At 49.2% G+C, this 57,671-nt stretch carries 51 protein-coding genes and 1 pseudogene (1 of these 52 cut by a window edge); 45 read left to right on the forward strand and 7 right to left on the reverse strand.

Going from position 1 to position 57,671, the window contains the following annotated elements:
- The 23 genes from BM200_RS08220 to BM200_RS08335 form a co-directional block, all read left to right on the forward strand.
- Window positions 1-1,001, forward strand: the 3' portion of a protein-coding gene (locus tag BM200_RS08220; protein ID WP_091183810.1) for a vWA domain-containing protein. 688 nt of this gene lie to the left of the window's left edge; 1,001 of the gene's 1,689 nt are visible here — the last part of the coding sequence; its start codon lies beyond the left edge, outside the window; it ends in the stop codon at window positions 999-1,001.
- Window positions 1,002-1,022: 21 nt separating this feature from the next.
- Complete coding sequence (locus tag BM200_RS08225; protein WP_091183811.1) at window positions 1,023-2,162, forward strand: toxic anion resistance protein; 1,140 nt, start codon at window positions 1,023-1,025, stop codon at window positions 2,160-2,162.
- A 632-nt stretch (window positions 2,163-2,794) separates the two neighbouring features.
- Window positions 2,795-3,268, forward strand: coding sequence for a Cys-tRNA(Pro) deacylase (gene ybaK, locus BM200_RS08230; protein WP_091183814.1), 474 nt, complete (start codon window positions 2,795-2,797; stop codon window positions 3,266-3,268).
- A gap of 107 nt (window positions 3,269-3,375) precedes the next feature.
- Window positions 3,376-3,804, forward strand: a complete 429-nt coding sequence (locus tag BM200_RS08235) for a hypothetical protein (RefSeq protein ID WP_091183816.1) — start codon at window positions 3,376-3,378, stop codon at window positions 3,802-3,804.
- A gap of 256 nt (window positions 3,805-4,060) precedes the next feature.
- Entirely contained in the window at window positions 4,061-4,867 is an 807-nt protein-coding gene (locus BM200_RS08240) for an alpha/beta fold hydrolase (protein WP_091183819.1), read from the forward strand.
- A gap of 132 nt (window positions 4,868-4,999) precedes the next feature.
- A complete protein-coding gene (locus tag BM200_RS08245) occupies window positions 5,000-5,434 on the forward strand; it encodes a YciI family protein (RefSeq protein ID WP_091183821.1) in 435 nt (144 codons plus the stop codon).
- A complete protein-coding gene (locus BM200_RS08250) occupies window positions 5,431-6,699 on the forward strand; it encodes an RNA polymerase sigma factor (RefSeq protein WP_091183823.1) in 1,269 nt (422 codons plus the stop codon). Before BM200_RS08245 ends, BM200_RS08250 begins: the two co-directional genes overlap by 4 nt.
- Window positions 6,699-7,121, forward strand: coding sequence for a YciI family protein (locus tag BM200_RS08255; RefSeq protein WP_091183825.1), 423 nt, complete (start codon window positions 6,699-6,701; stop codon window positions 7,119-7,121). Before BM200_RS08250 ends, BM200_RS08255 begins: the two co-directional genes overlap by 1 nt.
- 81 nt (window positions 7,122-7,202) lie before the next feature.
- The gene (locus BM200_RS08260) at window positions 7,203-7,577 is read left to right on the forward strand and encodes a VOC family protein (RefSeq protein ID WP_091183828.1); all 375 of its coding nucleotides are present in this window, start codon (window positions 7,203-7,205) and stop codon (window positions 7,575-7,577) included.
- Between the two features lie 685 nt (window positions 7,578-8,262).
- Complete coding sequence (locus tag BM200_RS08270; RefSeq protein WP_091183831.1) at window positions 8,263-9,810, forward strand: spore germination protein; 1,548 nt, start codon at window positions 8,263-8,265, stop codon at window positions 9,808-9,810.
- A gap of 12 nt (window positions 9,811-9,822) precedes the next feature.
- Entirely contained in the window at window positions 9,823-11,004 is a 1,182-nt protein-coding gene (locus tag BM200_RS08275) for a Ger(x)C family spore germination protein (RefSeq protein ID WP_091183834.1), read from the forward strand.
- A gap of 20 nt (window positions 11,005-11,024) precedes the next feature.
- Window positions 11,025-11,249, forward strand: coding sequence for a hypothetical protein (locus BM200_RS08280; RefSeq protein WP_091183836.1), 225 nt, complete (start codon window positions 11,025-11,027; stop codon window positions 11,247-11,249).
- Between the two features lie 21 nt (window positions 11,250-11,270).
- Window positions 11,271-12,443, forward strand: coding sequence for a GerAB/ArcD/ProY family transporter (locus BM200_RS08285; RefSeq protein ID WP_091183838.1), 1,173 nt, complete (start codon window positions 11,271-11,273; stop codon window positions 12,441-12,443).
- A 110-nt stretch (window positions 12,444-12,553) separates the two neighbouring features.
- Window positions 12,554-13,345 carry an NUDIX hydrolase gene (locus BM200_RS08290; RefSeq protein WP_091183840.1) on the forward strand — a complete coding sequence of 264 codons (792 nt, stop codon included), beginning with the start codon at window positions 12,554-12,556 and terminating at the stop codon, window positions 13,343-13,345.
- A gap of 80 nt (window positions 13,346-13,425) precedes the next feature.
- Entirely contained in the window at window positions 13,426-14,355 is a 930-nt protein-coding gene (locus BM200_RS08295; protein ID WP_091183843.1) for a cysteine hydrolase family protein, read from the forward strand.
- Between the two features lie 40 nt (window positions 14,356-14,395).
- Window positions 14,396-15,883: a nicotinate phosphoribosyltransferase gene (locus BM200_RS08300; RefSeq protein WP_091186182.1), complete on the forward strand. Its 1,488-nt coding sequence runs from the start codon at window positions 14,396-14,398 to the stop codon at window positions 15,881-15,883.
- Complete coding sequence (gene nadD, locus BM200_RS08305) at window positions 15,880-16,509, forward strand: nicotinate-nucleotide adenylyltransferase (protein ID WP_091183845.1); 630 nt, start codon at window positions 15,880-15,882, stop codon at window positions 16,507-16,509. The genes BM200_RS08300 and nadD overlap by 4 nt, the downstream gene beginning before the upstream one ends.
- Before the next feature lie 28 nt (window positions 16,510-16,537).
- Window positions 16,538-17,377, forward strand: coding sequence for an ammonia-dependent NAD(+) synthetase (nadE, locus tag BM200_RS08310; RefSeq protein ID WP_091183847.1), 840 nt, complete (start codon window positions 16,538-16,540; stop codon window positions 17,375-17,377).
- Between the two features lie 220 nt (window positions 17,378-17,597).
- Entirely contained in the window at window positions 17,598-18,668 is a 1,071-nt protein-coding gene (locus BM200_RS08315) for a LacI family DNA-binding transcriptional regulator (RefSeq protein ID WP_091183850.1), read from the forward strand.
- Between the two features lie 272 nt (window positions 18,669-18,940).
- Window positions 18,941-21,718, forward strand: a complete 2,778-nt coding sequence (locus tag BM200_RS08320) for a beta-galactosidase (protein ID WP_091183853.1) — start codon at window positions 18,941-18,943, stop codon at window positions 21,716-21,718.
- 129 nt (window positions 21,719-21,847) lie between these two features.
- Window positions 21,848-22,813, forward strand: a complete 966-nt coding sequence (locus BM200_RS08325) for an ABC transporter permease (protein WP_091183856.1) — start codon at window positions 21,848-21,850, stop codon at window positions 22,811-22,813.
- 11 nt (window positions 22,814-22,824) lie between these two features.
- Window positions 22,825-23,739 carry a carbohydrate ABC transporter permease gene (locus tag BM200_RS08330; protein WP_091183857.1) on the forward strand — a complete coding sequence of 305 codons (915 nt, stop codon included), beginning with the start codon at window positions 22,825-22,827 and terminating at the stop codon, window positions 23,737-23,739.
- Between the two features lie 73 nt (window positions 23,740-23,812).
- Entirely contained in the window at window positions 23,813-25,420 is a 1,608-nt protein-coding gene (locus tag BM200_RS08335; protein WP_091183860.1) for a DUF3502 domain-containing protein, read from the forward strand.
- 55 nt (window positions 25,421-25,475) lie between these two features.
- Here BM200_RS08335 and BM200_RS08340 read toward each other — a convergent pair whose 3' ends face one another.
- On the reverse strand, window positions 25,476-25,943 hold the full coding sequence (locus tag BM200_RS08340) for a GyrI-like domain-containing protein (RefSeq protein ID WP_091183861.1): 468 nt from the start codon (window positions 25,941-25,943) through the stop codon (window positions 25,476-25,478).
- A 214-nt stretch (window positions 25,944-26,157) separates the two neighbouring features.
- On the opposite strand from BM200_RS08340, the gene BM200_RS08345 reads away from it, so the two are divergent.
- Entirely contained in the window at window positions 26,158-26,580 is a 423-nt protein-coding gene (locus BM200_RS08345; protein WP_091183864.1) for a universal stress protein, read from the forward strand.
- Between the two features lie 156 nt (window positions 26,581-26,736).
- Here BM200_RS08345 and BM200_RS08350 read toward each other — a convergent pair whose 3' ends face one another.
- On the reverse strand, window positions 26,737-27,531 hold the full coding sequence (locus BM200_RS08350) for a Nif3-like dinuclear metal center hexameric protein (protein WP_091183867.1): 795 nt from the start codon (window positions 27,529-27,531) through the stop codon (window positions 26,737-26,739).
- A 3-nt stretch (window positions 27,532-27,534) separates the two neighbouring features.
- Window positions 27,535-28,131 (reverse strand): YdeI/OmpD-associated family protein, encoded by a 597-nt coding sequence (locus BM200_RS08355; RefSeq protein WP_091183869.1) that lies wholly within the window; start codon window positions 28,129-28,131, stop codon window positions 27,535-27,537.
- 121 nt (window positions 28,132-28,252) lie between these two features.
- Here BM200_RS08355 and BM200_RS08360 point away from each other — a divergent pair, with 121 nt between their 5' ends.
- Window positions 28,253-28,699: a GNAT family N-acetyltransferase gene (locus tag BM200_RS08360; protein WP_091183871.1), complete on the forward strand. Its 447-nt coding sequence runs from the start codon at window positions 28,253-28,255 to the stop codon at window positions 28,697-28,699.
- A gap of 205 nt (window positions 28,700-28,904) precedes the next feature.
- Here the strand turns inward: BM200_RS08360 and BM200_RS08365 are convergent, their stop codons facing one another.
- Window positions 28,905-32,402, reverse strand: coding sequence for a hypothetical protein (locus BM200_RS08365; protein ID WP_139230765.1), 3,498 nt, complete (start codon window positions 32,400-32,402; stop codon window positions 28,905-28,907).
- Between the two features lie 413 nt (window positions 32,403-32,815).
- On the opposite strand from BM200_RS08365, the gene hmpA reads away from it, so the two are divergent.
- Window positions 32,816-34,057: an NO-inducible flavohemoprotein gene (gene hmpA / locus BM200_RS08370; protein WP_091183876.1), complete on the forward strand. Its 1,242-nt coding sequence runs from the start codon at window positions 32,816-32,818 to the stop codon at window positions 34,055-34,057.
- Window positions 34,058-34,078: 21 nt separating this feature from the next.
- On the opposite strand, the gene BM200_RS08375 is transcribed toward hmpA, so the two are convergent.
- On the reverse strand, window positions 34,079-34,582 hold the full coding sequence (locus BM200_RS08375; protein WP_091183878.1) for a Crp/Fnr family transcriptional regulator: 504 nt from the start codon (window positions 34,580-34,582) through the stop codon (window positions 34,079-34,081).
- 199 nt (window positions 34,583-34,781) lie between these two features.
- Between BM200_RS08375 and BM200_RS08380 the strand changes: the two genes are divergently transcribed.
- Window positions 34,782-35,354, forward strand: coding sequence for a nucleotidyltransferase family protein (locus BM200_RS08380; protein ID WP_245773003.1), 573 nt, complete (start codon window positions 34,782-34,784; stop codon window positions 35,352-35,354).
- A 171-nt stretch (window positions 35,355-35,525) separates the two neighbouring features.
- Here the strand turns inward: BM200_RS08380 and BM200_RS08385 are convergent, their stop codons facing one another.
- The gene (locus tag BM200_RS08385; RefSeq protein WP_091183884.1) at window positions 35,526-35,999 is read right to left on the reverse strand and encodes a MarR family winged helix-turn-helix transcriptional regulator; all 474 of its coding nucleotides are present in this window, start codon (window positions 35,997-35,999) and stop codon (window positions 35,526-35,528) included.
- Window positions 36,000-36,121: 122 nt separating this feature from the next.
- Between BM200_RS08385 and BM200_RS08390 the strand changes: the two genes are divergently transcribed.
- The 7 genes from BM200_RS08390 to BM200_RS08425 all read left to right on the forward strand — a co-directional run bounded on the left by BM200_RS08390 (window position 36,122) and on the right by BM200_RS08425 (window position 44,207).
- The gene (locus BM200_RS08390) at window positions 36,122-36,475 is read left to right on the forward strand and encodes a hypothetical protein (RefSeq protein ID WP_245772948.1); all 354 of its coding nucleotides are present in this window, start codon (window positions 36,122-36,124) and stop codon (window positions 36,473-36,475) included.
- A gap of 27 nt (window positions 36,476-36,502) precedes the next feature.
- Entirely contained in the window at window positions 36,503-37,540 is a 1,038-nt protein-coding gene (locus BM200_RS08395; protein WP_091183886.1) for a GDP-mannose 4,6-dehydratase, read from the forward strand.
- Entirely contained in the window at window positions 37,533-38,240 is a 708-nt protein-coding gene (locus BM200_RS08400) for a glycosyltransferase family 2 protein (protein WP_091183888.1), read from the forward strand. The genes BM200_RS08395 and BM200_RS08400 overlap by 8 nt, the downstream gene beginning before the upstream one ends.
- A 2-nt stretch (window positions 38,241-38,242) precedes the next feature.
- Window positions 38,243-38,566 (forward strand): lipid-A-disaccharide synthase N-terminal domain-containing protein, encoded by a 324-nt coding sequence (locus BM200_RS08405; protein ID WP_091183891.1) that lies wholly within the window; start codon window positions 38,243-38,245, stop codon window positions 38,564-38,566.
- Window positions 38,567-38,997: 431 nt separating this feature from the next.
- Window positions 38,998-43,089: a galactose-binding domain-containing protein gene (locus BM200_RS08415; RefSeq protein WP_091183895.1), complete on the forward strand. Its 4,092-nt coding sequence runs from the start codon at window positions 38,998-39,000 to the stop codon at window positions 43,087-43,089.
- 140 nt (window positions 43,090-43,229) lie between these two features.
- Window positions 43,230-43,520: an autorepressor SdpR family transcription factor gene (locus BM200_RS08420; protein WP_091186185.1), complete on the forward strand. Its 291-nt coding sequence runs from the start codon at window positions 43,230-43,232 to the stop codon at window positions 43,518-43,520.
- Window positions 43,521-43,526: 6 nt separating this feature from the next.
- Window positions 43,527-44,207: an SdpI family protein gene (locus tag BM200_RS08425; RefSeq protein WP_091183899.1), complete on the forward strand. Its 681-nt coding sequence runs from the start codon at window positions 43,527-43,529 to the stop codon at window positions 44,205-44,207.
- Window positions 44,208-44,776: 569 nt separating this feature from the next.
- On the opposite strand, the gene BM200_RS08430 is transcribed toward BM200_RS08425, so the two are convergent.
- Window positions 44,777-45,466, reverse strand: a complete 690-nt coding sequence (locus tag BM200_RS08430) for a TetR/AcrR family transcriptional regulator (protein ID WP_091183902.1) — start codon at window positions 45,464-45,466, stop codon at window positions 44,777-44,779.
- Between the two features lie 171 nt (window positions 45,467-45,637).
- Between BM200_RS08430 and BM200_RS08435 the strand changes: the two genes are divergently transcribed.
- The 11 genes and pseudogenes from BM200_RS08435 (at window position 45,638) to BM200_RS08485 (ending at window position 57,649) form a co-directional block, all read left to right on the forward strand.
- A complete protein-coding gene (locus BM200_RS08435; protein WP_091183905.1) occupies window positions 45,638-47,089 on the forward strand; it encodes a DHA2 family efflux MFS transporter permease subunit in 1,452 nt (483 codons plus the stop codon).
- A 305-nt stretch (window positions 47,090-47,394) separates the two neighbouring features.
- Entirely contained in the window at window positions 47,395-48,192 is a 798-nt protein-coding gene (locus tag BM200_RS08440) for an ABC transporter permease (RefSeq protein WP_091183907.1), read from the forward strand.
- A 17-nt stretch (window positions 48,193-48,209) separates the two neighbouring features.
- The gene (locus tag BM200_RS08445; RefSeq protein WP_091183910.1) at window positions 48,210-49,103 is read left to right on the forward strand and encodes an ABC transporter permease; all 894 of its coding nucleotides are present in this window, start codon (window positions 48,210-48,212) and stop codon (window positions 49,101-49,103) included.
- A 98-nt stretch (window positions 49,104-49,201) separates the two neighbouring features.
- A complete protein-coding gene (locus tag BM200_RS08450) occupies window positions 49,202-50,818 on the forward strand; it encodes an FAD-dependent oxidoreductase (protein ID WP_091183912.1) in 1,617 nt (538 codons plus the stop codon).
- On the forward strand, window positions 50,815-51,141 hold the full coding sequence (locus BM200_RS08455; protein WP_091183915.1) for a 4Fe-4S dicluster domain-containing protein: 327 nt from the start codon (window positions 50,815-50,817) through the stop codon (window positions 51,139-51,141). The genes BM200_RS08450 and BM200_RS08455 overlap by 4 nt, the downstream gene beginning before the upstream one ends.
- Window positions 51,142-51,175: 34 nt before the next feature.
- Window positions 51,176-52,243 (forward strand): ABC transporter substrate-binding protein, encoded by a 1,068-nt coding sequence (locus tag BM200_RS08460; protein WP_091183918.1) that lies wholly within the window; start codon window positions 51,176-51,178, stop codon window positions 52,241-52,243.
- 126 nt (window positions 52,244-52,369) lie between these two features.
- A pseudogene (locus BM200_RS08465) lies at window positions 52,370-52,603 on the forward strand (ATP-binding cassette domain-containing protein); the annotation flags it as partial.
- Between the two features lie 353 nt (window positions 52,604-52,956).
- Window positions 52,957-53,496, forward strand: a complete 540-nt coding sequence (locus BM200_RS08470; RefSeq protein WP_091183921.1) for a hypothetical protein — start codon at window positions 52,957-52,959, stop codon at window positions 53,494-53,496.
- Window positions 53,497-53,640: 144 nt separating this feature from the next.
- Window positions 53,641-54,663, forward strand: a complete 1,023-nt coding sequence (locus BM200_RS08475) for a LacI family DNA-binding transcriptional regulator (RefSeq protein WP_091183923.1) — start codon at window positions 53,641-53,643, stop codon at window positions 54,661-54,663.
- A gap of 39 nt (window positions 54,664-54,702) precedes the next feature.
- Window positions 54,703-56,895: an alpha-galactosidase gene (locus tag BM200_RS08480; protein ID WP_091183927.1), complete on the forward strand. Its 2,193-nt coding sequence runs from the start codon at window positions 54,703-54,705 to the stop codon at window positions 56,893-56,895.
- A gap of 139 nt (window positions 56,896-57,034) precedes the next feature.
- Window positions 57,035-57,649 carry a hypothetical protein gene (locus BM200_RS08485; protein WP_139230766.1) on the forward strand — a complete coding sequence of 205 codons (615 nt, stop codon included), beginning with the start codon at window positions 57,035-57,037 and terminating at the stop codon, window positions 57,647-57,649.
- The last annotated feature ends 22 nt before the right edge of the window (window positions 57,650-57,671 follow it).

Here is a 57,671-nt window from a genome sequence, read left to right on the forward strand (position 1 = left end):
CGAGCTCCACGGGCCTCAATTTCCTCGTAACGGCACTTCATACCTTCGATAATACCAATATATTGAGCGATAAGGCGGTACAAGAGTTCGAAAAGTTCCAGTCCAATGTGCCGTTCATTGCCTCCACGACCATTCAAATGCGCGATGCGGCCAAGTCCGGCGCCCTGGACGGATTCGTCCTTGAATACCAGACTTTCGTCAACGCCGCGGATTTGAAGAGCGGGTACGTATTTACGCCGTTTGGGTTCAGACACGATAGTCCGCTCTACGCATTAGGCGATCTGCCGCAGGAGAAGCTGGATATTCTCAGGAAATTTGCTGAGTTCGTGACGCAAGACAAATATATGAAAACCGCGCAGGAAAAAGGATTTAACGGCCTTGAATCCTACAAGTCGGAACTCGCTCCCGTGGATGGCGACCTGCTTATATCCGCGCAGAAGGTATGGAAAGAGAAGAAGAATGGCAGTAAGCCGATCACGGCGGTTTTCGTCACCGACGTTTCCGGCAGTATGGACGGCGAGCCAATCAATCGTTTGAAAGAGTCGCTCTTGAAAGGACAGAAATACCTAGGGAGAGAGAACAGCATCGGTCTCGTCTCGTATTCGGACGGCGTTACCATCAAGCTGCCGATCGCGAAGTACGATGCGAATCAGCAGTCCTTGTTCGTCGGAGCAGTGAATAGTCTTCAGTCCGGTGGCGGGACGGCTACCTTCGACGGGATCGTCGTAGCGCTGAAGCTGCTCGAAGATCAATTGGCCATCGACCCGAATACCAAGCCCATCATCTTCGTCCTAAGCGACGGCGAGACAAACCAGGGCTATACGCTGAAAGACATCAAGGGATTAATCGAGACGTATAAGATTCCGATCTACACGATCGGCTACAACGCTAATATTCAAGCTCTGCAGAATATTTCCAGCATCAACGAAGCGGCCAGCATTAACGCGGATACGGACGATGTCGTGTACAAGATCGGCAATCTATTCAACGTGCAAATGTAAACATTCCAAGGGGGAATTTCAATGGCATTTTCGATGAACGTATCTAGTCCAGAGGAGCTGACGGCCGAGATCGAGCCTACAATAAGGCCATTACCGGAGGAAGAGGCTAAGCTGAAAGAAGAAGCAGATTCGAACGTCGAGATGATTATGGCGCTGGATGTCGAGTCCCTGGACCAGCGCAAAGAGATTCTTCGATCAATCGATGCCTATGGTCTGAACACCATGAAACGATCTTCCGACAAAAACACGCTGCTGCAGGTATCGGTAGGCAATCTTGCGAAATCGGGCGATGAGGGCGGCCCGGTTGCGAAGGGACTGGCCGAATTGCACACGCAGCTGAAAGATCTGGATCCGAGCATGATCGACTTTGCCAAGAAGGGATTTCTCGGCAAACTATTCAATCCGCTGCGGTCGTACTTTCTTAAGTTCGAGAAGGCCGACGATGTGATTGCCGATATTGTGGTGTCGCTGGATAAAGGCGGTGCCGTGCTCAGAAACGATAATACGACGCTGGAGCTCGAACAGCATGATATCCGAAAGCTAACCAAAACGCTCAAGAAGGAAATTCAACTTGGGATGCTTATGGACGAATCCATCGAAGCCCAGATCGAAGCGGCCAAAAGGAACGGTGAAGATCCCGAGAAGATTCGGTTCATAACCGAGGAAATCCTGTTCCCGATGCGCCAGCGCGTCATGGATTTGCAGCAAATGCTGGTCGTCAATCAGCAGGGGATCTTGGCATACGAGGTCGTCATCCGCAATAATAAGGAGCTCATTCGCGGCGTGGACCGAGCGAAGACCGTCACGATCTCTGCCTTGAAAATCGCCGTTACGGTGGCGAGCGCCTTGTATAATCAAGGCATCGTTCTCAAGAAAATCGAACTTTTGAATCAGACCACCACGAACCTAATCGCCGGCACCTCCCGAATGCTTAAGGACCAAGGAGTCGCCATCCAACAGCAAGCTATAGAAGCCACGGTCTCGGTCGATACCTTGAAACAAGCGTTTGCGGACGTACTATCTGCGTTCGATTCGATCAGCTCGTACAAACAGCAAGCACTTCCGAAAATGAGGGAAACTATCAACCAGTTCAGGACATTGGCCGACGATGGCGAGAAGCATATTTTGCGGCTTGAGAAGGGCAATGCTTTGGGGCTGTAAAGAAGCGTTCGGATTCCTTTGCTGATAGTATTGATGAACAGAATTGAGTTGGGGAAATTATTAATTCAATCACCGCCTTCATATGAGGCGGTTTTCTTTTGCTCAAAAATTAAAAAAAGGTCGAGCAGATTTGTGCTCAACCACATATCTATCTGGAAAATACCCACCGCAATCCGCTGTCGGATGACGAGCTTGCCCGACTGCTGGAGCGAAGTTGAGCTCTGCTACACTTTTGTGAGTCAGCGGTCTCTTTGACCAAAGTGACGAGGTAGTTAAGGTCCCTAAGGGACCTTAACTACCTTTAATAGTCCTGCCACAACGGCTTTAAGGTCCCTGAGGGACCTTAAGCTTTACCAACTAACCCCTAAACAGCCGAATTCGGGTGTCTACCGCGAGGATAAGGTCCCTCGGGGACCTTAACCACCTTTAATAGTCCTGTCACAACGGCTTTAAGGTCCCTGAGGGACCTTAAGCTCTCCAAACTAACCCATCAACAGCCGAATTCCAGTGTCTACCGTGAGGTTAAGGCCCCTGAAGGACCTTAACGTCTTTTTTCTGCCGGACTTGGCTCCGTCCTGTTTTCCTTGGTATAGTCAAATTATGACTACATCAAGGAATCGAGGTTTTTTATTATGTCTAGCAAAACAAACGCCTGCCGCAAGCTGGATGCCCTACCTATCAAATACACGCTGCACGAGTATGAATGGGATGAGGACCAGCTGGATGTGGATAGCGTTGCTGCAAAGGTCGGACTGCCTTCTAACCAACTCTATAAGACACTTGTGCTAAGAGGAGATAAGACGGGTGTAATCGCTGCTTGTATCCCGGGAGATAAAGAGCTTAATCTGAAAAGCCTGGCGCAAGTGAGCGGGAACAAGAAAGTAGAGATGGTCGCGGTCAAGGAGATTCAAGGGTTGACGGGATATATCAGAGGCGGGGTCTCCCCGCTTGGGATGAAGAAGAACTATCCGTTTTATTTACATGAATCGGTGATGTCGATGGAACTCGTCAGCATCAGCGCCGGCAGGCGGGGACTGCAAATTTTTCTCAGCGGCCCTGATCTGGCTGCAGCCTCAGAAGGCAAGCTTGTTGATATCGCGCATTAAGGCGGGGTTGAACGATCTCCGATACGGCAAGTCTACAACTATACGCTTGTTGGATGAAGGATCGGTGAGCCCAGTTGAAGAGTATTGGAAGAATAAGTGCGTTTGTAATGCTGTTCATTTTGCTGGCATGGGTATTGCTCCTAGTAGGCTGCTATGGAAAGGTAGAGGTGCAGAAAATCAAAGCGGAGCGGAATGCCGCACATTTTCTCAAAGCCGTTCAGCAGCAGAATTACGATGAGGCGGTCAGCCGATTCGGGGGTCCGCTCGACAGGGAAAGTCTGCAAAAACTTCAGCTCATGCGGTTAGTGAAGTACAGCGGGATTAAAGCCGTGTTTGATGACGGCTGCGTGTGCAGCGGTCGCGCAAGGCTGACTTTTCAGTCGGATGGTCCGGCTGTTACCTTAGATGCTGTCTTTGCGCTCAGAGAGGGCTATAAGGCCGGACAGATCTGCGCGGGGGCAACAAAAGAGCAGCGTTTGCTGATCCCGCAATTAGCCGAGTGGAACATAGCTGTCTGCGGGAGCGACTCATTTTAAGTGCTAGCGTTCTAGTCTCATGTTTTATAGTCTGTCCGTATGAATAACGTCATCGCATGATCACGCCGCTCATCCTATTGCGAGCTGTTTGTTGAGCTCAGCAAGCAGCCCCAAATCCTCGTCACTATCGATTCGGAGCCATGGATTTCCCCTGCAAAAAAACTTTTCAATATTTTTTAGTTCGGATGTCGATAATCTCATCGGCCGTTCGTCGATAAAGTAAGAAGCACAAAAACAACGGTTGGGAGAGATTGGAATGCATACAGTTCTTTCAAAGGATGGCACCAAAATTGCTTATGATAAAACAGGTCAGGGGCCGGCGCTTATATTGGTAGCAGGAGCGTTCAGCTATCGGAAGTTTCCGGGCCAGTTGGAGCTCGCCAAAGCGTTGTCCAGTCAATACACCGTCTACAATTATGACCGCCGCGGCCGGGGAGACAGCGGGGATGCCCCGTCTTATGCGATTGAACGCGAGATCGAGGATTTGGACGCGATGATTGAAGCAGCAGGCGGTTCCGCTTATGTCTGGGGATTATCCTCCGGTGCGGTGCTTGCTTTGGAAGCAGCAGCTAGCGGTTCTCCTATTACGAGGCTGGCACTGCATGAACCGCCGTTTATCGTCAATGAGGCTGATCCGAAACCGCCTAGTGATTTCACCGATTATGTAGGCAAGCTGATTGCGGAAGACCGGCGCGCGGAGGCAATCAAATATTTTATGACGAAAGGGATGGGGGCTCCGTCCTTCGTTATTCCGATGATGAGAATCATGCCCGGCGTATGGTCGAGACTGATGGCGGTTGCTCACACACTTCCTTATGATGCAGCGTTGCTTAAAGGTTATATCGGCGGTCAATCACTGCCTCAGGATAAGTGGACGAATGTCACAATCCCGACGCTGGTGCTTGAAGGCACCGAAAGCCCGGCTTCCCTGCGGCATGCTGCTCAGGAAACGGCAGAGGTGCTGCCAAACGCCAAGCTGATTAGCAAGAAAGGGCTGGGGCATACGAAAAAGCTGCATACCGCTATGATCACCCGGGAGCTGACTTCATTTTTTGCAGGTTAGGGAATTGCGCGTAACAGACAGGGAACGGACAACTTTTGGAGAAAAGAATTTTATAACGGCATGTCGATTCAGAAGCGATTCATTCGTCGTAAAAATAGAAGCAATATTAACTAATAACTGGAGGTTATGGATATGAGATTTATGATGATCGTGAAAGCAACAACGGATTCGGAAGCGGGCGTGCTGCCAAGCCAGGAGCTGATTGACGCTATGCAGAAATACAACGAGGAGCTTGTAAAAGCCGGTGTTATGCTCGCCGCGGACGGTCTCCATTCCAGCGCAAACGCTGTCCGGATTTCGTATCCGGAGCCGGGCGGTAAGCCGAAGTTGGTTGACGGTCCTTTTACGGAAGCGAAGGAAATGATCGCCGGTTATACGCTAATTGAGGTCAAATCGCGTGAAGAGGCGCTCGAATGGGCGCTGCGCATGCCGGATCCTCATGGCTTTGGACAGGGCGAAATCGAGCTCCGCCAAGTGTTTGAATTTGAAGAGCTGTTGGGCGACCCTGAATCACGGGCCAAAGAAGAAGAGCTTCGCAGACAGGCGCAGGAGTCCAAAAAAGCGTGAGCGTCTCCCAAACACATCGCACCATCGATACAATCTGGAGAATGGAGTCACCCAAGTTAATCGCAGGTTTAACACGTATGGTGCGGGATGTCGGATTGGCCGAGGATCTTGCCCAGGATGCTCTTGTTATTGCGCTGGATCGCTGGCCAAGCTCCGGCATCCCGGATAAACCGGGAGCCTGGCTGATGACAACCGCGAAGCGGCGTGCCCTTGATTTGCTGCGGCGGAATAAGCTTCGTGATCAGAAATACGTTGAGATAGCCCGGGAAATAGATTTATATACCGAGGATGATATCGATCGCGCGTTGGACGGGGAGATCGAGGATGATCTGCTGCGCCTGATCTTTATGACCTGCCACCCGGTGTTATCGCAGGATGCAAGAGTGGCGCTTACGCTTCGTTTGTTATGCGGCTTGACGACCGATGAGATTGCACGTTCTTTTCTGATAGCCGAGTCAACGGTGGCCCAAAGGATTGTCCGGGCCAAGCGCACGCTGAACATGGAGAAAGTTCCTTTTGAGGTTCCGGCAGGCAAAGAGCTTGGGGAGCGGTTATCCACGGTGCTTGAAGTGATCTATCTCATGTTTAATGAGGGTTATTCGGCCACCTCCGGGCAAAGCTGGACCCGGCCGCTTCTATGCCAGGAAGCGCTCAGACTGGGACGTGTTCTGGCTGCCATTGCACCAGGGGAGCCGGAAGCTCATGGTCTGGTAGCCTTGATGGAAATTCAATCTTCACGGCTGAAAACCCGCATCAATGCACAAGGAGAGCCGATTCTCCTGATGGATCAAAACCGGGCGTTATGGGATCAGCTGCTTATCCGACGCGGGCTTGCAGCCTTGGAACGGGCGCAAAGGCTTGGGCGGACGCTTGGCCCGTATGCTCTGCAGGCTTCTATTACAGCCTGCCATGCCGTGGCGCGTACACCGTCCGATACGGATTGGATTCGAATTGCGGCGCTTTACGAAGCGCTGCTGAGACAAACCCCGTCGCCTATTGTAGAGCTGAACCGAGCGGTTGCTATTGGTATGGCATTTGGTCCGGCATACGGGCTGCAGCTTGTGGAAGAACTGAATAAAGAACCTTCCCTGCAAGGCTACCATCTGCTGCCCAGCGTCCGGGGAGATCTGCTTGAAAAGCTGGGGCGTTTGGAGGAAGCAAGTGCAGAATTTGAACGTGCGGCAGCGATGACCCGAAACGTTCAGGAACAGGCGTTGCTGTTCAGGCGTGCGGCTGAATGCAAGCAGGAAGGAGAGCGGACATAATGCGTTATTTATTGATGATGCGCGCTACGGGTTTTACGGAGGCAGGAATGAACCCGGGCGGAACATACAAGGAGGCCGTGAAAGCTTACCGGCAGTCACTGGCCAAGGCAGGTGTGCTTCTTGCCGCGGAGGAACTGAGGCCGAGTTCGGCGGGAATAAGAGTGGTGTATCTGTCCGGCGGCGATGCACCGGAGGTTAGGCCGGGACCTTTTCCAATTGAGCAGGGGCTTATCGCGGGGATTACCTTAATTGATGTCGATACAGAAGAAGAAGCGCTGAACTGGGCGCTGCGTATGCCGATACCGTCAGGGCAAGGTTCATGTGGCATTGAACTCCGGAGGCTGGAGGATCGGGCGGTGCATCCGCGTGATCCAAGGCAGACTGCCATGGAGGCTGAATTAAAGGATTATCTGCAATTATAGGACAGTCAGCTATCGAATAGATGGTTGGTTATGGTAACATAAAGTTTGGCAATTACTCTACTATAGGGAGTGTATCGATTAATGATTAATCAGCTTGGACAAGTCATGCTGTACGTGAACGACCAGGACAAGGCACGTGAGTTTTGGACGGAGAAAGCAGGGTTTAAGGTTGTGGCTGAGGAAGAAGCGATGGGCCAGAAATGGATTGAGCTCGCTCCCGAAGGTGCGCAGACGTCGATCATTCTTCACGATAAAGAAGTGGTTGCTAAAATGTCGGTCGGAGTAAACCTGGGTACGCCGTCGTTAATGTTCTTCTCGGACAAGCTGGATGAGCTCTACAGCGACTTCAAGAATAAGAACGTTACAGTCGGAGAGCTTCTTGATCTGCCCTTCGGCCGGGTGTTTAACTTTGCCGATGAGGAAGACAACTATTTCGCGGTCATGGAAAGAAAATAAATGTTGTACCAGCCTTGATGGTCACGGATCATCAGGGCTTTTATGTTGAATGGACGGTAACGCTCGTCATCGCCGTCGCGGGGGGAATTTGGTAGGGGCTTCATAAAAGCATTCCGCCAGTTGTGTTTTACATTGGACTTTTTATAGTGAACGGAGAGTCTCCCAAATCGTATGAAATCAACAATAAAACACAAAATAGTCCTGTTAATTCTTTTCATTGTGGCTATGTATTTGGCTTTTAAGCCTAATGGGTTATGGTTTTTATCAACGGTTGATATGGCTGCTATCGCGAACAATACAGAGGATTACTCCGATCAGAACGGTTATGTATTGCATGAGACATACAAGGTGTCTATTAATCTTTCAGATTTGGAGAGTAACATTGGAAAAGACTTGTACAATGACGGTACCTATCGAATTTATGTAGATTGGGTCGATAACACTGGAAGTGCAAATTCAGGAGGATATAGAATAGGCTTCAGAGATGAGGGAAGCAAGATATATCTTTACAGGAAAAGGGTATGGTGGAGCTGACGGTTACGGACTTATATCTAAATATTTGGAGCAAGAAAAATTGAGCGCTTTTATAGGGCTCTTTTTTTCTGCCCTGACCCAAGTTTAGCCCCCCTTGGCGGATGGTCATAATGGGAAGGATAGACATTCATCTTGGGAGGAAGGCTCGCTTATGCACCGGCAACAGTTCCCGAATCGTTCGAGCGCCAATGACAACCAATTGCCGCCCGAGTACGCCAACATTCCAATAGACCCTGTGGTTGAAAATAATCTAATACGGCTGAAGCGCGATATGGGCGGCAGTGATGATCTGATCATGCGACAGATCCATAACACCGGGATCAACACGGCGGCCGCGGCGGTTGTTTACATTGACGGACTGTCTAACGCGATGGCTATTAATCAATACATTTTTGATGTCTTGGACTATTCCTTGCCCCGCTTTGGGGAGGATATGGAAACGCTTGATGCGGGGGCACTTGCGAAAAAACTGTTAAACGGGATGGGTCCCATCCGTACCATCTCCGACCTGGGCTTGCTTTATAAAAAGCTGCTGTCCGGCGAAGCCATTATTTTATTGCGCGGGCATAAATACGCATACAGTGCCGACATCCGGGAATGGAAGGGCAGGGACGTTACGGAGTCTACGAACCAGACGTCCGTGCGGGGTCCCCGGGAAAGCTTTACCGAGACTCTGCGTACCAATACATCACTGGTCCGGCGAAAAATCAAAGATCCCCGGCTCTGGCTTGAAACGGTTACCATCGGCCAACTCACCCAAACGGACGTGACCATTATGTACATAAACGGGTTGGCAAAGCCGGCTGTTCTGCAGATGGTCCGCGACAGGCTAAGTAAAATTCAGATCGACGGAATTCTCGACAGCGGATATATAGAGGAACAAATTGAGGACGGCAAATGGTCGCTGTTCCCTACGGTATTTAATACCGAACTTCCGGATAATGTGGCAGGCCAGCTGCTGGAAGGGAAAATAGCCATTCTGGTTGAAGGAACGCCTAACGTCCTTATTGCGCCAACCCAGCTCGTCACCTTTTTTCAATCGACGGAGGACTATTACCAGCGTTTCTTCTATGCGAGCTTATTGCGTGTTCTGAGATTCGGAAGCGTCTTTATCTCGCTGTTTTTCCCGTCTCTCTATATTGCGATCACCACCTTTCATCGGGATATGCTGCCCGCATCCCTGCTCATCTCTTTGGCAGCGCAGCGGGAAGGCGTACCGTTTCCGGCCTTTTTCGAGGCGATGATTATGGAGATCACTTTCGAGATTTTAAGGGAAGCAGGTTTGCGCATGCCGCGCGCGATCGGTCAAGCGGTATCCGTCGTGGGTACGCTTGTAATCGGACAGGCAGCGGTAGAAGCGGGAATCGTATCCGCGGCGATGGTTATTGTCGTATCGATTACCGCGATTTCCACTTTCACGGTTCCGGCATACAGCATGTCGATACCGATACGTGTTCTGCGTTTTGTTTTCATGGGGGTGGCGGCAAGCTTTGGCCTGTTTGGGATCATTATGGGCTTCTTTGTCCTCATGCTCCATCTGTGCGCTTTGCGTTCCTTTGGAGAGCCGTTTATGGCTCCGCTGGCGCCATACAAACAAACGGATATGCAGGACGCCTTGTTCCGTTTGCCAAGATGGCTCGCGTTCAAACGGCCGGATACCTCACTCGAAGCCAACTCGAGCAGAATCCGCAAGAGTTAAGGAGGCAACATCATGCTCTACAAATTTGCCATTTCGATGCTTTGCCTTATTATGCTGACAGGCTGCTGGAGCAGAAGGGAGCTGAACGAGCTTCTGATTGTGCTGGGGATGGGGATAGATTGGGAGGACGGACATTATCTTGTTTCGTACCAGGTTGTAAACCCGAGCGAGATCTCCAATCAGCAAAAAAGGGGGGATCGTCCGCCGAGCACTCTTTTTCAGGGAAGAGGAAGAACGTTGTTTGAGGCGGCCAGATCGGTTACCACCGAAGCACCGCGCAAGGTGTACTTAGGGCATCTGCAAATGTATGTTATCGGCGAGGAAGCAGCTAGAAGAGGCATCAACGAGTTAATAGACGTCACCGCCCGCGATAATGAAACACGGATGGATTTCAATATTATCATCGCAAAAGGAAACAAAGCGGAGGATGTTCTGAAGGTGTATACGCCGCTGGAGAAGCTGCCGAGCTACAGCATGCAGCAGTCGCTGCAGACCTCCGAGAAGAATTGGGCGCCAACCATTGCCGTGACGTTGGATGAAGTCATAAATAGTCTCTCTTCGCAAGGGAGCGAGCTTGCTTTGACCGGCATACGGATCATTGGCAGCCCTGAAGTAGGAGCAACAAAACAAAACGTAGAGAAATTTATGCCGCCGAGCCGATTGCATTATTCAGGTATTGCAGCGTTCAAGGAGGATAAGCTCATTGGCTGGCTAAACGAAAGGGAGAGCAGGGGCTATACCGATATTACGAATAATCTGGATAGTACTACGATCGCTGTACCATGCGGGGAACAGCGATATTTAGGGATAGAGGTGACCTCCTCCGATTCCAAAATCAAAACAAAGGTTGTAGGCGGAAATCCGGAGGTCGAAGTATCCATCCGAACGGAAGCAAATATCGTCGAGAGATCGTGCAAGGATGTTGACTTATCCAAGCCTGAAACGATCGAGCAAATAGAGGCTAAGACGAAGCAAATCATTCAATCCAATGTTGAAGATGCCGTTTCACGGGCCAAGGGGATGAAGTCGGATGTTTTTGGCTTTGGCACCCAGATGGAGAAGGAGCATCCCGCTTTCTGGAACCAGGTCAAGGATCGATGGGGCGATGAATATTTTCCGGAAATTAAGGTTGATTACAAAATCCAGCTGTTTATCCGGAATACCGGCACGGCAATGAATAGCACGATCAGATAAGGAAAGGGGAGCAGCAAGAAATGGCATCCGTAATTGCTATTTTGGCTTTAGCGGCAGGCACCTTCTGGCTGGAAGCGCCCGGTCTTATCCGCCGGAAGCAATTCCGCGAGCTAGTTATATTCCTTGTGCTTCTTTTGGCGGGAAGTGCATTGTGTAGTGCTTTGATACTTCAAGTGAAGCTCCCCAATCCGTTTATGCTAATTAAATGGATGTACGGATGGACCGGGGGGACAACAACGATGTAGAGGGAAAGGGGGAGGTCAAGTATGCCGATTTATAAGAATAGTAAAATATCGGTCAGACAGTTTTGCATCCTTATCATGATCGGAACGGTTGGCGATTCCATCCTTATTATGCCTACTATTACGGCGGCCTCCTCCAAGCAGGACGCCTGGCTGTCCATGCTGCTTGCCTTTATTGTCGGGCTTGCCACAGGAGGATTGTTCGCCACTATTGCCAATAAGCTTCATCGGTTAAGCCTGTATGAAGCGATCCGGCAAAGGCTCGGGGTATGGTTCGGGGGCTTCTTATTCCTTCTCTTCTTGTTCTCCTCGTTTATGTGTTGCCTAACACTGCTTAGCGAAATGAGCCAATTTATGACAACGCAGTTGATGCCGGAGACTCCGGTTACGGCAATCATTTTGTTCTTTTCAACGGTCGTTATCATTGCTTACCGGTATGGGATCGAAGCTTATGCGAGAATGGGCGAGCTGCTGTTTCCGGTCTTTATGGGGCTGTTTGTGATGCTTGTTGTCTTCCTGTTGCCCCAAGTGGATTGGCCGAATGTTCAACCGATTATGGCGAAGGGTATCTTTCCGATTATGAACGGGGCGCTGCCTGCCTATTGTACGGGGTTCGTTGAAATGGTTGTGCTGCTTATGCTTGTGCCGTATGTTACGGGCAGCAGTAAGCTGACGAAACCGATAATGACGGGTTTTGCGGTAGGGGGCATGGTCCTATTCCTGGTTGTACTCCTCTGCGTCCTTGTACTCGGGCCAAGCCTGATGGAGAGCAAATATTATCCAACCTTTGTTCTCGCCCAGAAAATTATGATCGGTCACTTTTTTGAGCGGATAGAGGCGGTCATGGCCTTTTTGTGGATTATTACGGTGTTTTACAAAACCCTGCTTCATTTCTTCACGATTACGACAGGCCTTGCGCAGGTGTTTCAACTGCAGGAGAGCAAGATGCTGACCATACCCCTGGGCATGATTTTGTTGGTCGGCACGGTTGTGGGTACACCCAATATCGTCATTTATAACAAGATTTTGATTGAGTATTATCCGTGGTTTGACTTGACATTTTTCCTTGTGCTGCCGCTCATTATTCTGATTCTCTTACTTGCGTTTAAGCAGAAAAAGCAGCAGAAAGAGGAGCAACAGCAACAGCAGCAACAGCAGCAACAGCAGCAACAGCAGCAACAGCAGCAGAAAAATTAGGCAAATTATTTCCGGAAAACTATTGCTCCAGAAGCGGGACCATGATAAGATGTGTCTATAAATAATAAAATATGAAATATGAAATATGAAATATTATTGAGGTGACTCGAATGGCCCGCTACAATTCCGAAGAAGAAGTTCTCGCCCATTACGATCCGAAGAAATACCGGACGCCGGATGGCTATACAAGCGATATTGCCGTATTTACGATTATCAGCGAGCCAATTGCGCCAAACAAGCCGCCGAAGCGGACGTTAAAGCTGATGCTGATCCGCCGGTCACGGCTGGATATTCAAGGGAATCCCAATATTGAAGGCGGGAAATGGGCGCTTCCCGGAGGATTTATCGATCCAGAGGAGATTGCCTATGAAGCGGCCAAACGCGAACTGTCCGAAGAGACGGGGGTAGAGGGCATTCATATCCAGCATTACGGGGTATATGATAAGCTCGGCCGGGATAAGCGAGGCTGGATCATATCGAATGCCCACTACGCTATCGTGCCGGAGGATTACCTCGAGAAGCGGAAAGCCGCGGATGACGCCGAGGATGTTGCGCTTTTTACCATCGAGGAGCTCAAGGAGCTGGAGCTTGCCTTCGATCACCGCCAAGTGATCGCCGATGCGTATGAGATCATTCGCAGGCATATGCTGCTCTCGACCGTCGCCCGCAACTTCCTGCCGCAGGAATTTACGTTAAGCGAACTGCAAAGCGTGCTGCTGACCGTTACGGACAGCCCGAAGGTGGCCAAATATTCAACGTTCCGCAACCGTGCCGAAAGGCTTCCGTTCATTGAAGTAGTGAAGACAAACGGTGAAAACAAAACAACATCCAGAAACTCCAAACGTCCATCGATTTTGTACCGTTTCAAAGAGGGAGAACCTCTGGAGTCCATCTACTTCTAAGGTATTGTCACAATACCTGTTCTTTTTAGTAATAATATTTCATAAAACATGAAATAAGGAATAAAGGGAGAGACTCCGAAATGAAAACAAATCATCAGCTGCTTGTTACTCCGCTTCACCGTTTGTTCCAAGAGCAAGAGATTGGCGGCAAAAGCAGCATCACAATTAATGCTGTGCTGACTGAAGCGGCGAAGGAGCAGCTTCCACCTGCAGAGTCAGATGAGGATCGGATCCTGCTTCTTGTTATTGATCAGCAGAACAGCTTCATCGAAGGAGGGGACTTGGGGGTTCCCGGTTCGGTCCAGGATACTGTCCGTCTTGGAAAGTTTGTGTACCAAAATTTGCATAAAATCACACAAATTGCACTCACCAAAGATGTCCATACGCCGCTTCAAATTTTCCATCCTTGCTGGTGGCTGGACCGGAACGGACAACATCCCGTGCCCGTCGAAACGGTCATTACGGTAGAGTCCGTGATAAATGGGGATTGGACGCCGGTCTATTCGCCGGCGAGGAGCCTGGCTTATCTTCATGAGCTTAAGGCGGGCGGGAAGAGAGAGCTCAGAATCTGGCCGTACCACTGTCTGGAGGGGACAAACGGCGTGGAATTCGAAAGCCAGTTCATGAATCTGGTCTACTTCCATACGGTGGCCAGAAGAAGCACGCCGGTTATTCTGGCGAAAGGGCAGGACCCGCTTAGCGAAATGTATGGCGCGTTCTACCGGGAGGATGGCGTGGCAAGCGCAGCGAACCGGGCATTCCTGGACGGAATGCCGGATTACAATAAAATTTATATCGCAGGCCAGGCACTTTCGCACTGCGTGCTTGATACGCTGAAGCATATTTTGGAGCATCATGCGGATAACCGGGCATTCACGGAAAGCATTCATCTGCTGACGGATTGCTCGAGCCCGATTCCGGGTACGGAAGGGTTGACGGTTACAGCTATAGAGGAATTAGCGAACCGATACGGCATTCGGCTTATGACAGCGGAAGGCCTGACTATATAAGCATAACTGGAGGTAACGGGAGATGGATGACTTGAAGGCAATGAAGAAGGAATACGCGGACGACAGCCTTGCCTTGCATACGGATTTATACCAGGTGAACATGGTGGAGACGTATTGGGCGGAAGGGATGAGCCAGCGGAAAGCGGTATTTGAACTCTTTTTCCGCAAGCTGCCTTTCGGTAACGGTTATGCGATATTTGCAGGACTTGAGCGGATTATTGAATTTGTGCAAGGCTTTGCGTTTACAGCATCGGATCTTGCTTATCTTCAGGAGGAGCTCGGTTACGAAGAGGATTTCCTGGCTTACCTAGGGCAGCTGCGCTTTAACGGGAAAATTACCGCGATGCGCGAAGGGGAGCTGGTCTTCGGCAACGAAGCGATTCTCCGTGTAGAGGGTACGCTGGCTGAAGCCCAGTTCATCGAGACCGCGCTGCTTAACATCGTGAATTATCAGACGCTTATTGCGACGAAGGCATCGAGAATCCGTAATGTGGTAGGAGAAGGCGCGCCGCTCTTGGAGTTCGGGACACGCCGGGCTCATGAAATGGACGCTGCACTATGGGGCTCGCGGGCTGCGATTATCGGCGGCTGCGATGCGACTTCGAATGTGCGCTGCGGCAAACGGTTTGGCGCGAAGGTGTCGGGTACGCATGCCCATGCGATGGTGCAGGCCATGCTTGATGAATACGAAGCCTTCTACCGTTACGCCAAACGTCAGAAGCAAATGAACCGCAAATGCGTCTTTCTTATCGATACGTACGATACGCTCAAATCGGGCATTCATAACGCCATCCGCGTAGTGAAGGAGCTTGATATTAAAGACTTGTTCGAAGGCGTCCGGCTGGATTCGGGGGACCTGGCTTATCTGTCGAAGGAGGTCCGCAAGCTGCTTAATAAAGCGGGATTCCAAGAGACGAGAATATATGCCTCGAATGATCTCGACGAACACACGATTATGAATTTGCAGTCGCAAGGAGCCGTGATCGACGCCTGGGGAATCGGAACAAAGCTCATTACGGCGTATGATCAGCCGGCTTTAGGCGCAGTCTATAAAATTGTGGCGATAGAAGATGAAACTGGAAATATGGTCGATACGATCAAAATTTCGGGCAATCCCGAGAAAGTAACAACGCCGGGGATGAAGAAGCTATACCGAATCATTAATCTGGTGAATCATCGCTCGGAGGGCGACTACATTGCACTGGAAGAGGAGAAACCGCAGGAGGAAGGGCGGCTCAAGATGTTCCATCCGGTGTACACCTATATCAGCAAATTCGTGGCGGATTATGAGGCGAGGGAGCTTCATACGGATATTTTCGTAGGCGGCAAGCTGGTGTATGAAGTGCCTCAGCTGTATGAGGTACAGGCGTTTGCCAAGGGGAATCTGGATTTGCTCTGGGATGAATACAAGCGGAATCAGAATCCCGAGGCTTACCCGGTAGACTTAAGCCAACGCTGCTGGGATAACAAGATGAATCTCATCCATGCGATGAAGGAAAAAGCGGAAGGGGTGGCCAAAGCGACATGACAACAACCAAACCTCGGAAGATTGGCATTTACGGCTCGTCGTTCGACCCGGTTACGAATGTGCATTTGTGGACGGCATCGACTGTGGCGCACCGCAAAAACCTGGATTTAGTGATCTTCCTGCCTTCCTCCGGCATGAGGCATGACAAGAAGACCAATACGAGCGACGAGCACCGGGTGAATATGATTAAGCTTGCCATCCAGGATAATCCGAGATTCGTCATGGATCCGTATGAGCTTCATGTACTGGCCGGGATGCAGTATACGTTCCATACGATGAGGCATTTTCGCGAGAAATACCCGGATGATGAGCTCTATTTCATTATGGGAGCAGATCTGCTGGTCGATATTGCGGATGGAAAATGGTCGCATGAGAAGGAATTGATTGAGGAAAATAAGTTCATCATAATGGCACGTAATGGAATTGATATGACGGAAGCGATCTCCCGGTCGCCGCTGCTTCGCAATCATGACGATGGCCGGTTCCAGCTGATGAGCAAAGGTCTGGCGATGGAGATCAGCTCCACCTACATCCGGGATGAGTTCAGCCGGGGCGGGGAACCACGGTATTTATTGCCGGATGCCTGCTATGACTATATTAAGAAAAACGGGCTTTACCGCATTTAAGAAAACCGATTAAAGGAGGCGCATGGCGATGACCTTGCAGCAGCAGATTATTGAGAAATTGGGTGTAAAAACGCAGATCGACGCGCAGGAAGAAATTCGGAGAACCATTGATTTTATAAAGGATTATATGACCTTTGCCAGAAAAACAGCCTTGGTGCTTGGCATTTCGGGCGGACAGGATTCGACGCTTGCCGGCAAGCTTTGCCAGATGGCGGTGAATGAATTAAACGATGAAGAAGGAGTAAAGACCTACCGGTTCATTCCTGTCCGGCTGCCTTACGGCATTCAGAAGGATGAGCAGGATGCTCAGGATGCCATTGCTTTTATCGGGGCGGAAGGCTTCATCACGATCAATATTAAAGCGGCCGTTGATGCCGGGGCAGCGGAATATGAAGCTCGGACAGGGAAGAAACTTAGCGACTTCACAAAGGGCAACCGGAAGGCAAGAGAGCGGATGATCGCGCAGTTCGAGATCGCTGCTGAAGAGAACGGACTCGTTATCGGCACAGACCATGCAGCTGAGGCCATTACAGGCTTTTATACAAAATTCGGCGATGGCGCGGCGGACTTGACTCCGCTCTACCGGCTGAACAAACGGCAGGGAAGACAGATTTTGAAGGAGCTTGGCTGCCCGGAGCATCTGTACCTGAAGACCCCTACTGCCGACCTCGAGGAGAATAAGCCGCAGCTGGCCGATGAAGTCGCGCTGGGCGTGACTTACGATGATATCGACAACTACCTGGAAGGCAAGGAAATTGGCGAAGAGAGCCGTCAAAAGATTGAAAATTGGTATACCCGGACGATTCATAAACGGGAGCAGCCGGTGACGGTTTTTGACCGTTGGTGGAAGAAAACCGAAGGAAAATAAGAGTGAACACAAGAAGCCTATCCGTCCAATCTCGAGGATAGCCGGTCTACAGATTATCGACCGAGCTATCCCGAGTGGGATAGGCTTCTTGTCATGTAAACAGGGTTAAAAGTATAGGTCGTTAATACTAAATACAAATAATTGTAAGAGATTGTTTTTATTTTCGAAAAAATCTGCTATTCTACTGGTGATCAGCTAATGGATTGGGGAGTGAGAACTTTTGAAACCGGTTACAGTGTATGATATTGCGAAGGAAGCGAATGTATCGGTTGCAACGGTATCGCGAGTTTTGAACAATACCGCCCCTGTGAAAAAGTCAACGAGAGATCGCATCGTAGAATTGATGAACAAGTACCAGTTTCAGCCTAATGCATTAGCCCGAAGCTTGTCCAAGAAGGAAACAGGGATGATCGGCATTATTTTGCCGGACATTACGAATCCCTTTTTCCCGACAGTTCTGGCTGGTTTTGAGCAGGAGGCGCGGAACAAGGGTTACACGTTCTTTCTATGCGATACCGTATCGACGAACGGGGATTCGAAGGAACAGTACGAACGCGAATCGCAATATCTTGGTCTGCTGATGGAAAAGCAAGTAGACGGCATCGTCATGATCGGCGGCCGGATTAATCTGGCCAGGCCAAGCGAGGCGATGGTCAGCGAGGTCGTTGATATCAGCAAGCGTGTGCCAACCCTGCTCATTAATGGCAATCTGCCCGGGCAAAATATTCACTCTGTCTGCGTGGATGAAAGGGAGGGAGCCGAGCTTGCAACGCAGCATTTGATCGATTTGGGTCATCGGGATATTGGCTTTGCGGGGGGCTACCAGAGCATGGCCAACACCCTTCAACGTGTGCAAGGTTTTGTTAAGACCATGGAGAAGAACGGGCTTAAAATCCGGAGAGAATGGATCTTGGATGGCGGGTTTACGGTGGAGAAGGGCAAGCTGTTTATGAATTATTTGCTACGTATGCCTGAGAGGCCAACGGCGTTATTTTGCGCGAATGACCTGGTGGCAATCGGTGCGCTTAAGGCTGCTTATAATGCCGGTTTACGTGTACCGCAGGACTTGTCGCTGGTCGGCTTTGATGATGTGCCTTATGCGTCCAACAGCATTCCGGAGCTGACGACCGTCTCTCTCAAATGCTATGACATCGGGAAATATGCTGCCGAGCAGCTGCATAAGATGATTACCAAAAGCAAAGTCAGCAAAAAGACGAAGATCAGACCGGAACTGGTTATTCGAGAGTCGACTGCTCCTCCTAATGTTTCAGGGTCAAAGGGACCAAATTGAAGATCAGATAAATATTTCAAAAAACTTTCTTGACAACGCTTTCATGTCTGATTTAGAATCAAGGTGTCAAAGCAATCCACTGTTCGAATAAAAATGAAACCCGTTTCAATGTAACCGGCTATCATCATATATTTCAAATGAAATGCACGTAAGAATACCGTAATTATGACAGTTAATGTTGTTTCGGATCGAATGTGTATTTTATTTTTACCAAAAAATGAAACGGGTTTCATGAAACGGGATACATATTGTGATAGATCGGGGGGTGTCTCATGAGTTTAGATACACAGAAGATATCGGCTGTTCAATTCGATGCTGATGCTGTACGCATTCATGGAGAGCCAAAGCTTCTCCTAAGCGCTTCGCTCTTTTACTTCCGGATTCCGAGGCTTTTGTGGAAGGAACGGATGGAACAGCTTAAGGCTTATGGCTATAACAGCATCGATGTCTACTTCCCTTGGAACTATCACGAATTAAGGGAAGGCGAGTGGGACTTCACCGGTGAGCGTGATGTCGAAGCCTTCCTCTCCGCAGCAAGAGATACGGGATTATGGGTTATCGCAAGACCGGGACCGTATATTTGCTCCGAATGGGATGGCGGTGCTCTTCCGGCTTATCTGCTCGCACAGGGAATAGAGATACGCCAGAATGATCCGATATTTCTCTCCCGAGTAGCCAGCTGGTTCGACCGCATTATACCTCTTCTCAAAGCCTACCAGGCGGGAGAGGGTGGAACGGTCATCGCGGTTCAACTCGACAATGAGCTTGACTTCTACGACTGTAAAGATCCGGAAGGATATATTGGCGCATTACGAGATTTGACTCTTGGCCATGGCATCTCGGTTCCTCTCTTTGCTTGTGCAGGTCAAGGCGGATTGCTGCAAGCAGCAGGAATTGCGGAAGGCGTAGCTCCAACCTGCAACTTCTACCCGGATAACCGTGATCCTGAATTCGAGCAGAAAGTGCTTCATTACGGCGGAATTCTGGAGGAGCTTGGTTATCCGCTCCTGGTTACAGAAACGAACCGTGCGCATTACCTGCTTCGCCGCTTGCTTGGCTGCGGTGCCAAGCTTCTTGGACCTTACCTTCAGGTATCGGGTACAGACTTTGGCTTCACGAATGCCACGAATAACTGGGGTAAGCCGCTCGCTTTCATGACATCGGATTATGACTTCGGAGGAATGATCTCACCGGAAGGCCATATCCGCGATGAAGCTTATGAAGGGAAGCTGCTTGGCAGAATGATCGAAGCTTACGGCAGTAAGCTGGCAGAAGCCAAGGCAGTTGGCGCAGCAGATGAGAAGCTCGTACGCACCGGTCAATGGAATAATATCGCAGGCCCGTATGTATTGGAGTTGAAGGGCGGCGGCCAGTTGTTATTCCTGACGAACCTGGATGACGAGGATAAGGAACTAGCCATAACCGGGTCCCATTCCTTTATTCTGCGGGGAGGACGATCGCTGGCACTGCCCCGCCAGGTTCCGTTATCGGGCTGGGGAATAGAAGGAATACTGGAGCAGTCAACAGCCGAGCTTTACTTCGTGAAGCAGGCATCCACCAAGCTGGTGCTCGCTTTCCATACAGAGAGCGCGGGACAAATTCAGCTTAGCGGTCAAGGAATGGCTTCTGTTGAAGCGGAAAATTGCCAGGCGGAGCTTCAGGATGGACAGCTAAGCATCATCTTTGAAGGATTAACGGATGTGGTATGCCGAGTAAAAGACGATAATGGTTCCCTTTTGACGATCGTTATCCACGATAAAGATAAAGCGCTTTATATGGATGATGTGGATGAAGAAGGATTATCGAGCACCCACTCTTTAAATAGTCCTTCAGCGGATGAAGCGCAGAAGGAAGTTACCGATTGGCAGCTTAGCTCTATGGATGGCGCGGTGCCGATGACTTCGCTGGATTCCAGGCAGTCAAGGGACCATGCAATCTACCTGGAGCAAAGCGATATTTACAGAGGTTATGCCTGGTATGAAGCGACCGTTTCACCGCATGACTCAGATCAAGCACATGGGGTGCTCATCAAGAATGGCAGTGATGTAATCTCGCTCTATGCGGATGGTCGCTATTTGGGAACTACTGTTCCAGGCGGCAGCAGCAGTTATCTTCCGGTGAAAGAACGGCTGGAGCAAGGCAAGCTGACAGCCCGCACGGAAATATGGGGACATTCCAACTTTGATGACTCCAGATTGCCAGGCTTAAAGCTCAATGCTTTGAAAGGGCTTACAGGAATGACGCTTGTGACGAAGCAGCACGATCTGAGCCGTAATTGGAGCGTATATCGGGCAGCAGATCGTACGCTTCGTGAGGAGCTTACTGCAGAGGTCGACCGGAAGCTATGGCCGGTTGTTAATCTGGGAGGCTGGTTATCGCCGGATCATCCCGCCTTCGAATATTACCGGAAGAGCTTTATTCCGGGGGAGCGGGCAAACAGCTGGACGCTTCACTTTGAAGGAATGCAGTCGATGGCGAAGGTGTTTGTAAACGGCGAGCTGATAGGAGATGTTCATCCTTTTGATCCTTATCTTGATTTATCCTCGCATCTCACAGCTGGACAGACGGCAGAGCTTGCCATATTCCTCGAGAGAGTAATCGGACTTCCTGCCGGAAGAAGAGCTGTCATGTACGAGGGAGTTAAGGCATCCGATTGGATCATCAGCGGAGCCGAAGAGCCGGAGCTGTCAGCCCATGCGAAAGCCTTACGCGCACAGTCGCAGGATGCGATATTGCCGGTGCGGCTGGAGCCGGGTCAGACGGCATGGTTGTACGGTACCGTTCAGAATTCAGATAACGGCAAGGGTTGGCGCGCAATGGTCTCGGGATCAGGCCTTAAGTTGACGGTGTTTCTCGAAGGACGCCTTGTTGGACGGATCTGGACGCCTTGTGAAGAAGGCCGGCCGGTCATCACCGGAGGCAGCCAGCAATCGGTATACCTGCCGGGCGTGTGGTTCGAGAAGAAGGAAGGCGAAATTGACCTCTTCTTGGAGGCAGTCGATCAAGCCGGGCCTTGCAGGCTGGATGCCATTAGGCTTCAACCGGTCTAGCCCGATATTATGCTAATGCTTACGAAGTATGAATGGTCACAAAAAGCACGTGACCATTCATTGGCTAATGCTTACGAAGTATGAATGGTCACAAAAAGCACGTGACCATTCATTTAAGGAGGTACTCAAATGGAAAAAGTTATACAACCTGCTATCCAAAGTAAGCCGCGTACGGAAAGCTCCGGCAGACTAAGACGTTTTTGGAACAACAAAACATTGCTTCTGATGTGTTTACCGGCAATTGCATTCTTTATCGTATTTGCCTATCTGCCGATGCCAGGCGTGTATCTGGCGTTCATTCAGTACAATTACGCGGACGGCATATTCAAGAGCCCGTTTGTCGCCTTCGATAACTTCCGCTTCCTCGTTATGAACGGAGATTTGTGGCGGCTGACCTTCAATACGGTAGCCTACAACCTTGTGTTTATCGTACTGGGTAACGTATTGCAAATATTCGTGGCGATTCTGCTTAATGAGCTGCGCCGCAAATGGTTCAAGAAGGTCGCACAAACACTGATGTTTCTGCCTCACTTCATCTCAGCCGTATTGATCGGTCTGATTGCTTACAACATTCTCAGCTATGATTACGGTCTGCTGAACCATGTACTCGCATCGTTTGGAATGGATCCGGTTAAGACCTACTCGAATGCTGCGATCTGGCCATTCATTATCGTATTCACCTTCTTGTGGCAGTCCACAGGATACGGCTCTATTGTTTACTTTGCAGCCATTATGGGACTTGATAACGAGATTATTGAAGCTTCCGAAATCGATGGCGCAAACGCTTTCCAACGGATTATTTACATCATCATCCCATGGCTGAAGCCAACGTTTATTATTTTGCTTCTCTTCTCTCTCGGCGGCATTCTGAAAGGCAACTTCGGTTTGTTCTACAATCTGGTTGGCGCGAACAATACGCAGTTGTACGCAACAACGGATATTATTGAAACTTATGTATTCCGTTCGCTTATGACCAACTTCAACTTCTCTATCGGTAGTGCAGTAAGCTTATATCAATCGGTGTTTGGCTTCGTTATCGTTATAACGGCCAACTGGCTCGTTAAGAAGGCGTCGCCAGAAAACTCGTTATTCTAGGGGGTGCTGACATGGAAGAAAATATTGTAGAATCCAGAAGCATTCGGACTGATGCGAGCGAAGTCATAGTCAGATGGTTTGGCTATATCGTGATTTCCATCTTTGCACTTAGCTGTTTGCTGCCGTTCCTTCTCATTCTGGGTACATCGTTTACTACGGAGTCGGCCATTAAGAAATTTGGCTTTAACTTCTGGCCCAAGGAATTTAGTACCTTTGCTTACAAAATCGTATTTGAGAATCCCGATATTATCGTGGGCTCTTATATCGTAACAATCGCTATAACCGTGGTAGGTACGGCAGTTGGCTTGTTCCTCGTAGCGATGACCGGCTATGCGCTGCAACGCCCGGACTTTGGTTACCGGAACGGGATCTCGTTCTTTATCTACTTCACAACCTTGTTCTCCGGCGGTCTTGTTCCTTTCTATCTGCTTGTTACGCAATATTTGAGCCTGAAGGACAATTACATGGCGGTGTTGCTGCCAGGGCTTCTCAGCCCATTCCTGATCATTATGATGAAGAGCTTCGTCCGCTCGATCCCGCATGCGATTACAGAGTCGGCCAAGATTGACGGAGCAGGAGACTTTACCATTTTTATCCGCCTGATTCTGCCGATGACGACTCCGGCGCTTGCAACGATTGGTTTGTTCATCGCGCTGGGTTACTGGAATGAATGGTATAACTCAATGCTGTTCCTTTCGCCTAATATGGAATATCGTCCACTGCAGCTGTTCTTATATAACGTAGTTACCAGTGCCGATTTTGTCCGCAACTCTGCTGCAGCCTCCAATGTTTCGCTTCGGGATGTGCCGCTTGAGTCCATGAAAATGGCAACAGCTGTTGTAGCAACTGGACCTGTCATTATGTTCTACCCATTCGTACAGCGTTACTTTATTAAAGGTATTACTGTAGGCGCAGTTAAAGGCTGATGTGCCGAAGGCCGAAGAGGCCTCTTCACATAATGGGCATGGCCCAATATTGAAAAACAAAGGGGAGACGTGCATGTTTAAGAAAAGTTCTGCAATCTTGCTGTCTATTTTGATGGCTTCCAGCTTGGCAGCCTGCTCCGGTAATAACAACAAAGATAATAAACCAGCAGATTCCGCTAAACCAAGCAACAGCGCAAGCACAAACACAGAAGGATCAACAAACACTGGCGGCGACGTGGATACCTCCAAGTTCGTTAAAATTACCTATATGGTGCTTGGCAACAAGCCGACGAACGGACAGTTTGAGAAAGTACTTGGTGAAGTCAACAAAATCATGAAGGAAAAAATCAATGCAGAACTGGAATGGAAATGGATTGAATGGACGGACTGGCAAACGAAATACAACCTTGCGCTTGCTTCCGGTGAACCAATCGACTTGATTACAATCGGTACGGACTGGCTCGATACATGGGGTAACGCGCAACGCGGCGCCTTCATGAACCTGGATGATCTGCTTCCTAAATATGCACCTCAAACCTTTAACTCAATCCCTGCGGAAGATTGGGCAGAAAGCAAATACAACGGCAAAATCGTTCTGATCCCTGAAAATGATTACACACAATGGGTTAACCATGGCTTCTTCTACCGCGGCGACTGGGCGAAAGAAGCAGGCATTACAGAGCCAATTAAAGATTGGGAAGGCATTGGCACATATCTGCAATACATCAAAGACAACATGCCTGATGTAATACCTTGGGACGCTGTTTCAGGAACTAGTACATTCGGCGGTTTCAACGCTTCCTATTCGGATAATCTTGAGTTGCCGATCTCGACCGGTTACCTGCCAGTATTTACAGCCAAATCGTTCGATGAGAAATTTACAATTAACAGCCCTGTATTCGAAGATACAATGGTGAAATATGCAACAATGATGAAAGAATGGGCCGACAAAGGCTTCTGGCGTGAAGACGTGCTGAACAACAAAAATGATACGCGTGCTTCCCTGCGTGCCGGCTTGACCGGTATGGACCAGCATCATACGCAAACGTTTGGCGGTCTTCGTGTACAAATGGATAAAGACCAACCGGGCTCTGAGCTGCAAATGTTCCCGTTCAACCGTACTAGAGGCACTAACCTGACTGAGTTGTCCATCACTCACGGCGGTACTTCGGTCGGTGCAAAATCCAAAAACCCAGAGCGTGCTCTGATGGCTTACGATCTGATTCGTAACGATGAACAAATTTACCACTTGATCAACTACGGTATCGAAGGCGTTCAATATGAAGTTGTTGATGGCAAACGTCAACAGCCAGCAGGCTATGACGAGACTAAAGACGGCTTCTATGCAGACTTCTGGGGCGGCCGTGTTGACAAATTCGAAATTCCAAGCGTAACAACATGGGATCAACTCGAAGAAACGCTGTATGCTGAGTATGACAAAATCAAAAAGCCTTACCCTTACGGCCAATTCGTATTCGACAAAACACCGGTTGAAGCCGAGCTGACAGCGATTACGCAAGTAACGGGCGAGATGGGTCCAGCTATTTCCTATGGTAAAGCAGGCGACCCTGTTAAAGCGGTTGAAGAATTCCGTAACAAGCTGAAAACAGCTGGTTACGACAAGGTTCTTGCTGAACTGCAAAAACAAATGGATGCATACAAAAAGCTGATTGAAGGTTAATAAGTAAGGAAAAAAGCCGGGATTGGACGTAAATCGTCCGATCCCGGTTTTTTCTTTATTTTGCCGGGATTAGAATATCGATTTGTGAATCACTTTGATCTAACGAATGAATGTCACTCCAGTATTCAATATCAAGGGGTCTTTCGCCAAACGTTTGGTTAATATATTCATAAGTATTGCCAATCTCCGACTCGGCACCTCGATGGACGATTTTGATAAATTGGCCTGGAGGCAAGGTATAGGTCATCATGTCGGCTGGAATATCTTCATAGGCACTTACTTCAAAGGCGACTACATGCTGGTAGGGGACGTCAAACGTCCATTGTCCGTCACAGGGATAAATCTGAATTAAATGAATACCCGCTGCTTTCCGGTGCTTGATGTCATTCTTCCGTTCCGCCAGGTTCTCGCGCAGGATGCCAACAATTCTGGTTTCCAGAACATGATTGAGGCTTTCAGTTATGGAGTAACCAACCAGCTTGGTCTCCTCTTTTTCAATTCTATCGATCTGGTAAGTGCTCATTTTTTATATCCCTCCAGGGCACATGGTAAATATAACCATAAATAGAATACCGAATATATGTTCGCTTGTAAAGAGGGAGTTTTAGGGTTTGTATTAACGTTTACGTTGACGTAAATGTTGAAGAGGAGTATGCTAAATGTAGAAACAACGTTTGAAACAGCATGGAAGTGGGGAACAAAAGGTTAGGGACTACATTTTGAAGGAGGCACCAGTTATGTATAATCATATCCTGATTCCCGTTGACGGCTCTCAGAAGGCGAATAAGGCGCTTGATCATGCCATACAATTAGTTAAATCTATGGGGCGAGACATCCCGTTGTCCGTTATTCATATCACCGACAGAATTGCGATGAATGAGGCTTTTGTTTATGTGGACGTGGGAGAGATGCTGGATAAGGAAGAAAACGAAATCCTTTCCACGGCCGCAGAACAGCTGAAGGCCTCCGGGGTTTCTTACACGCTGCTTAGGGCAAATGGAGACCCTGCTACTATGATCAGCCGAACGGCCAAGGAACGCGGAGTTGACCTGATTATAATGGGCAGCCGCGGTGTAGGACTTGTCTCGGAAATCCTGCTCGGCAGCGTCAGCCATGGTGTATCCCAGCATGCGCATTGCCCGGTTCTGATTGTGAAATAAAATATCATTTAAAAAGGCTGCCTGCGGGCAGCCTTTTTTGCTGTGCAACTCTTAAAGATATTTCACAACGTTCATGTTCCAGAAAACAGCTGAAACAGCTTGAAAACGCGCAAAAGAAGATGCCTTAACGATGTGCTGCATCGTTAAGCAGCATGATCATACAATTTGGAAGATCGGTTGGATCGGAATAAACTCCACGGGCACATCCTTATATTGCTGCTTCAATTCTACGCTCAAGGCACGCATGCCCGGTTCTTCACTTTCAGCGTGGCCGAGGGTGAGCAAAGCTTTCGAACGGCCTTGATACGCGGCATCCCGGATATATTCCGGGGTCTCCCATTCGGGTCCCTCCCCAACAATCAGCAGGTCAAGATCATGCTCTCGCATCAAAGGAATTGCTGTTGAAGCGCCTCCCCGATAGCCAACAAGTAGGCCGACGCGGCTGCATGGGGCGGAGAGTTCTCCCGTCAAACGGAGGAAAGGCATCCCCAGCTTTCGCTTCACATGCGCGGCGACATCGGAGACCGTCATGGACGGAAGCTCAACAATCGCTGCAACAGGCAGCATTTCCGTTAAGTGTGCTTCCCAGTCGAGTGCGGCAAGCAGGCCCGTCATAATGATATCCGGCTGCTTCCGATGGCAGTAATCATGATAACGGAAAATCGCGATTCCGCTATCCTCGATTAACTTCTGTTTTGGCGCATAGATCGGATCGTTCTCGATTAGCTTTTCTTCATGACGATGGCTGTAAGAGAGCGGCTCATGAGTGATGAGAAGATTAGCTCCTGATGCAACGGCCCGTTCAATAACTTGCTGGGTGGGCATAAAGGAAACCGCAATTCCCCGTACCTCCGTATCCGGATAGCCTGCCATCAGAATATCTACCGTGTTGCTGATCGGAGGGACCGATGAGCATAATTGATCTATAATGGCCTGAACAGTTAGTGGCATAAACTAGGATCCTTTCTTGCTGCTTGGATAGATTTTCTCGCCTTTTTCCAGCATCTCAATGAATTGCGCTATACGCTTCATCCGTGTTTCCTGCTTCTTCGCATTATGAATGCGGAACAGAATGGCATAGCGGTTCTGCTTGTCCAGCGTTTCAAAGAATTGTTGAGCCTTCTCATGGCGGGCCAGCTCGAGAGCAAAATCCTCAGGAACAGTGGCGTTTGACTGCGATTCATATGCTTTATCCCATAGTCCGTTCTGCTTAGCAGTTTCAATGGCTTTGATGCCGCTTGGCTGCATTTTGCCTGCAGCGATAAGGGCTTCGACTTTATCTTTATTAATCTGCGACCAGATGCTTTTTGGCCCTCTTGGCGAAAACCGCTGAAGCCAGCTTTCTTCGTCGTGCGTTTTTTTATGGCTGTCGATCCAGCCGTAGCATAATGCGATATCGAGTGCCTCATGATAGGTAATCGATGGGCGGGAGGCATTCTTTTTGGAAAGCTGCAGCCAGATGCCGGATGATTGATCATACTGTTCTGCAAGCCATTCCTCGAATTCCGGCGGGCCCGGGAAGAAGAGAATAGGCTGTTCTAATTTACTCATCGTCAGAGTCTCCTTTATGCCGTTTCCTTACAATATTATAGCATTGGCATGGGGAACGTATAAGTCTTGAGTTTACAAACTTTTCCTATAAAATGAAATTTACGAAAGAGGGGGATAAAGGATGAGCAATGTTAGAGCAATCCGCGAAGAAGAGCTTCAAGAGCTATTGGACTTATATCATTATTTAAATTCGGATGATCCGAAGCTTCAGGCGGCAGATGTACAGGAACTGTGGAACCGGATCCAACAGGACCGCAACATGCACCATCTCGTTGTAGAAGATAACGACCGGATAGCGGCAGCCTGTGTCCTCGTTCTTGTTCCGAATTTAACTAGAGGAGCAAGGCCATATGGCCTGATTGAAAATGTGGTCACCCATCCCGACTTCCGCAGGAAAGGTTACGGAACCCGCGTGCTGCAGGAAGCTCTCGCAATCGCTTGGGAACAGAACTGCTATAAGGTTATGCTGCTGACGAGCTCCAGGCAGGAAGGCACGATAGAGTTTTACGAAAAGGCCGGTTTTGTTCGGGGGATTAAGACGGGATTTATCGCAAAGCCTTCAACCTGAGGTTAGGAGGGTTAAATTGAAACAGGCTAAACAATTAACGACCCTTCGTTTTCCGCTATTCGAATTGATTCTCGGTTTGGGGTCAGCGCAAAAAGAGCACAACAGGCATACGAATACGTATGCCTGTTGTGCTCCAAAGGCTGAACGTGTTAGATATTCACTAAAAGCGTTGGCCCGAAAAGATATTCAGAGTTGTTCATTGCGTTTAAGCAGCTTCACTCAGGGATTCACGATCTACATCTATGCCAGAAGTAACGGCACCATCGATCGAAAACGGTAAGACGATCGTTTTTGTTCCATCGGCTGCAATCACTTTAAGACTATGGCCTGTTGTAATAACTTCGGTTGAAGCAACAGCATGGCCACTACCATCTACAACGGAAATCGTTTGGACACCATCCAGGGATATTAACTCGTCTAAAACATTTGCAACCGTAGTTCCGGCTTTAATGTCAATTGCACTTCCTGAAATGGAGGTAATATGCGTGCTTGTATAGGCAATATCTACGGCTGTGTCAGAGACAATGCTCGGGAAAACATAGGATTGCGTTAAATTTGCCTGTACGGAACTATCGAACTTGGTACTGCCATTTGCGTCAGGATACACAGTTGCCGTTTGCGTTTTATAGTTTTTATTGAACGTTTTAACACCGATGTTGCTAAAATGATAACTTGAGTTACCTCTAACTTGTACAGCACTGCCGATTAACCCGCCTTGTAAAATATTTAGGTTGCTTAAGTTAATGTCAGTTCCATTATCAACAACAATCGCAAACCGGTCATTTCTTAATGTGTCTTCATATTTTATTGAACTGTCTTGAATCGTGACATGATCTACATATTTCATGAGTATTCCATAGGCAGGGAATACACTCGCATTTGGATAGGACGACGTTCGATAGTTACCCCCGTTTTTAGCTTCAGCTATAACTTCCGTTGTGTTTGATACAACGGGCTTAGAAGCAGGTTTTGCAGGATTAAAGGACGCCGTAAGTTCAAGGTTTTTAATCGTAATATTGCGAACGGGATACGTTTCTCCATCCACAATCGTTCCAACTGAACCAACGTCAACCTGGCCTGCGGATCCGGTGCTTGGAAACCGTTTATATCCTTGAATCACAATGGGGAATGCTCCGTCTCCTCCTGCGTTCTTAGATAAAATAGCTCCATCAACCGTTACGTTTGAAATCGAACCGGGTCTTCTTATTCCAAGAGGCAGCCTTGCTGTTTGAAGACTTCCATCTTCGTCAAGCCCGGCGCCTTCAAAGCGAGGAGACACGCCGAAAGCAATACCGCCGGATGTGTTTTCTAAATGTAAATCGGATAAGGTTACGTTACTTACGTTTGAACCGTCGTTAACCCAGATGGCAACACCGGTTTTGTTCGCATTTGTCGTAAGACTTAAATTTTTCGCCGTTATATTTTCCATATCTCCAACGGTTTCCGAGCCTAACTGGAATACATTTCCGCCTGCGATGTCACCGGCAACAATTTTTTCAATATCGTTGTTAGAAACGTGTCTAATAAATCCTAAAGAGAAGTCGCTTCCTAATTTTGCAACGTCATTGCTGGATTTCAAAGTTGTAATGTTATAAGCGGATGCGTCGTTATTTTGCATAAAGTTGAATGTGTCTCTTTGACGACCGGAAGTAGAGTCGGGCAATAATATATTTTGAACTCTAATGTTATCGCAGCCGGTTGTTAGTACAGAAAACCAGCCGCCTTGTTCGATGGTTAAAAGATGATCCTCATCCATTCCGCCAACCACGATATTTTTGGATAGTTTGAACGAAATGGTTTTGGTTCCGTTACCAGGAACGTAAGGATCACTATATCCCGTATATAGATTCATATTTCCGTATATTTTGGCCGAATTCCCGATAATTTTTATATTCTCTACGCGAACGCCCCACATAAGAGCATCTTCCCAATAGCCATGACCGTCATCCTGCCCCAATGCGAAGGGATAATTTAAAGGGGCTTCTCTTGAGTCGATATGGTCTAATGCGATAAGCTGAGCGTTTTTGTCAAAATATAAATGTACGTTGCTTCTTAAATGGATGCTGTTAGAGGCAAAGTTCGAGTCTCCTTTGAAGTAAACCGTTCCGCCGCCATTTTTGCTTGCTGCAACAATTGCCGCATTGATAGCGGCAGCATTATCCGACCCGGTATATTTAATGATGTCACCAGCGCTGTCCGATACCTTTGCGTCGGCCACAGCACCAAAATTCGTTACGTCATATTTGCCTGAATAATAGCTTACCATGTTTGAACTTCCATCGGATGTAACTAGCTTAAAGGAGTAGTTTGTCTCCGGTAATAGGTTCGAGAGTACCGCTTGTTGTGATTTTAGAACGGTTCCTGTGTTCACCCAAGTTAAACCTTTGTCTAAACTTGCATAAACGCTTGCTTGTTTATTCAATGAATCAGCTTCCAGCACAACGGTTGTTGGGGTGTTATAGGAGACATCAGCAGCTTTTCTAACTAAATTGGTTGCATTAGCAGCGATATTGAATTTTACCGTCCCTGTTTCCGTATAATCCGCTTCGCGAGGTGTTCCTGAATAAGCCTTGCCGCTAAAAGTTGCGCTGAAGTTTCCGCCATGACTTGGCATTTTTTTGTTTTTCAAAACAAGCGTAACATCAACGCCATTGTATGCGCTAAAATCAGTATCCTTTATAGAAACCGTTTTTCCACCGTCCGTTATGGCCACTTTTGTTCGTAAATCTTCATTTGAATTTATATCTCTAACCCAGTTTCTTCCCGAATGGTTATAGTCTTTTGCGGAAGCGATAGCCGCATCATTTAATTGTACGAAGCCGCGGCCAATTAAATCAAACGTATCGGTAGGAGAAACTGTTATTCCATCCGGCAAATGAAAGGTTAACGTGCCGTACAAATATTTTCTTTCCGGAGTGGTTTTATTGATGGAATATTCCAATATTACATCCTGGGTTTGACCTGCTGTATATTGCTGCAGGTTTGCTTTTAAAGTTGATAGTTGGATGGTATACGATTTGGATGTTCCGTCTTCAGCAACTACAGTTAGTCTATCATTATTTAAGATTTCATCAGATAACCTTTTTTCGTTTCCCGAACGATCTGTAACGGAATAATGTTGAATCGAATGGTCCGTTGAATCGATTTCAGCAAGCAATTGTTCAACATCATATTGAGGGATCATATAAATAGAGCTATTTGCGTTGTCGATGCTTGATAGATGAATGGCGTTATTTAGCATTCTAAGATTAGTGTTAGAAGAATTTGCCGGTTTGAAAGCAGCTTTTTTCAAAGAAATTTTAGAATTACTAATTTGCAGCCCGTAAGATTTAGCTTTATTTACGGCAGGTAAATTCGTTATCGCGTAGGCTATTCCATCAGTGCCTTTGAGCACACTAATTTTAGCATGAGACAAATCTAGTTTATCCTTTCCATCATTTATTGAAATATAAGGTGGAACACTGCCGCTTGTAATATTCAATAGATCTATCGTTGAAGATGTTTTAAACGAAAATGTGTCCGACACTCTTACGTTAGACGAAAATCCCAACGGAGTTATTTTCTTAGACTGTCCATGATTATCCTGTTTTACCGGTTTCAAGCTGTCGCTAAGTTGCGGATTAGACGCAGCCCATGCACCGTAAGCCAGACTAAACAACATGGTTAGAGCAACAATAGTGGATAAAAGCAATTTTCTTTTCAACTTTACTCACTTCTTTCTATTTATTTATATAGTAATAATAGAATAGTTCAGTTTTGTTTGATGATTGTTAATTAGGAAGTATTGAAAATGTAAATTCGCCCTTTTCATCAATAAATGAGCACAAACGCCTAGTTTATTTGGTTCAAAATAGCCACGCCGCGGCGCTTTTTATCCTCCATACTCAGGTTAATAGGCGGGGTGAGTTTAACGCTTACAATCTAGGAGGCTTAAATGAATGAAGTTAAATGACGTGGAAGTCGTGCGGGATGGACATGTCTGGGATCAGATTACCTGAATCCGGAAAAACTATCTTCACATATCGTTCCGATTTGGTGTGATTGGAATCACACCGGCGGGAGGGCACTCTTCCGTATACTTGGAGCATAACAAGTTAAGAAAGCGGGGAGAGCTTCATGCTAAGTGAAAAAACGATAGCGATCATTAAATCGACTGTACCGGTGCTTGAGGTTCACGGAACGGCTATTACGAAACGGTTCTATCAATTATTGTTTACCAGTCATCCCGAGCTTATGAATGTATTTAATCATGCGAATCAAAGACAAGGCAAACAGCAGACCGCACTAGCGAATGCCGTTTATGCAGCCGCAAAATATATTGACAAGCTTGAGACCATCCTGCCGGCTGTCAAGCAAATCGCACATAAACACCGCAGTCTTGGCATTACAGCAGAGCAATATCCGATTGTCGGGCAAAATCTGCTGCAAGCGATCAAAGAGGTGCTGGGCGATGCTGCAACCGATGAAATTCTGAATGCATGGGCCGAAGCCTACGGCGTGATCGCGAGTGTGTTTATCAGTGTGGAAACGGAGATGTATAAGGAAGCGGAGGAGCAGCACGGAGGGTGGGCCGGTTACCGGGAATTCCGGGTGGAGCGCAAGGTGCGGGAGAGCAGCGTTATTACATCCTTTTATCTGGTGCCGCAGGATGGAGGAGCAATCGCTTCGTTTGAACCAGGGCAATATGTGAGCGTGAAGTTGGATATTCCAGGTGAGACAAACACCCATATCCGCCAATACAGCCTGTCGGATGCGCCGGGCAAGCCTTATTACCGAATCTCGGTCAAACGGGAGGATGCTCTGCCAGGGAAGCCTGCCGGTGTTGTTTCGGTATACCTGCATGAACAGGTGAAGGAAGGCGATGTGCTCTTGCTGTCTGCGCCTGCCGGTCATTTCACGCTTGATCTGAAGGATGCCCGTCCGGTTGTTCTGATCAGCGGGGGCGTAGGCTTGACGCCAATGGTCAGCATGCTGAATACGCTTGCGGATACGAAATCTGACCGTCAGGTTACCTTTATCCATGCGGCTCAGAGCGGAGACTTCCATGCTCTGAAGCAGCAGGTAGAGGAAAAGGTAAACCAAACATCCGGAGCAACGGCTCACTGGTGTTATGCCCAGCCTACGGCGCAGGATACGGGAGTATTCCATAAGGAAGGTTATATCGACCTGCCGTGGCTGCAGGAGATCATTCCGTCGAAGGATGCTGCGTTCTATTTCTGCGGACCAACTCCGTTTATGGCTCATATCAACCGCCTGCTTCTGCAGTGGGGAGTTCCTGCAGCAGATATCCATTACGAATTCTTTGGTCCAGCCGGCAGTCTTGACGAGGAATCGGAAAAAGCGGCCGTTACAAACTAAATACCGTACGGATGATCATTTTCAGCCCTCTTTCTTGGCACGCAGCAGCCGGTTAATGGTCTCCCGCCGGAGGCCGATAAACTGCCCAATCTCATCTTGGGTCAGGACATCGGTCAGCGCTTCCGGCGAGATATAATGATCGAACCAGGCTTCAAGCTTCCGCAGCTTGTCCGCCGGTGCGATTGCGGTTAATTGATCAATCCTTTGCTGCATCATACGCAGCTTGTCCTGCAGTTGCAGGGCAATGGAGCGGTACCGGTCGGGTTGCTGCTCCAGCTCCTGATACCAAGAGGCAGCGGGAAGAACATCCACTTCGCAGGTCACAAGGGCGATTGCGGTGCCGAAGTAGGGGTTAGGAGTAATGAGAGAATGATGCGGAATGATTTCATCCGGTACAATGATGTTCACCAGAATTTGCGAGCCGTCAGGGTGAACTCGTAAGATTTTGAGCAGCCCGCTGCGAAGGTGGAAGAGTGGTCCCGACTCACCCTGCAGAAATAACCTCTCGCCTTTATGCAAGATCATAAGGTGCGAAGCCTCCATTAATATACAAGCGAAGCCTGAAGTTATGGGCTTTGCTTTTTTTGTTTTCATTATACGACAGTTTGCCTTGGGATGTTGCATTCCCTTCCAGATCATGTATCCTGATTAAGAGAACTTACGTTCGATGAGGAGGGTTATCTTGCGACGGCTTAAGAACGAACAGGATATCATTCAACTCGTGATGGAAGACGAGTGGATGATGGAGGTTTTACATGCGGCAAAGGCTTTGAATCTGCCCGATTCGTGGGTATGTGCCGGCTTTGTAAGGTCCAAGGTATGGGATTATCTGCACGGTTATACGGAACGCTTCTCGCTGCCGGATGTGGACGTGATTTATTATGATCCTTCCGCGCCGGATGAAGTCTTGGAGAAAGTACTGGAAGAGCGCCTGAGAGAGAAACACCCCGACATTCCTTGGTCGGTCAAAAACCAGGCGAGAATGCATCTTGTCAATAATGACGATATTCAACCATATACCTCATCCGTTGATGCGATGTCCAAGTTTCCGGAGACGGTCACCGCGCTAGGGTTAACGTTAGATGAACACGGCAGGGTTGTTCTGTCTGCGCCTTGCGGAATCGAGGATCTGCTCGGCTTTGTTATCCGTCCGACGGCTCATTTTGAACAATCGACGGCACTTATGCAGATCTATGAGAAGCGTCTTGCGAAGAAAAACTGGAAGAGCAGATGGAGCAAGGTCGAAATATCGGTCAACGACAATGGAAGTCATCTCAATCGGAGGCGTGACATATAATGAGTAATCTGATGCAGGTCAGGGTTAAGCTGCTTGCGCAAGACGGATTCCCCGATGCCGGCAGCTATAAAGGTCTGAAGAATAATATCGGATTGTAAATCGAAGTCATACTCTATGAAAAATCTTAATAATATGTAATTAAGAGAGGGATATCCCTCTCTTTTTCTAACTTTACGAACGCCTGTTTATGCTTGTTTTATCTTTTTCATTATAGTAGTTATATGCCTTCCCCAATAACTCAGCGAGCATCAAGCTATTCTCCTCGCCTAAATGCTCAATCAGGCCGCCAAGATGCTGGTTAAACTGCTCATCCGCCGCTTTTGTAATCTGCTCTCCTTTAGGGGTCAGCTCGATTCCCACGGAACGTCTGTCGTCCGGATCCACTGTTCGTTTCACAAGCCCGTCTGCCATCAGTTTTTTGATAAGCTGAGTGACGGTAGGGGTGGTGACCAGCAGCTTCTTGCTGATATCGGACACTTTGATCTTGGGATTTCCGTCATCCGTATTCGCCATGATACAAAACAAAATGCGAAGCTCGCTCCGGTTAAGCCCGTTAAACGACTTCTGTCTCCATTCGGCTTTTGTAAAGCGCGTAAATGATTCCCTCAAACGTTGTATGATCTCCAGCTGGTTATCTTTGTCCATACCTGCTCCAATCCGTAAGTTGTTAATTGTTTATACTTGAAATATATCATATTTCTCATTATTATGATTATAGTTAAGTTGGTAAACTAAATATTTATCACCAAAATAATGGGGTGGTACAAATGGTTAACGTAGGAGTAATGGGTACAGGGTACGTTGGACTTGTCCATGGTGCTGTGCTTTCCAGTTATGGTTTCCGGGTTACCTGCATGGACGTATACGAGGCCAAGATCGATCGTCTGAACCAAGGCATTTCTCCGATTTATGAGCCAGGGCTGGAAGAGCTGCTGCATAGCGGCCTCCGCAATGGGAATCTAAGCTTTACCACAAGCGCTCAGCAAGTCGTGCAGTCGAGCGATATCCTGTTTATTGCAGTAGGAACGCCTGCTAAGGAAGACGGCAGCGCGGATCTTTCGTATGTCCGGGGATTCATCCGTCCGTCAATGGTTCCAATACTACCCAGTCGGCGCAAGTGAGCACGGGTATCCATTGCGGGAGGCACAATGAAGACGTATTGCGTAACCGGGGGAGCGGGTTTTATCGGCTCCCATCTATGCGAGCAGCTGTTGGCTCAAGGCCACCGTGTCATTAATATCGATAATTTCAATGACGTATACGACTATAAAACCAAAATCAGGAATATCCTGAGTAGTACAGGGTCGGTATTTCCACATCTCTATTCAGAGGATAAGCCGGGGGATTTGGCCAAGCTTCAGACCGTCGTAGAATCGGATCATTACCGGCTGGTTGTGGCAGATATCCGAAGCATGGACGAGCTGGATGCCGTGTTCGATAGCGAGAAGATTGATGCGGTTATTCATTTGGCGGCAATGGCGGGTGTACGGCCTTCCATTGAGGATCCGCTGTTGTACGAGGATGTAAATGTGAAGGGAACCCTTCATATTCTGGAGGCGATGCGCAAGCATGGCGTCCGCAAATGGCTTTGCGCGTCTTCCTCTTCTGTGTACGGGAACAACAAGAAGGTTCCTTTTTCCGAGGAGGATATCGTCGATTTCAGCATTTCTCCTTACGCGGCGACCAAGAAGGCCTGTGAGGTGCTGGGGCATACCTTCTACCATCTGCATCATATCGATACGATTATGCTGCGGTTTTTCACCGTCTATGGAGAGCGGCAGCGGCCGGATCTGGCCATTCACAAATTCGTGAAGATGCTCGACCGGGGCGAAGAGCTGACGATGTACGGCGAAGGCACTACGAGGCGAGACTACACGTATATCGGCGATATTATTGCGGGTATTCTGGGCGCTTTATCGTACGTGGAACAGAAGGATCGCGTCTATGAAGTTGTGAATCTGGGCACGAACCGAACCATTACGCTCCGAGATTTGATTGCAAGCTTGGAACAGGAGATTGGCACAAAAGCTCTTATTTGCACGTTGCCTAATCAGCCGGGAGATGTGGAGCAGACCTATGCAGACGTATCCAAAGCGAATCGGCTGTTCGGCTACCGGCCACAGACCGATTTTGCCGAAGGAATACACAAGTTTGTTACATGGTACAGGGGGAATAGACATGGTTAAATTATCGGTCGTTGCGCCAATTTATAACGAAGAAGAAAATATTAAGCTGCTGCATGAATCGATTACAAACGCGGTGAAAGAAAAAGTAGAAAGCTATGAAATCGTGCTTGTAAACGATGGCAGTAAGGACCGAAGCGCTCTTCTGCTGGATGAGCTGGTGCAGCAGGATCCTCATGTGAGGGTGATACATTTCGAGAAAAACTGCGGCCAGACGGCGGCGATCTACGCTGGACTGAAGGGCTCGACCGGCGAGCTCGTGGCGCTGATAGACGCGGATCTTCAGACCGATCCACGGGATATTTTTAAGCTGATGCCGTACATTCCGAATATGGATTTCGTGAACGGCAAACGCGTAAGACGGAGAGACACCGTCGTGAAGAAGGTCTCGTCCCGTGTCGGCAACGGCGTGCGCAACTGGCTGACAGGCGATCAAATCTACGATACCGGCTGCCCGATGAAGCTGATGAAGCGCGAAGTGGCGGACAGCTATTACTTATACGAGGGACAGCACCGGTTCCTGCCGACTTTGGCGAAAATCAACGGATTTAAGGTGGTTGAGGTAGCCGTATCCCATCAGGAAAGACAGCACGGCGTATCCAAATACGGTGTATTTAATCGGGCTTTTGTAGGCCTCATGGATGCGATCGTTATTGGCTGGCTCCGCAAACGGGTCATTCGCTATCAGATTAAAGGCCATTAATCATGTGGTGGCATTCGATAATAGGAAATGTGTCGGCCGGCAACATGGGATGGATTATCTTTGGTTTTATCGGACAGATCATGTTTACGATGCGGTTTATTACCCAATGGCTTGCGAGCGAGAAAGCGAAGAAGACCGTCGTTCCGCAGTCCTTCTGGATCTACAGCATTCTGGGCAGCGCGGTTTTGTCCATCTACGCGATCTACCGCAGGGATCCGGTCTTTCTGCTTGGCCAGCTGCCGAGCGTCTTTATCTACTTTCGCAATATTATGCTGAACCGCAAGTCGGAGGTACAACCAGCGAACAGCAATTCGCTGGATGTGTAATGCGGGGGCAGGACTGCCCGGAAATCGGGCGAATGGGAAGCACTTAAGGCCCCTAAGGGACCTTAAGTGTTTTATTTTTGCGTGCGCGGAGCTAGATAGGGCCCTTGAGGAATCTTATCTCCCATGTAAGGCCGAGTACGCCTGGAGCTGGGGCTTGTGGCTAAGGGCTGACTTTTTATTGGCCGACCGAACAGGGTACCGGGGTTATCTGATCGGGACCGGACAAGCACAAGATATCTTGGCATAAAACGCTAAATATTGGCATGTTCTTCCTATATCCAGCGGCAGTATACTAAACCGTGCATGGCGATGAAAGCGTTGCCAGCAATCGTTGATTGAGGAAGGAGGGTTGTAGGGAGGCAAATCATGCGATTGAACTCCAGCCAAGAATAGCCAAGAACAATGAGGTAGATTAGGGAGGAAATAGACGAATGTATATGATGTATCGGGAACGGGCGGCGAGAAAGCTGCTTCTACTAACGTTGTGCGCGGTCATGCTGGTTTCGCTCGTATCGTTCTTGTTTATCCGTGAGGCACATGCCGCAGGCTCTTATCTTTTATCGCAAAATAAAACCGCATACGCCTCTTCCGTGGAAGGCGGCAATGCGGCCAATCTGGCAGTAGACGGCTCAACCGGCACCCGCTGGGGAAGCCAGTGGGGCGTAGATCCGCAATGGCTTTATGTCGATCTTGGTGCGAATGCCACGATTGACCGCGTGAAGATTAACTGGGAAGGCGCTTATGCGACGGCTTATAAAATCCAGGTATCCAGTGACGAATCAACCTGGAACGATGTCTATTCGACAACGGCCGGAGACGGCGGTGTTGATGATCTGACTCTTGCGGGAAGCGGCCGTTATGTCAGAGTGTACGGCACGCAGCGCGCTCTTGCCGCTTATGGCTATTCGATTCTGGAATTTGAAGTATACGGTACAGGCGGTTCAACGGCTCCTCCGGTGGTGTACGGTCCAAACGTTGCGCTTAACAAACCGGTGACTGCATCTTCGACTGAAAATTCCGCTTATTTGCCGCCGGGCTCGACAGTGGCGGCTAATGCGGTAGACGGCAACGCAGCAACACGCTGGTCGTCGAATGCAACGGACAGTGAATGGATCTACGTTGACCTTGGCTCCTCTCACCAGATCGGTCGTGTCGTGCTGAACTGGGAAGCAGCAGCCGGACGGGCTTATGATGTTCAAGTATCGAATAACGGCACGCAATGGACAACCGTCTATCGCGAGCTTCACTTTGCGGGCGGAAAACAAGAGATCCCGCTATATACAAACGGGCGTTACGTTCGGATGAACGGCATCGGACGCGCAACAAGCTTTGGCTACTCGCTGCTTGAGCTTGAGGTATATGATTATATCGCAGGTCAGCCGCAGCCGGTTTATACGATTCCGGCACTGCCTACACCTAGTGCGGTGCAATCGGGCTCCGGCAGCTATCTAATGAATGACATCCATATGCCGCAACCGAAATATCCGGCGAACAAATCCTCTAACATTCAGACGCCAATTCCTTCGAATGACTGGTGGCAATCGATTCTGATCAAACCATATGGCGACTATCTGGTGACCCTGCCGCTGAAAGCGAAGTACTTCCAGCAAGGTCTTGGCATCCTGAATCCGGGAGCAGGCTGGCTGTCTTCGGATGGCAGAGCGGTAAATGCCGACGGCAATCCGGATTTGTATGTAATGTCAAACAGCATCAATACTTCCAAGATTCAAACCCGTGTAACCGGGTATGGAGACTGGTCCGTGGATGCGGTTGTAAGTGACGATGCGACGGACAAAATGAAATCCACCTTCGTCAAAGGTTCTCCTTACGTTTACAATACCTTCGCTGACCCGAACTCGGTAGAGATTTACTCTTCGTTGATTACGCAGCTGTTTGACGACAACGGAAACTCCGTTCTGACAACGGAAGGCGCAACCCTGACAACCGACCACATCGGCGTGAAGCTGGTGAATACGGATGGCAGCGGCGCTTCCCATACCCGTTACTATGGAATTTTTGCTCCTGCAGGAACGGTGTTTAAGAAGGTTGGAGCTAAGGTTAAAATCCAGCTTGGCAGCGGCGGAAACTATCTGTCCATCGCAGCTATGCCGGCTGCTTCGAACCTGAACTACTATTACCAGCATGCTTATGCATTCGTAACGGATACCAAAGTGAACTACAACTATAACGAATCAACCTCGCAAGTGACAACGGATTACACCTTGACGACGGCGCTGAAGCGCACGGGCTTCTCGAATCAGGCGCTCACCACGCTGCTTCCGCATCAATGGAAAGTGTCTTCGACTCCGCTTACGGCGCTGACCTATCCATCCGTCCGCGGGACATTGAAAGTTCGTGAAGGCAATGCCTTTACGACGGTTGACCGGTTCTACGGCATCGTGCCGCAATTCACAGAGCCGACGGATTCCGCTTATGACAGATCGCTGATGGTGTCCTACCTGAAAGCGCTGGATGAAGAAACCACCAGCAATCTGATGGCTGCCGATGCTTACTGGCAAGGCAAGAAGCTTCATCCGCTTGCGATGGGCGCCCTGGCAGCCAATGAGCTTGGCGAGACGGCTTACCGGGATAAATTCCTGTCGCGGATCAAGTCCATTTTGACCGACTGGTATACGTACACGAATGGTGAACAGGATTACTTCCTGTACTATAACTCCGATTGGGGTACGACGTATTACAAATCCAGTGAGTTTGGCGCGAACAACGGCATTACGGACCATCACTTCACGTATGGCTACTATGTATTTGCTTCCGCTGTACTGGCAACCTTCGATAATGATTTCAAGACCCAATACGGGCCGATGATCGATCATCTTGTCCGGGACTATGCGAACCCTTCGCGTACGGATTCCATGTTCCCGTTCTTCCGCAGCTTTGACCCTTATGAAGGCCATTCATGGGCAGGCGGCTATGCGGATAATGACAACGGCAACAACCAGGAAGCGGCAGGCGAATCCTTGTTTGGCTGGGTTGGCCAATATATGTGGGCGCTGACGAACGGGGATACGGCATTCCGCAACGCTGCGATCTACGGCTTTACGACCGAGCTGAACGCGGTGATGCAATACTGGTTCAACTACGACGGCGACAACTGGATTCCGCAGTATACGCACAAAACAGTTGGACAAGTGTATGGGGCATCAAACTTCTATGGTACTTTCTTTAACGGGGATCCGGTTTATGTATACGGCATCCATTGGCTGCCGACGGCGGAATATTTGACAAGCTACAGCCTTGTACCGGGCAAAGCGGCTGGTCTGTACAGCGGCTTTGTAGCGGACAATGGCGGTCCGGAAACAGATTGGTACCATATCGTATGGCCGATCCAGGCGTTAAGCGACCCGCAGGCGGTCATTAACAAATGGAGCGCGACAAGCATGCAGAAGAACGAAATTTTCAATACCTACTGGTTCATCCATAACATGCAGACGCTTGGCACCCGCACGAAGGACGTCTGGGCAACCGGCTGGACAAGCGCAACGGTGTACAAGAAAGGAAGCGCATATACCGCTCAAATCTGGAACCCGACGGCAAGCCCTGTAACGGTAACGTTCAAGAACGCTGCCGGAACGACGGGTACGGCTGTCGTGGCAGCCAAATCGCTGGTTTCGGTAAATCCGATGGTGAACACCAATACGGGCGATAACTGGGCTCCAATTGGCAGCGGCGGAGATAACGGCGGTGACAACGGCAATGGCGGCAACAATGGAACCGATACTAACGTTGCACTGAATAAGACGGTAACGGTATCATCGACGGAAGCTCCCTTTGCCGGATCTAATGCGGTGGATGGCAATGCGCAAACCCGCTGGTCATCGGCTGCAAATGCAGATCCGCAATTGCTTACCATTGATCTTGGTTCCTCGCAGCAGCTAAGCCGAGTGAAGCTGAGCTGGGAGACGGCGTACGGCAAATCGTACAAGGTTCAAGTATCGGCGGACGGCTCAAGCTGGTCTGACATTTATACAACAACAACCGGTGACGGCGGAACCGATGACTTCAACGTAACGGGAACAGGGCGTTATGTCCGGATTAATATGACCGAGCGCGGCACAATATATGGCTACTCGCTGTTTGAGGTTGAAGTATACGGCCATGCGGCAACAGCCTCGAACTCTACGCTCTTGTCGACAGGCAAGACGGCAACAGCTTCATCTTATCAGGAACCGTTTGTTCCTGCTTCGGCGGTGGACAATGACCCTGGCACGCGCTGGGGATCGGTGACAGGCGCTGATCCGCAGTGGATTACAGTGGATCTTGGGCAAAGCCGTACGGTGACCAGCATCAAGCTGAAATGGGAGACGGCATATGCCAAGTCGTTCAAGCTGCAAATTTCGGCGGACGGCAACAGCTGGACCGACCTGTACAGCACAACTACGGGCACGGGCAGCGATCTTGATCAGAATGTAAACGGCAGCGGCCGATATGTACGCATGCTGGGCACGGAGCGCGGCACCCAATGGGGTTACTCGCTTTGGAGCTTTGATGTTTACGGGTATTAATCCTTAATAATCGATTGAATCGTGAACCCTGCAACCAATTGGTTGCAGGGTTTTCTTTGCTAGTGGAAATCTAAAAATTGAAAATAAGCCTTAATTGCTCTTGCTTTAATTTGATATTTAGATTATTATCTAAATATCAAATGATTCGTAAGAGGGTGAGCCACTTGAATGATGCTTTTAAGGCGTTGTCTGACCCAACCCGTCGTCAAATTCTTCAGATGCTGAGGGAACAGGATTTATCCGCCGGACAAATTGCCGATCAGTTTAATATTTCTAAGCCAAGTATTTCTCATCATTTGAACTTGCTTAAGCAAGCGAAGCTCGTTACAGAAGAACGGCAAGGCCAGAACCGGGTGTACTCGCTTAATATGACCGTCGTGCAGGAAGCGATGGGCTGGTTCCTCGGGATGCTCGGTACGAAAGGGGAATGAATAGACATGAATGAAACGACAAAACAAACCGTATTTTGGTCAAAGCAGGATTGGATCTTGCTCTTCGTTAATGCTGCTATCTTCGGGATTGTGTTTCTCCTATTTAATCATCAGCTTCCGGATGTAGTGGGCAGTCATTACAATATTAACGGCGAGCAGGACGGTACGATGGCTAAATCCAACATGTGGCTTGTATACGCAGGTATTGGCATTGTGCTGCCCGTCTTCCTATCGGTGATAAGAACCGTAGACCCGCGCCGTGATAATTATGCCCGATTTAGCGGTTATTACATGCTGATGCGGTGGACCGTCAGCCTGTTTATCCATGGAGCCTTTGTGCTGATGATGCTGCAAAATCTCGATTATGATCTGCCTTTTGTTAATATCGTTATTGGCGGATTGGGTGTAATGTGGATGGTCATTGGCAACCGGATGGGTCAGCTCCGCAGCAACTTCTTTGTCGGGATCAAGACGCCTTGGGCGATTTCCGACGAGAACAATTGGCGCATGACGCACCGAATAGGCGCGAGGTTATGGTTTATTGCGGGGATTTTGATGCTTCTGGGAGCTTGCCTGCTGCCTGCGAAGTGGCTCATTGTAGTTCTGGCGATTGGTATTCTGCTAAGTGTCGTTGTACCGTACCTGTACTCGTATCTTTTGCATGCTGGAGCGAAAAAGAAGGCGTAAATGAGAAGCAGCTTTGCGGGGGCTATCCCAACAAAGCTGCTTTTCTTGGTTTATATGCTTGGGGAAAACGCTGAAGCATCCTACATTAGACTTACTCCAGTAAAATGAGGTTACACTGGAGGTCGTCCGGTACTACGTTGGATTTACTCCAATAAAAATGCACAAGCCCGGCTTCCTCCTCTGAAATGATTGGATTATACGGCATGTAATCCAATGTAGCTTAAGTTACTGGGCGAAAACGGTGCATTACGCTGCATGAATTCCAACGCAGCCAGACAGCGATTTTCTCGAAAGCAAGAGCATCTTTCGAGAAAACGCTTGGGAAACCGCGATTTTCTCGAAAGCAAAAGCGTCTTTCGAGAAAACGCTTGGGGAACCGCGATTTTCTCGAAAGCAAAAGCATCTTTCGAGAAAACGCTTGGAGAGCCGCGATTTTTCAGAAAGCCAAAAGCAGCTTTCTGAAAAACGCTTGGGAAACTGCGATTTTCTCGAAAGCAAAAGCATCTTTCGAGAAAACGCTTGGGAACCGCGATTTTTCAGAAAACCAAAAGCAGCTTTCTGAAAAACGCTTAAGCCACACCGAAAGTGATTTTTCTAACCAAATAATCGACTTTCTCTGACATAGCTTCGTCATTGATCTGGGCAAGCACTTCTGGCTTGAACAGCTGCTGCTTCTTGATCAGATAATAGTCCCAGATTGCGTTACGCAGCGTCAAATTATTCCTCATCAAATAATGCGGATCGAGAAGCTTTTGCAGGATAAGCTCATCTTGCAAAATATACAGCATGGCATTCAAATCATTCATATACCCTTCCGCAATTCCACGTTCATAAAATTCCCGCAGACGGCCGTTGCGATCACTGATCGCAACTTCAATCGAAGCCATCAATTGCGGATATACCTCGCGCAAATCCTGGAAAAAGGGCTCCGTTCCATAGTTTGCAATAAGAAGCGTCTGGGAGAAGGTGGACTGAAAGCCCTGGACATATGCCTCGGCGCTTCCTTCCATCAGCTTAGCTTCATCACACACCACATATTTAATATATAGGGCCGTTAATCGTTCTATAATCTCGTCACGAGAAGGAAAGTACTTATATAAGGTCGCTTTGGACAAATCCATTGTCTTGGCGATGTCATCCATGCGAAGTCCCTGAAAGCCGTTTGTCTTAACGGGATGCAGAAGCTTTATTACATATTTGTTTTTGGTTGTTTCATCCGTGTATCGGCAGCTCTGCGTTTCGTTATTGGTTGTCTCCATGAAGCATTCAACCTCTCTTCCTATGTAAGAAGTATACACGAATATTAGGGAATATGAAATTGGTCAAACTAAACTAATTTTATGTAAATGAGTTTACTTTGGATAGGTTTTGCAGTATGATCATTTCTACAAACGGCCCATTGGCCAATATAGACAGGAGTAGAGGAACTAATGAGTACATCATCTAACCAGGATATCCGATTCTGGCCGATTATGATTGCTATATTTTTTGGCGCGTTCCTGAGTATTCTCGGGATAAGTACGATTAATGTCGCGCTTACGATTTTTATGCAGGACTTCCATTCGGATTTGAGCACGGTGCAGTGGACACTAACCGGCTTTATGCTTTCCCTCGGTACGATAGCACCGTTGTCGGGCTATCTGGGGGATAAATTCGGGTATAAAAATGTGTATCTTTATGCCATGATCGGCTTCGTCATTTTCTCCTTATTGTGCGGCTTCGCCTGGAATGCCGGATCGCTCATTGCCTTCCGGATTATTCAAGGCATCTTTACGGGGCTTGTAATGCCTGCGACAATGACGATTATTTTTCAAATCATTCCAAAAGAAAGACAACCGTTTGCCGTTAGTATCTGGGGCTTGTCCGGCATGCTGGCACCGGCATTCGGGCCAACACTCAGCGGCTGGCTGATTCAGCAGTTCAACTGGCGCTGGATTTTCTTTATGAACGTGCCAATCGGTATTGTGGCGATCTTGTTTATTATTGCGATGATTCCGGATGTACGAATCGGCGCGGTCAAACTATTGGATAAGCTTGGTCTCACGACCGTTGTGCTCAGCAGCGTATCGCTGCTGCTGGCCTTGAGTGAAGGGCGGCAGTGGGGCTGGGATTCCGCCAAAGTGCTGGGCTTGTTCGGATTGGGTGCTCTTATGCTGATTGTCTTCATCTGGCATGAGCTTCGAACGGAAAATCCTTTGCTTAACCTGCGAGTATTCGGCAATTACCGGTTCTCGATTACGTTAGTGGCCAACACGATCATTACAATTAGCCTCTACTCGGGTACCTTGCTTGTACCGTTATTCCTGCAAAATGTACAGCAGATTACACCGATGGAAACGGGACTAATCCTGCTTCCTTCATCGCTGGTTATGGCGCTTGCCATGCCGCTCGCAGGTAAGCTGTATCCGATGGTTGGCGCCAAATGGATGACAATCGGCGGACTTGTCCTTATCATAATCGGAAGCTATGAGATGACCCATCTGCACACGGACAGCTCGCACTTCTATGTGATCTTCTGGATGGCTGTCCGTAACCTGGGCGTATCGTTTGCAGCTGCTGCGACAAGCACTGCCGGCATGGAGGAGATTCAGCCGCAGATGGTAGGGCATGCCTCCTCGGTAACGAACTGGGTCCGCAACGTAGGCGGCTCATTCGCCATTGCCTTGTTTACTTCGCTGCTGGCCTCGCACACGATTACGCATGTTGCCGATCTGACGCAATCCGGCGCGGAAAATGCTGCGGTTATTCCGCTGTTTGCCTTTACGCTTAGCGTGAACGATGTCTTTACGATCGCGACCTATATTGCCGTTATCGCGATTCCGTTTACACTGGTGATCCGCAAGCAATCAAAGCGTGCGAAGAACGTTACGGCTGCTGCGTAAATAAAAGAACGATAGGATGGAAGCATCATGGCCTTTATAAGGCCATGGTGCTTTTTTTAGTGAAAAGTAGGCTGTCCCTCCTAAGTACCGCACACCTTTTACGTCTGAGGTACGGAATTTACAGTCATGTATTGACAGTCAAAATTCTCCATGCTAATCTTATATCACAGTTAATCAATAGGAATTAACAAGATTAATAAAACGGTCCACCGTTCTAACGGAGGCATTCTCACATCATTTGAGGATGCCTCCTTTTTGTTTGTTACTTGTCCTGCACGATGATTCGGTGAAAGCGGTGATGAATGATGAGCAGTCAAGCTGCAACAGCAGGCAAAACGCCAAGCAAGCTGGCGCTTACGGGGCTAGCCCTTGTCTTTCCGGTAACCTTACTGGTCTTATGGCAGGTATTGGGGCATTACGGTTACATCTCGGAATTGCTGTTCCCGACACCATATACGATTGTGGAATCGGCAATTTCCCTGGCTGCTTCCGGAGACTTATGGACGAATATTCGCGTAAGCGTGACGAGAGCATTGTTCGGCTTTGCGCTTGGCGGTTCGCTCGGATTAGTGTTTGGCATAGCTGTCGGATTATTCCGCCGGACGGAGAAGCTGCTGGATCCTGCTATCCAAATGATCCGGATGATCCCAAGTCTTGCTGTAGTGCCGCTGTTTATTTTATGGTTCGGGATCGGAGAGGAATCCAAAGTGCTGCTAATCGCCAAAAGTGCCTTTTTCCCGCTGTATATCAATACGTTTCTCGGGATCCGCAATGTGGACAATAAGCTGTTTGAAGTGGCAAGAGTGCTTGGTTTCAGCCGCTTTAAGCAAGTGACAAGGCTCATATTGCCTGCAGCGCTCCCTAATATTATTCTGGGCGCACGCTTGTCGATTGGATTGTCCTGGCTTGGTCTGGTTGTTGCGGAGCTGATTGCTTCGACCTCGGGGATCGGTTATATGATGTCGGATGCCAGGCAGTTTGCCGATACGCCGGTCGTCTTTGTGGGCATCTTTATATTCGCCATACTGGGGTTGTTCACCGACACGCTGCTCGCAGTAATCGAGCGCCGGCTGCTCCGATGGAAGGACCGCTATAACGGATAGACAGGAGGTTGGGAAAAATGAGCAATTCACTCGAAGCTATCGTTCCTCCACAAGCAGCACCGGAAGCCAAGCTTGAAGCGGGGCTGACCGGAGGGAGGAAAGCCGGTGGTAAGGCAAGGCGCAGATGGCAGCCATCCAAGCTGGCAGCGACTATATTTAAGGACATTGTGATAGGGGCAGCCATCCCTGCCGTTCTCCTTATTCTGTGGCAGATTGCCGCATCGGCCGGATACATCTCTCCCATGTTCATGCCGTCGCCGGGTTCTATTCTGAAAGCATTCTGGGCGCTTGCGACATCGGAAAATCTTCTTCACCATCTATTCGTCAGCATGGGCCGCGCCGGTCTTGGCTTCCTCATCGGAGGAGCTGCAGGGCTGCTGCTCGGGTTGCTGACAGGGCTCTTCCGGAAAGCCCAGTATCTGCTTGATCCCAGCATTCAGTTATTGCGGCTTGTCCCGCATCTTGCCATTGCCCCGCTCATTATCCTGTGGTTCGGTTTCGGAGAAACCTCCAAAATCGCCATTATCGTAACAGGCTCGTTCTTCCCGCTGTACATCAATACGTTTCTTGGCATCCGGAATGTGGACAATAAGCTGTTTGAAGTGTCACGAATATTGGGCTTTAGTCCGCTCAGACGAATGACCAGACTGATTCTCCCGGCCTCGCTTCCCGATATTCTGATCGGTGTGCGCATCTCGCTTGCCGTGTCATGGATCGGACTTGTCGTAGCGGAGCTAATCGGCTCCCGGTCAGGGATCGGCTTCCTCATTAATGAGGCAAAGCAGAACTCGGAGACTTCCGTTATATTCGTTGGCATTATTATCTTTGCTATTATTGGCAAGCTGATTGATTCGTTAATGAAAGGTCTTGAGATTCGCTGGCTGAACTGGCGTGACGGCTATAAGGGTTAGTGTTTTACTGGCATTCAAGGCTGTTCGCGCTGGTTAAGCTTTCTAACGCAATAATAGTCTAAATATTCAATTAATTAGTTCATGAGGGGGATAAGGAAATGTCGATTTTATTGTCAAGCGGTACTATTCAATTGCAAGCGGATGTACTGGTTATCGGAGGCGGACCTGCCGGGACATGGGCGGCTATTACAGCAGCTTCACAAGGGGCAAAAGTTATTCTGGCCGACAAAGGGTATTGCGGCTCAAGCGGAGCAACGGCACCTTCGGGCACCGGCGTCTGGTATGTGAAGCCGGATCAGCAGCTGCGGGAGGAGGCGAAGGCCAGCCGTTACGAAATGGGCGGCCGGCTTGCCGAGCACCGCTGGATGGACCGCGTGCTCGACCGGACGTACGAGAATATGAACCGGCTGGGTCATGCGGGATATCCTTTCCCGATGGATGACGACGGCAATCTGCATAAGCGTGGGCTGCAAGGACCTGAATATATGCGGTTGATGAGGAAGCTTGTGAAGAAAGCTGGCGTGAAAATACTGGATCACAGCCCGGCCCTAGAGCTGCTTGTTGATGAACACGGGGTTGGCGGCGCATCCGGCGTGCAGACGCAAACTGGTGATGCCTGGACCGTTCATGCAGGTGCTGTTGTGATCGCAACCGGCGGATGTGCTTTTCTTAGCAAGGCGCTTGGCTGTAACGTCCTGACCGGTGACGGGTATTTGTTAGCCGCTGAGACGGGCGCCCAGCTTTCGGGAATGGAGTTTTCGAACGCCTATGCGATCTGCCCGACGTTCTCCTCGGTTACGAAGACAGCTTATTACTCCTACGCTTCTTTTTATTATGAGGACGGTACGCCGGTGGAGGGAGCGGGCTCGAAGCGCGGGCGTTCCGTTATTGCCCGCAAGCTGCTGGAAGGCCGCCAAGTGTATGCGAAGCTGGATCTTGCTCCGGAAGAGATCAAACCGCTGCTTCGGGTAAATCAGACGAATTTCTTCCTGCCGTTTGACCGACGCGGAATTGATCCGTTTACGGATTTGTTCCCGGTAACATTGAGACTGGAAGGTACTGTCCGCGGAACAGGCGGTATCCGCATTACCGACGAGTCCTGCGCTACTTCGGTTCCCGGCTTGTATGCCGCTGGAGATGCTGCAACACGCGAGTTGATCTGCGGCGGCTTTACCGGCGGCGGCAGCCATAATGCGGCATGGGCGATGTCCTCCGGATCATTCGCCGGAGAGGGTGCTGCCGCATATGTGAAGAAGCTTGGCGGCCATGCGGCTGACCGGCAGCTGCAAAGTGTTTCTACCTCCGTTATTTCAAGTACTGCTTCAGCATCTCCATCCAGAACGGAGGAGATTGTCCAAGCGGTTCAGGAGGAGGTTGCGCCTTATGACCGCAATCTGTTCCGTACAGAGCAAGGACTGAAGAATTCGCTGCAGCGGCTTGACGGGCTGTGGAAGGACCAGCGAAATCAAGTGGTGGAGCGTTCGGCAAACGGTGTAAAAGCACGCGAGGCAGCGGCGATGACCGCTACGGCAAGATGGATGTATAATTCCGCGCTTGCCCGGACGGAGACGCGCGGCATGCATAAGCGCGAAGATTTTCCAACGCTCGACGCAGGCCAGCATTACCGGCTGATCAGCGGTGGACTTGATCAGGTATGGGTAAAGCCGGAAGCGGTTCAAGAAGCTCCGGAGAAGAAGGAGGTTATCTTACCATGATTGAGGTCGTTAGCGAATCCCGGTGCGTTTCCTGCAATCAGTGCGTATCGGTATGCCCGACAAATGTGTTCGACCGCGGCGATGACGGGATTCCTGTCATCGCGAGGCAGGATGAATGCCAGACCTGCTTCATGTGCGAGCTTTATTGCCCGGTTGATGCGTTATATGTCGCACCGGATTCGGAAAAGGTCATCGGCATTTCGGAACAAGAAGCGGAGCACCTGCTCGGCGGATACCGGGAAAAGGTCGGCTGGGGCAAAGGCAGAACGCCAGTCGCTTCGCATGACTACATGTACCGGATATCAAAGTTCGCAAGCTTTTAATGATCATACGTAACCACTGAGAGGGGGCTGTTTTATGAGCAGAGACAAAGAAAGAAGCTTACGCGGGCCGGTCAGACTGGCCCTAATCGCAGTGCTGATTATGGCAACGGCATGGCTGCAGGCTTGCGGGGCGAATGGCAGTTCGAACTCGAACTCGAAGGACAAGAATGCGGGTGCTTCAACAGGGACCGAGACGACAACAGCTGCAGCCGATACGGAAAGCAAAGTGCCGTCTGTCTTGAACTATGGTTATATCGGAAGCAATGATAAGAATCTTCCCGGCGGAGCGGAAGGCTGGGGCTTTTATAAAGGCATTATTCAAGAGGAATTGAAAAAATACGGCATCGAAGAAGTGAAGCTGACAGGCTTTCCGAACGGTCCGGACCAGACGGAGTCGCTGATCAGCGGCAGGCTAGATTTTGGCGGCTTGGGTGATACACCGGCGATTATCGCTCACGGTTCCGGCGCAAAGACCAGATTGATTAATCAAACGAACATAACGAATGTTGGTTATCTGATCTCGGGTCCTGACGGTCCAAAGACGGTTGAGGAGCTGAAGGGCAAGACGATTGCGATTCAAAAAGGCTCCTACATGCATCGTTATGTCGTTGGCTTGCTGAAGCAGGCTGGCGTAAAGGATTACAAGCTGGTCCATATGCTTGCACCGGACGGTCAGGCTGCACTTGCTAGAGGTGATGTGGACGCGATGACAAACTCCGGATTTAACGCGGAGAAGCAGTTAGCTCAAGGCTATACGTTAATCGACGATTCCTCGAAGCATCCTGAACTGCATGGAACAAGCGTAACGGTCGTATCGGAGAGCTATCTGGAGAAATTTCCGGATTTTCCGAAAGCATGGAATGAAGCGCGTCTGAAGGCTATTGAAGATTTGAAGCAGCATGAGGAAGAGTACTATCAGTTTATAGCCGACCTGAACAAAACAACCGTTGAACTCGCGAAGAAAATAAGCCCGATCAGCTATATCACGGAAGAGCCTTTCCCGGCTGACGGTATTACGCGGATTACCGGCACGAAGGATTTCCTGGTTGAGGAAGGGCTGGCGAAGAAGGATTACAAGATTGAAGATTGGGAAGTGAAGTAAGGTGTTGCTTTAATAAAAAGTAGGCGCCTGAAGGCCTGGGGAATCGACAGATACCCCGGGCTTTGTTTGTGTTTATGCGATTAGCGAAAAAGTACAGGATGATCCGAGTATTAGAGGCAGAAGCCGTCCGGCGGAGGACGCCAGCGAGTCGCTATCGCCAGAGCGCTCATGAATGATCCGACCGTGATGCTTGCGGACGAACCGACTGCAAGTCTCGATGCTAGCCGCGGAATGGATGTCGTGCGCATGATTGCCGGCGAAGTTAAGGAGCAAGGGAAAGCCGCTATCATGGTCATCCACGATGAACGGCTGCTGCCGCTATGCGACCGTGTTCTTTATCTGGAAGACGGTGCCTGTTGAACGTTAAACGGGTGCAAAAGTTTGTCGTGAACGGAAGGCGAACGGGGCTACGTTGGATTTTATGTAGTATAAACTCCGTCTTCGCTCGGGAACTTCTGCTACGTTGGATTTCATGTAGGATAACCAGCTCAATTCAGCGCTAAAGGCTCAACTCTGCGGTTTTTTAATGGAGGAAATCCAACGTAGGTAAGCCTCCGCTTCATATTGTCAGCTTTTACTGGAGTAAATCCAATGTGCAAGGCTTCGGAGTAAGTGATCCCCCACAGCCCTGCTCTTTTTTTGAACCTATTTCATTATTGCGCTCGTTCTATTCTATATGGTAATTTCTGAGAGTAGGGAGGAGCATAACACTAATGATGAACAGAGGATTGAAAATAACCGGAATTGTCCTATTCCTTCTACTCGCTGTTGCAGGGCTGATTGTATGGAAGTATGACTTCCCCAAGAAGATTAAACTCACTTATCCGGCAGTGGAGTTCAGGCCGGGCCACCCGTCGTCGGTGGACAAAACAACGATAACAATCAAGGGAACCTTGCACCGCAGGCTGTTCCATGATGAAAGATTCACAGGGCATATTGAAATCGCCAAGTATGATGTGACGAAATCAAGGATGGCACCAATCATATTCCAGAAAGATACACTTGGCGGATGGGGCAATTTAGCTTATTTCGTTTATGCATTTAAACCATCAGGCGCTGTCAAAAAGTTGGATATTGTCCAGTTAAGTTCCATTTGGAAAACGGGTAAATTCGAAAATGTAAAGCTGCAACTCTATGAACGGGTAGAAGCTGATCTAGGTTCTGGAAAATACATTCAAATCATGGCCCCCGCCACCGATTACGATAGTGCCCTCGCCCTTGAGCAACAGTATAAAGACCGGGACCAATACTAATCCTGTATCAAAAACAGAGCGAAGCTTGCGCCAGCCACCAAGGCCGCCGCAAGCTTCGCTCTTGTTTGTTACGCAGCTATTTGCTACAATATTTATTGTAGTTTAGTAAATTTATTAACTAAATTTTTAGTGAATGAGGCATATATGGCTACGATTAAACAAATTGCGAGCGAAGCGGGCGTCTCGCCTGCGACGGTATCCCGGGTGCTGAATAATGATTTATCGCTGAGCGTCAGTGAAGAGACGCGCAGCCGCATCTTTAGTATTGCCGAACAGCTGCAATATAAGCCGGCACGCCTCAAGCGAATGAAACAGGATCAACTGCTTTCGACGTTAAAGATTGGACTGGTCATGTGGTCAACGCTTGAAGATGAGCACAGCGATCCGTACTTCGGCGCGATCCGGCGCGGGATTGAGACCAGGTGTGAGGAGCTTGGCATTGCGATTGATAAGGTCATTCGTGGCGTGCTCAAGACAGAGCAGACGCCGCTTACCGAGCTGGATGGGCTTATTGTCGTTGGATCCGTTGACGACCAGGAGATTTACCGGCTCTACCCTCACCGCGAAAGAGTGATCTTCGTCAACCACGATCTGACGCCCGATGACTGCGATTCCGTTCAGCTTAACTTCGCGCAGGCGATGAAGGAAGTGCTTCGTCATTTGCATGAACTTGGGCATACGGAGATTGGTTTTATCGGAGGCAGCTCGGATTCGGGCCTGCAGCGGGAAGAAGGGCAGTATGAGGATCCGCGGACGAGAATATTTGCCGAGCTGCAGAAGAAGCGGGGGAATTACAACCCGGAGCTGATGTATCTGGCGGATTGGTCTTCGAATGGCGGTTATGAGACGATGCTTCGGATGCTGGATGACGGACACCGGCCTTCGGCTTGTTTTATTGCCAGCGATCCGATGGCGGTTGGAGCGCTTCGCGCGCTTCATGAACGGGGCTTAAGGGTTCCGGAGGATATGGCGATTATCGGCTTCGACGATATCGAAGTATCGGCTTTTCTCACGCCGCCGCTTACGACGGTACGTGTCCATACCGAATTGATGGGCCGCACGGCGGTGCAGCTGCTGCTCGAACGCGTAGAGGGAAGAGAAATTACATCGCATATTACGATTAACACCAAGCTGGTCGTCCGGGAGAGCAGCGGAAGCAGCAAATAGCAAATACCACTTTTATCCCCTTTGAGGAGGAACATGACAATGGCTATTTTTTATGATCAGGAATTGCGTTTATTTCATCTGCAGTCGAAGAATACAAGCTATGCCTTCCAAATTCTGAAGCAAGGTTATCCCGCACACATCTATTGGGGCAAGAAGGTAAGAGGCTTGCAGCTCGACCGTCTTCTTCAAATTCAGGAAAGAGCATCGTTTAGCCCGAACCCTGATCAAGGCCAGCTTAATCTGTCGCTGGACGCGCTGCCGCAGGAATTCCCTTCGTACGGCGCTTCCGATTTCCGTTCGCCGGCTTACCAGGTGAAGCTGCCTAACGGCTCGACGATTTGTGAGCTGACGTATGATTCCCACGCGATCTACAGCGGGAAAAAGAAGCTCGAAGGCCTGCCGGCTGTTTATGTCGAGTCGGACTCGGAAGCAGAGACGCTTGAGCTGACGCTTAAGGATGATATGACCGGACTTACTGCTGTATTATCCTATACCGTATTCGAGGATCATGACGCGATTACGCGTTCCGTGAAGTTTATCAATAACGGCGAGATGACGCTGGATCTGCAGCGCGCGCTTAGCATGAGCGTTGATTTTATCCACGACCGCTTCGAAATGCTGCAATTGTCCGGCGCGTGGGCACGCGAGCGTTATGTGCATAAGCGGAAGCTTGAGCCTGGCATGCAATCGGTAGAGAGCCGCCGCGGTTCCTCCAGCCATATGCAAAACCCGTTCCTCGCTTTGCTGAGCGAAGGGGCAACGGAGGATCATGGCGATGTGTATGGCGTGAACCTGGTCTACAGCGGCAGCTTTATTGCAGGCGTTGAAGTGGATCAGTTCCACTCGTCGCGCCTCTTTATCGGGATTAATCCGTTTGATTTCAACTGGAAGCTGGAAGCCGGACAGCAATTCCAAACGCCGGAAGCGGTTATGGTCTTCTCTTCCGAAGGTCTTGGCGGCATGTCCCGCACGTATCATGAGCTGTACCGTACAAGGCTGACGCGCGGCGAGTTCCGGGATAAGGCACGTCCGATTCTCGTAAATAACTGGGAAGCAACGTACTTCAACTTCAACGCCGACAAAATCGAAGCGATCGCAACGGCCGGCAAAGAGCTCGGCATCGAAATGTTTGTCCTCGATGACGGCTGGTTTGGCAAACGGAATGCCGATACAACCTCGCTTGGCGACTGGTTCGTTGACCGCAACAAGCTTCCGAACGGACTGGAGGATCTGGTTGCCCGGGTGAAACGTCTGGATATGCAGTTTGGCCTGTGGTTCGAGCCGGAGATGGTCTCGCCGGAGAGCGAGCTGTACAAGGCGCATCCGGACTGGTGTCTGCATGTTGAAGGCCGCCGCAGATCGCAAGGCCGCAATCAGCTTATTCTCGACTTCTCCCGCCAGGACGTTAGAGATTACATCGTGAAGACGGTGTCTGATATTCTGTCCAGCGCGCCAATTACGTATGTCAAATGGGACATGAACCGCAACATGACGGAGATCGGTTCCGCCCTTCTGCCGGCAGACCGCCAGCGCGAAACGGCTCACCGCTATATGCTTGGGCTGTATGAAGTATTGGAGACCATCACTTCGTCGTTCCCGCACATCCTGTTCGAGAGCTGCTCGGGCGGCGGCGGACGGTTTGATCCGGGTATGCTGTACTACATGCCGCAAACCTGGACCAGCGATAATACCGATGCGGTATCCCGTCTGAAAATCCAATACGGCACCAGCATCGTTTATCCGATCAGCACAATGGGTGCCCATGTATCGGCGATTCCGAACCATCAGGTAGGCCGTAAGGCATCCCTGGAGACCAGGGGCAATGTGGCTTTGTCGGGTAACTTTGGCTACGAGCTGGACTTGACTGTCTTCACGGATGAAGAGAAGGAAGCTGTGAAAAAACAGGTTGCCCTGTACAAAGAAGTGCGCCATCTGGTGCAATTCGGCGACTTCTACCGTTTGCTCAGTCCGTTCGAAGGTAATGATACGGCTTGGATGTTCGTATCGAAGGATAAGAGCGAAGCATTTGTTGTGTATGTATCGGTCCTCCAAGAGCCAAATGCCAAGCTGGATCGCTTCCGCCTGAAAGGCCTTGACCCGAACCGTGATTATGTACTGGACGGCGAAGAGGGTGCGTACGGCGGCGACGAGCTGCTCAATGCCGGCCTGCAGACACCAAGGTTCCATGGCGATTACTCGAGCAAGGTGTACCGTTTCACAGCGGTAAAATAAAGCTAGAAGATCCTGAAGGGATATCCTTTCAGGATCTTTTTTTTACTATAAAGAGTTGTATAAATTAAACTGGCGAGCATATGTATAGGGCGGGGAACGAGTATAATAAAAGAAAGATAATTGGGAATTAAAGGAGGATATGATGAAGGTGAACCTGCGCAGCTATTCGTTTGGCCGGACGATGCCAACCAAAAGCCTGACAGCACTGCTGATCGCTTTCATGCTGACTCCTCTGCTGTTTACTTTTCATGCGGTGCTCCAGAAGCGTTATTCCCAATCGGTGATTGAAGACCGGATTTTCACGCAGAACGGTTACCGCATTACAAGCCAGCAGCACTCCGTGAAGCTGGATTTCCGGATCGATCCAGCTTATATTCCGAGGAAGCAAGGGGAGGTATTCCAGCCTCATCAATTGATCTACGCTAGCAATCATACGAGAATCTATCTGGAGACGGTGGCCTGGTACAATCCGCCCAAGAACTCTGACAATGTCTATATCATCTTAAAGTTTGATCCTACATATCTGTACAGCAAGGGCAGCTTTGTGACGGACACGATATTTAATGAGGATAATTCTTATGGGAATGTCATGTTTATGCCGGACTATTACACCGACGATGGCAGCGTACTTCCGATTAATGACGGGAACGGCAGCCGGGAGGTTTTTATTCCTGTGGAGCAGCTTGAAGGTCTCAGCGGGGGATTAAACCTGAGGTTTGAAGGATTTAACCTGGTGAAATATGAGCGGGTGTAGAGGGGACCAGAGCCTTTATGCT

Origin of the sequence: Paenibacillus catalpae (assembly GCF_900112695.1) — a bacterium.
Taxonomy (GTDB): Bacteria; Bacillota; Bacilli; order Paenibacillales; family Paenibacillaceae; genus Pristimantibacillus; species Pristimantibacillus catalpae.

Coding starts and splice junctions, on each gene's coding strand:
- nadD (WP_091183845.1), top strand. CDS start 15,880: ATGACAACAACCAAACCTCGGAAGATTGGCATTTACGGCTCGTCGTTC.
- BM200_RS08280 (WP_091183836.1), top strand. CDS start 11,025: ATGGCATCCGTAATTGCTATTTTGGCTTTAGCGGCAGGCACCTTCTGG.
- BM200_RS08425 (WP_091183899.1), top strand. CDS start 43,527: ATGAATGAAACGACAAAACAAACCGTATTTTGGTCAAAGCAGGATTGG.
- BM200_RS08275 (WP_091183834.1), top strand. CDS start 9,823: ATGCTCTACAAATTTGCCATTTCGATGCTTTGCCTTATTATGCTGACA.
- BM200_RS08325 (WP_091183856.1), top strand. CDS start 21,848: ATGGAAAAAGTTATACAACCTGCTATCCAAAGTAAGCCGCGTACGGAA.
- ybaK (WP_091183814.1), top strand. CDS start 2,795: ATGTCTAGCAAAACAAACGCCTGCCGCAAGCTGGATGCCCTACCTATC.
- nadE (WP_091183847.1), top strand. CDS start 16,538: ATGACCTTGCAGCAGCAGATTATTGAGAAATTGGGTGTAAAAACGCAG.
- BM200_RS08460 (WP_091183918.1), top strand. CDS start 51,176: ATGAGCAGAGACAAAGAAAGAAGCTTACGCGGGCCGGTCAGACTGGCC.
- BM200_RS08330 (WP_091183857.1), top strand. CDS start 22,825: ATGGAAGAAAATATTGTAGAATCCAGAAGCATTCGGACTGATGCGAGC.
- BM200_RS08295 (WP_091183843.1), top strand. CDS start 13,426: ATGAAAACAAATCATCAGCTGCTTGTTACTCCGCTTCACCGTTTGTTC.
- BM200_RS08415 (WP_091183895.1), top strand. CDS start 38,998: ATGTATATGATGTATCGGGAACGGGCGGCGAGAAAGCTGCTTCTACTA.
- BM200_RS08235 (WP_091183816.1), top strand. CDS start 3,376: ATGCTGTTCATTTTGCTGGCATGGGTATTGCTCCTAGTAGGCTGCTAT.
- BM200_RS08360 (WP_091183871.1), top strand. CDS start 28,253: ATGAGCAATGTTAGAGCAATCCGCGAAGAAGAGCTTCAAGAGCTATTG.
- BM200_RS08390 (WP_245772948.1), top strand. CDS start 36,122: ATGGTTAACGTAGGAGTAATGGGTACAGGGTACGTTGGACTTGTCCAT.
- BM200_RS08385 (WP_091183884.1), bottom strand. CDS start 35,999: ATGGACAAAGATAACCAGCTGGAGATCATACAACGTTTGAGGGAATCA.
- BM200_RS08480 (WP_091183927.1), top strand. CDS start 54,703: ATGGCTATTTTTTATGATCAGGAATTGCGTTTATTTCATCTGCAGTCG.
- BM200_RS08400 (WP_091183888.1), top strand. CDS start 37,533: ATGGTTAAATTATCGGTCGTTGCGCCAATTTATAACGAAGAAGAAAAT.
- BM200_RS08470 (WP_091183921.1), top strand. CDS start 52,957: ATGATGAACAGAGGATTGAAAATAACCGGAATTGTCCTATTCCTTCTA.
- BM200_RS08260 (WP_091183828.1), top strand. CDS start 7,203: ATGATTAATCAGCTTGGACAAGTCATGCTGTACGTGAACGACCAGGAC.
- BM200_RS08320 (WP_091183853.1), top strand. CDS start 18,941: ATGAGTTTAGATACACAGAAGATATCGGCTGTTCAATTCGATGCTGAT.
- BM200_RS08430 (WP_091183902.1), bottom strand. CDS start 45,466: ATGGAGACAACCAATAACGAAACGCAGAGCTGCCGATACACGGATGAA.
- BM200_RS08350 (WP_091183867.1), bottom strand. CDS start 27,531: ATGCCACTAACTGTTCAGGCCATTATAGATCAATTATGCTCATCGGTC.
- BM200_RS08375 (WP_091183878.1), bottom strand. CDS start 34,582: ATGATCTTGCATAAAGGCGAGAGGTTATTTCTGCAGGGTGAGTCGGGA.
- BM200_RS08445 (WP_091183910.1), top strand. CDS start 48,210: ATGAGCAATTCACTCGAAGCTATCGTTCCTCCACAAGCAGCACCGGAA.
- BM200_RS08475 (WP_091183923.1), top strand. CDS start 53,641: ATGGCTACGATTAAACAAATTGCGAGCGAAGCGGGCGTCTCGCCTGCG.
- BM200_RS08380 (WP_245773003.1), top strand. CDS start 34,782: ATGGAAGACGAGTGGATGATGGAGGTTTTACATGCGGCAAAGGCTTTG.
- BM200_RS08335 (WP_091183860.1), top strand. CDS start 23,813: ATGTTTAAGAAAAGTTCTGCAATCTTGCTGTCTATTTTGATGGCTTCC.
- BM200_RS08435 (WP_091183905.1), top strand. CDS start 45,638: ATGAGTACATCATCTAACCAGGATATCCGATTCTGGCCGATTATGATT.
- BM200_RS08290 (WP_091183840.1), top strand. CDS start 12,554: ATGGCCCGCTACAATTCCGAAGAAGAAGTTCTCGCCCATTACGATCCG.
- BM200_RS08455 (WP_091183915.1), top strand. CDS start 50,815: ATGATTGAGGTCGTTAGCGAATCCCGGTGCGTTTCCTGCAATCAGTGC.
- BM200_RS08340 (WP_091183861.1), bottom strand. CDS start 25,943: ATGAGCACTTACCAGATCGATAGAATTGAAAAAGAGGAGACCAAGCTG.
- BM200_RS08245 (WP_091183821.1), top strand. CDS start 5,000: ATGAGATTTATGATGATCGTGAAAGCAACAACGGATTCGGAAGCGGGC.
- BM200_RS08285 (WP_091183838.1), top strand. CDS start 11,271: ATGCCGATTTATAAGAATAGTAAAATATCGGTCAGACAGTTTTGCATC.
- BM200_RS08395 (WP_091183886.1), top strand. CDS start 36,503: ATGAAGACGTATTGCGTAACCGGGGGAGCGGGTTTTATCGGCTCCCAT.
- BM200_RS08270 (WP_091183831.1), top strand. CDS start 8,263: ATGCACCGGCAACAGTTCCCGAATCGTTCGAGCGCCAATGACAACCAA.
- BM200_RS08420 (WP_091186185.1), top strand. CDS start 43,230: ATGATTCGTAAGAGGGTGAGCCACTTGAATGATGCTTTTAAGGCGTTG.
- BM200_RS08240 (WP_091183819.1), top strand. CDS start 4,061: ATGCATACAGTTCTTTCAAAGGATGGCACCAAAATTGCTTATGATAAA.
- BM200_RS08405 (WP_091183891.1), top strand. CDS start 38,243: ATGTGGTGGCATTCGATAATAGGAAATGTGTCGGCCGGCAACATGGGA.
- BM200_RS08225 (WP_091183811.1), top strand. CDS start 1,023: ATGGCATTTTCGATGAACGTATCTAGTCCAGAGGAGCTGACGGCCGAG.
- BM200_RS08450 (WP_091183912.1), top strand. CDS start 49,202: ATGTCGATTTTATTGTCAAGCGGTACTATTCAATTGCAAGCGGATGTA.
- BM200_RS08485 (WP_139230766.1), top strand. CDS start 57,035: ATGATGAAGGTGAACCTGCGCAGCTATTCGTTTGGCCGGACGATGCCA.
- BM200_RS08355 (WP_091183869.1), bottom strand. CDS start 28,131: ATGAGTAAATTAGAACAGCCTATTCTCTTCTTCCCGGGCCCGCCGGAA.
- BM200_RS08440 (WP_091183907.1), top strand. CDS start 47,395: ATGAGCAGTCAAGCTGCAACAGCAGGCAAAACGCCAAGCAAGCTGGCG.
- BM200_RS08345 (WP_091183864.1), top strand. CDS start 26,158: ATGTATAATCATATCCTGATTCCCGTTGACGGCTCTCAGAAGGCGAAT.
- BM200_RS08300 (WP_091186182.1), top strand. CDS start 14,396: ATGAAGAAGGAATACGCGGACGACAGCCTTGCCTTGCATACGGATTTA.
- BM200_RS08255 (WP_091183825.1), top strand. CDS start 6,699: ATGCGTTATTTATTGATGATGCGCGCTACGGGTTTTACGGAGGCAGGA.
- hmpA (WP_091183876.1), top strand. CDS start 32,816: ATGCTAAGTGAAAAAACGATAGCGATCATTAAATCGACTGTACCGGTG.